Source organism: Streptomyces xingningensis (genome assembly GCF_054957865.1).
The window spans coordinates 112,749-169,423 of record NZ_JBDJPF010000003.1 but is presented as its reverse complement, the minus strand read 5'-3'; the positions used below and the strand labels follow the sequence as shown (position 1 = coordinate 169,423).

The 56,675-nt window shown below is 72.7% G+C and carries 51 protein-coding genes (2 of these 51 cut by a window edge); 27 read left to right on the top strand and 24 right to left on the bottom strand.

Translation table 11 applies throughout. The annotated features are described in order from the left end of the window. Nucleotides 1-404, bottom strand: the 5' portion of a protein-coding gene (locus ABCR83_RS02980) for a DUF4232 domain-containing protein (protein WP_462693017.1). 139 nt of this gene lie to the left of the window's left edge; 404 of the gene's 543 nt are visible here — the first part of the coding sequence; the start codon lies at nt 402-404; the stop codon falls past the left edge of the window. Nucleotides 405-753: 349 nt separating this feature from the next. Between ABCR83_RS02980 and ABCR83_RS02975 the strand changes: the two genes are divergently transcribed. Beyond that, complete coding sequence (locus tag ABCR83_RS02975) at nt 754-2,244, top strand: M28 family peptidase (protein WP_462693015.1); 1,491 nt, start codon at nt 754-756, stop codon at nt 2,242-2,244. Between the two features lie 19 nt (nt 2,245-2,263). Here the strand turns inward: ABCR83_RS02975 and ABCR83_RS02970 are convergent, their stop codons facing one another. The 3 genes from ABCR83_RS02970 to ABCR83_RS02960 all read right to left on the bottom strand — a co-directional run bounded on the left by ABCR83_RS02970 (nt 2,264) and on the right by ABCR83_RS02960 (nt 9,148). After that, nucleotides 2,264-3,466 carry a DUF418 domain-containing protein gene (locus tag ABCR83_RS02970; RefSeq protein WP_462693013.1) on the bottom strand — a complete coding sequence of 401 codons (1,203 nt, stop codon included), beginning with the start codon at nt 3,464-3,466 and terminating at the stop codon, nt 2,264-2,266. 208 nt (nt 3,467-3,674) lie between these two features. Further along, nucleotides 3,675-5,054: an aspartate aminotransferase family protein gene (locus ABCR83_RS02965; protein ID WP_462693011.1), complete on the bottom strand. Its 1,380-nt coding sequence runs from the start codon at nt 5,052-5,054 to the stop codon at nt 3,675-3,677. A 41-nt stretch (nt 5,055-5,095) separates the two neighbouring features. Then, nucleotides 5,096-9,148, bottom strand: a complete 4,053-nt coding sequence (locus ABCR83_RS02960) for a Pls/PosA family non-ribosomal peptide synthetase (RefSeq protein ID WP_462693009.1) — start codon at nt 9,146-9,148, stop codon at nt 5,096-5,098. A gap of 193 nt (nt 9,149-9,341) precedes the next feature. Here ABCR83_RS02960 and ABCR83_RS02955 point away from each other — a divergent pair, with 193 nt between their 5' ends. Then, on the top strand, nt 9,342-10,448 hold the full coding sequence (locus ABCR83_RS02955) for a winged helix DNA-binding domain-containing protein (RefSeq protein WP_462693007.1): 1,107 nt from the start codon (nt 9,342-9,344) through the stop codon (nt 10,446-10,448). Here the strand turns inward: ABCR83_RS02955 and ABCR83_RS02950 are convergent. Then, entirely contained in the window at nt 10,445-10,837 is a 393-nt protein-coding gene (locus ABCR83_RS02950) for a hypothetical protein (RefSeq protein ID WP_462693005.1), read from the bottom strand. The genes ABCR83_RS02955 and ABCR83_RS02950 overlap by 4 nt on opposite strands. Before the next feature lie 269 nt (nt 10,838-11,106). Here ABCR83_RS02950 and ftsH point away from each other — a divergent pair, with 269 nt between their 5' ends. Further along, nucleotides 11,107-13,017 carry an ATP-dependent zinc metalloprotease FtsH gene (ftsH, locus tag ABCR83_RS02945; protein WP_462693003.1) on the top strand — a complete coding sequence of 637 codons (1,911 nt, stop codon included), beginning with the start codon at nt 11,107-11,109 and terminating at the stop codon, nt 13,015-13,017. Nucleotides 13,018-13,042: 25 nt separating this feature from the next. Here ftsH and ABCR83_RS02940 read toward each other — a convergent pair whose 3' ends face one another. Together ABCR83_RS02940 and ABCR83_RS02935 are read right to left on the bottom strand one after the other, a co-directional pair. After that, the gene (locus tag ABCR83_RS02940; protein ID WP_462693001.1) at nt 13,043-13,330 is read right to left on the bottom strand and encodes a DUF1876 domain-containing protein; all 288 of its coding nucleotides are present in this window, start codon (nt 13,328-13,330) and stop codon (nt 13,043-13,045) included. Between the two features lie 3 nt (nt 13,331-13,333). Further along, nucleotides 13,334-13,561, bottom strand: a complete 228-nt coding sequence (locus ABCR83_RS02935) for a DUF1918 domain-containing protein (protein WP_462692999.1) — start codon at nt 13,559-13,561, stop codon at nt 13,334-13,336. Nucleotides 13,562-13,680: 119 nt separating this feature from the next. On the opposite strand from ABCR83_RS02935, the gene ABCR83_RS02930 reads away from it, so the two are divergent. From ABCR83_RS02930 to ABCR83_RS02920, 3 genes are all read left to right on the top strand, one after another. Continuing rightward, entirely contained in the window at nt 13,681-15,156 is a 1,476-nt protein-coding gene (locus ABCR83_RS02930) for an AAA family ATPase (RefSeq protein ID WP_462692997.1), read from the top strand. Nucleotides 15,157-15,206: 50 nt separating this feature from the next. Beyond that, a complete protein-coding gene (locus ABCR83_RS02925) occupies nt 15,207-16,049 on the top strand; it encodes an SAM-dependent methyltransferase (RefSeq protein ID WP_462692995.1) in 843 nt (280 codons plus the stop codon). Nucleotides 16,050-16,205: 156 nt separating this feature from the next. Beyond that, nucleotides 16,206-17,804, top strand: a complete 1,599-nt coding sequence (locus ABCR83_RS02920; protein ID WP_462692993.1) for an adenosine deaminase family protein — start codon at nt 16,206-16,208, stop codon at nt 17,802-17,804. 3 nt (nt 17,805-17,807) lie between these two features. Here ABCR83_RS02920 and ABCR83_RS02915 read toward each other — a convergent pair whose 3' ends face one another. Continuing rightward, nucleotides 17,808-18,788, bottom strand: a complete 981-nt coding sequence (locus ABCR83_RS02915) for a quinone oxidoreductase family protein (protein WP_462692991.1) — start codon at nt 18,786-18,788, stop codon at nt 17,808-17,810. 91 nt (nt 18,789-18,879) lie between these two features. Here ABCR83_RS02915 and ABCR83_RS02910 point away from each other — a divergent pair, with 91 nt between their 5' ends. Next, nucleotides 18,880-19,209, top strand: coding sequence for an ArsR/SmtB family transcription factor (locus ABCR83_RS02910; protein ID WP_462692989.1), 330 nt, complete (start codon nt 18,880-18,882; stop codon nt 19,207-19,209). Nucleotides 19,210-19,213: 4 nt separating this feature from the next. Here ABCR83_RS02910 and ABCR83_RS02905 read toward each other — a convergent pair whose 3' ends face one another. Further along, nucleotides 19,214-20,197 (bottom strand): CapA family protein, encoded by a 984-nt coding sequence (locus tag ABCR83_RS02905; RefSeq protein ID WP_462692987.1) that lies wholly within the window; start codon nt 20,195-20,197, stop codon nt 19,214-19,216. Nucleotides 20,198-20,318: 121 nt separating this feature from the next. On the opposite strand from ABCR83_RS02905, the gene ABCR83_RS02900 reads away from it, so the two are divergent. From ABCR83_RS02900 to ABCR83_RS02885, 4 genes are all read left to right on the top strand, one after another. After that, nucleotides 20,319-22,169 (top strand): glycoside hydrolase family 15 protein, encoded by a 1,851-nt coding sequence (locus ABCR83_RS02900; protein WP_462692985.1) that lies wholly within the window; start codon nt 20,319-20,321, stop codon nt 22,167-22,169. Between the two features lie 119 nt (nt 22,170-22,288). Further along, nucleotides 22,289-23,404: an acyl-CoA dehydrogenase family protein gene (locus ABCR83_RS02895; RefSeq protein ID WP_462692983.1), complete on the top strand. Its 1,116-nt coding sequence runs from the start codon at nt 22,289-22,291 to the stop codon at nt 23,402-23,404. A 60-nt stretch (nt 23,405-23,464) separates the two neighbouring features. Next, a complete protein-coding gene (locus tag ABCR83_RS02890; protein ID WP_462692981.1) occupies nt 23,465-24,208 on the top strand; it encodes an HAD family hydrolase in 744 nt (247 codons plus the stop codon). Beyond that, a complete protein-coding gene (locus ABCR83_RS02885; protein WP_462692979.1) occupies nt 24,205-26,598 on the top strand; it encodes a glycoside hydrolase family 65 protein in 2,394 nt (797 codons plus the stop codon). Before ABCR83_RS02890 ends, ABCR83_RS02885 begins: the two co-directional genes overlap by 4 nt. Before the next feature lie 21 nt (nt 26,599-26,619). Here ABCR83_RS02885 and uppS read toward each other — a convergent pair whose 3' ends face one another. From uppS to ABCR83_RS02860, 5 genes are all read right to left on the bottom strand, one after another. Then, nucleotides 26,620-28,374 (bottom strand): polyprenyl diphosphate synthase, encoded by a 1,755-nt coding sequence (uppS, locus tag ABCR83_RS02880; protein ID WP_462692977.1) that lies wholly within the window; start codon nt 28,372-28,374, stop codon nt 26,620-26,622. 34 nt (nt 28,375-28,408) lie between these two features. Further along, the gene (locus tag ABCR83_RS02875) at nt 28,409-28,795 is read right to left on the bottom strand and encodes a DUF6114 domain-containing protein (protein ID WP_462692975.1); all 387 of its coding nucleotides are present in this window, start codon (nt 28,793-28,795) and stop codon (nt 28,409-28,411) included. Beyond that, the gene (locus ABCR83_RS02870) at nt 28,786-29,364 is read right to left on the bottom strand and encodes a DUF6230 family protein (RefSeq protein WP_462692973.1); all 579 of its coding nucleotides are present in this window, start codon (nt 29,362-29,364) and stop codon (nt 28,786-28,788) included. The genes ABCR83_RS02875 and ABCR83_RS02870 overlap by 10 nt, the downstream gene beginning before the upstream one ends. 148 nt (nt 29,365-29,512) lie before the next feature. Beyond that, nucleotides 29,513-29,872, bottom strand: a complete 360-nt coding sequence (locus ABCR83_RS02865; RefSeq protein WP_462692971.1) for a hypothetical protein — start codon at nt 29,870-29,872, stop codon at nt 29,513-29,515. 112 nt (nt 29,873-29,984) lie between these two features. After that, a complete protein-coding gene (locus ABCR83_RS02860; RefSeq protein WP_462692969.1) occupies nt 29,985-30,710 on the bottom strand; it encodes a B3/B4 domain-containing protein in 726 nt (241 codons plus the stop codon). 142 nt (nt 30,711-30,852) lie between these two features. Between ABCR83_RS02860 and ABCR83_RS02855 the strand changes: the two genes are divergently transcribed. Both ABCR83_RS02855 and ABCR83_RS02850 read left to right on the top strand, forming a co-directional pair. Then, nucleotides 30,853-31,422, top strand: coding sequence for a methyltransferase family protein (locus ABCR83_RS02855; protein ID WP_462692967.1), 570 nt, complete (start codon nt 30,853-30,855; stop codon nt 31,420-31,422). Nucleotides 31,423-31,488: 66 nt separating this feature from the next. After that, nucleotides 31,489-32,049, top strand: coding sequence for a GNAT family N-acetyltransferase (locus ABCR83_RS02850; protein ID WP_462692965.1), 561 nt, complete (start codon nt 31,489-31,491; stop codon nt 32,047-32,049). Here the strand turns inward: ABCR83_RS02850 and ABCR83_RS02845 are convergent. Then, entirely contained in the window at nt 32,004-32,366 is a 363-nt protein-coding gene (locus tag ABCR83_RS02845; RefSeq protein WP_462692963.1) for a hypothetical protein, read from the bottom strand. The genes ABCR83_RS02850 and ABCR83_RS02845 overlap by 46 nt on opposite strands. Before the next feature lie 51 nt (nt 32,367-32,417). Between ABCR83_RS02845 and ABCR83_RS02840 the strand changes: the two genes are divergently transcribed. From ABCR83_RS02840 to ABCR83_RS02805, 8 genes are all read left to right on the top strand, one after another. Next, nucleotides 32,418-32,924 carry a GNAT family N-acetyltransferase gene (locus ABCR83_RS02840; protein WP_462692961.1) on the top strand — a complete coding sequence of 169 codons (507 nt, stop codon included), beginning with the start codon at nt 32,418-32,420 and terminating at the stop codon, nt 32,922-32,924. A 125-nt stretch (nt 32,925-33,049) separates the two neighbouring features. After that, the gene (locus ABCR83_RS02835; RefSeq protein ID WP_462692959.1) at nt 33,050-34,150 is read left to right on the top strand and encodes a cation diffusion facilitator family transporter; all 1,101 of its coding nucleotides are present in this window, start codon (nt 33,050-33,052) and stop codon (nt 34,148-34,150) included. Nucleotides 34,151-34,374: 224 nt separating this feature from the next. Continuing rightward, nucleotides 34,375-35,952 carry a right-handed parallel beta-helix repeat-containing protein gene (locus tag ABCR83_RS02830; RefSeq protein ID WP_462692957.1) on the top strand — a complete coding sequence of 526 codons (1,578 nt, stop codon included), beginning with the start codon at nt 34,375-34,377 and terminating at the stop codon, nt 35,950-35,952. Between the two features lie 37 nt (nt 35,953-35,989). After that, nucleotides 35,990-37,327 carry an MFS transporter gene (locus tag ABCR83_RS02825; RefSeq protein WP_462692955.1) on the top strand — a complete coding sequence of 446 codons (1,338 nt, stop codon included), beginning with the start codon at nt 35,990-35,992 and terminating at the stop codon, nt 37,325-37,327. Nucleotides 37,328-37,344: 17 nt separating this feature from the next. Beyond that, complete coding sequence (locus tag ABCR83_RS02820; protein WP_462692953.1) at nt 37,345-38,457, top strand: enolase C-terminal domain-like protein; 1,113 nt, start codon at nt 37,345-37,347, stop codon at nt 38,455-38,457. Beyond that, nucleotides 38,444-39,184, top strand: a complete 741-nt coding sequence (locus ABCR83_RS02815; protein ID WP_462692951.1) for an SDR family NAD(P)-dependent oxidoreductase — start codon at nt 38,444-38,446, stop codon at nt 39,182-39,184. Before ABCR83_RS02820 ends, ABCR83_RS02815 begins: the two co-directional genes overlap by 14 nt. A 94-nt stretch (nt 39,185-39,278) precedes the next feature. Continuing rightward, on the top strand, nt 39,279-40,493 hold the full coding sequence (locus tag ABCR83_RS02810; RefSeq protein WP_462692949.1) for a sensor histidine kinase: 1,215 nt from the start codon (nt 39,279-39,281) through the stop codon (nt 40,491-40,493). Nucleotides 40,494-40,572: 79 nt separating this feature from the next. Beyond that, complete coding sequence (locus ABCR83_RS02805) at nt 40,573-41,805, top strand: cytochrome P450 family protein (protein ID WP_462692947.1); 1,233 nt, start codon at nt 40,573-40,575, stop codon at nt 41,803-41,805. A gap of 4 nt (nt 41,806-41,809) precedes the next feature. Here the strand turns inward: ABCR83_RS02805 and pip are convergent, their stop codons facing one another. After that, nucleotides 41,810-42,766, bottom strand: a complete 957-nt coding sequence (gene pip / locus ABCR83_RS02800; protein WP_462692945.1) for a prolyl aminopeptidase — start codon at nt 42,764-42,766, stop codon at nt 41,810-41,812. 147 nt (nt 42,767-42,913) lie between these two features. Between pip and ABCR83_RS02795 the strand changes: the two genes are divergently transcribed. The 4 genes from ABCR83_RS02795 (at nt 42,914) to ABCR83_RS02780 (ending at nt 46,439) form a co-directional block, all read left to right on the top strand. Next, nucleotides 42,914-44,011, top strand: coding sequence for a MerR family transcriptional regulator (locus ABCR83_RS02795; protein WP_462692943.1), 1,098 nt, complete (start codon nt 42,914-42,916; stop codon nt 44,009-44,011). A gap of 52 nt (nt 44,012-44,063) precedes the next feature. Further along, complete coding sequence (locus tag ABCR83_RS02790) at nt 44,064-44,564, top strand: hypothetical protein (RefSeq protein ID WP_462692941.1); 501 nt, start codon at nt 44,064-44,066, stop codon at nt 44,562-44,564. Nucleotides 44,565-44,610: 46 nt separating this feature from the next. Further along, complete coding sequence (locus ABCR83_RS02785; protein ID WP_462692939.1) at nt 44,611-45,315, top strand: histidine phosphatase family protein; 705 nt, start codon at nt 44,611-44,613, stop codon at nt 45,313-45,315. Between the two features lie 119 nt (nt 45,316-45,434). Continuing rightward, nucleotides 45,435-46,439, top strand: coding sequence for a helix-turn-helix transcriptional regulator (locus tag ABCR83_RS02780; protein WP_462692937.1), 1,005 nt, complete (start codon nt 45,435-45,437; stop codon nt 46,437-46,439). Nucleotides 46,440-46,456: 17 nt separating this feature from the next. On the opposite strand, the gene ABCR83_RS02775 is transcribed toward ABCR83_RS02780, so the two are convergent. From ABCR83_RS02775 to ABCR83_RS02750, 6 genes are all read right to left on the bottom strand, one after another. Then, entirely contained in the window at nt 46,457-47,413 is a 957-nt protein-coding gene (locus ABCR83_RS02775) for an NAD-dependent epimerase/dehydratase family protein (protein WP_462692935.1), read from the bottom strand. Beyond that, entirely contained in the window at nt 47,410-48,519 is a 1,110-nt protein-coding gene (locus ABCR83_RS02770) for a cytochrome P450 family protein (protein ID WP_462692933.1), read from the bottom strand. Before ABCR83_RS02770 ends, ABCR83_RS02775 begins: the two co-directional genes overlap by 4 nt. A 53-nt stretch (nt 48,520-48,572) precedes the next feature. Then, entirely contained in the window at nt 48,573-50,063 is a 1,491-nt protein-coding gene (locus tag ABCR83_RS02765) for a class I adenylate-forming enzyme family protein (RefSeq protein WP_462692931.1), read from the bottom strand. After that, entirely contained in the window at nt 50,063-50,803 is a 741-nt protein-coding gene (locus tag ABCR83_RS02760) for a glycosyltransferase family 2 protein (protein WP_462692929.1), read from the bottom strand. Before ABCR83_RS02760 ends, ABCR83_RS02765 begins: the two co-directional genes overlap by 1 nt. After that, the gene (locus ABCR83_RS02755) at nt 50,800-51,828 is read right to left on the bottom strand and encodes a 3-oxoacyl-ACP synthase III family protein (RefSeq protein ID WP_462692927.1); all 1,029 of its coding nucleotides are present in this window, start codon (nt 51,826-51,828) and stop codon (nt 50,800-50,802) included. Before ABCR83_RS02755 ends, ABCR83_RS02760 begins: the two co-directional genes overlap by 4 nt. Nucleotides 51,829-51,922: 94 nt before the next feature. Then, nucleotides 51,923-52,474, bottom strand: coding sequence for a helix-turn-helix domain-containing protein (locus ABCR83_RS02750; protein WP_462692925.1), 552 nt, complete (start codon nt 52,472-52,474; stop codon nt 51,923-51,925). Nucleotides 52,475-52,543: 69 nt separating this feature from the next. Between ABCR83_RS02750 and ABCR83_RS02745 the strand changes: the two genes are divergently transcribed. After that, complete coding sequence (locus ABCR83_RS02745) at nt 52,544-53,410, top strand: alpha/beta fold hydrolase (RefSeq protein ID WP_462692923.1); 867 nt, start codon at nt 52,544-52,546, stop codon at nt 53,408-53,410. 181 nt (nt 53,411-53,591) lie between these two features. On the opposite strand, the gene ABCR83_RS02740 is transcribed toward ABCR83_RS02745, so the two are convergent. Both ABCR83_RS02740 and ABCR83_RS02735 read right to left on the bottom strand, forming a co-directional pair. After that, nucleotides 53,592-54,437 carry a siderophore-interacting protein gene (locus tag ABCR83_RS02740; protein WP_462692921.1) on the bottom strand — a complete coding sequence of 282 codons (846 nt, stop codon included), beginning with the start codon at nt 54,435-54,437 and terminating at the stop codon, nt 53,592-53,594. 28 nt (nt 54,438-54,465) lie between these two features. Continuing rightward, nucleotides 54,466-55,506, bottom strand: a complete 1,041-nt coding sequence (locus ABCR83_RS02735) for an ABC transporter substrate-binding protein (protein ID WP_462692919.1) — start codon at nt 55,504-55,506, stop codon at nt 54,466-54,468. A gap of 122 nt (nt 55,507-55,628) precedes the next feature. On the opposite strand from ABCR83_RS02735, the gene ABCR83_RS02730 reads away from it, so the two are divergent. Next, nucleotides 55,629-56,675 carry the 5' portion of a FecCD family ABC transporter permease gene (locus tag ABCR83_RS02730; RefSeq protein ID WP_462692917.1) on the top strand. It continues 18 nt past the right edge of the window, so the window shows 1,047 of its 1,065 coding nt (coding positions 1-1,047); it begins with the start codon at nt 55,629-55,631; its stop codon lies off the right edge, out of view.

Here is a 56,675-nt window from a genome sequence, read left to right as displayed (position 1 = left end):
GAACCCGTGTGGGTCCAGGCGACCACCGCCTGCGCCGACTCGCCGGGCTTCAGATACACCAGCTTGTTGCCCGGGTCGTCCGCGTACCAGGTGGTGCCCCACACGGTGTCGGTGGGCAGCGGGGCATGGCCGGCGTTCTCCAGCCCGAGCCCCGGGTAGCCGCGCAGCGCGCAGCGATGCCCGGCCGTATTGGTGAACTCCAGAGTGCCGCCCGCGTGGTTCATCCCGCCGCCCAGCCGGTTGAGGAACCCGATGCGCAGCTCGGAGGTGTGGCAGGTGGCGACCGAGGGGGCCGGTGCCTCCTCCGTCGGGGCCGCTTGTGCAAGGCCTCCCGTGGCGGTGGCGGCGAGGGCGATCCCGGCGGCGACGGCGGCGCCGACGCGTCGGGTGACGGTGCTGGTCATGTGGCGCTCCTTTCGGAGGAGTTCCCGGTCCTGGCGGACCGGGAAGACCGGCGGACCTGCCTTATGCGATTGCTTAACGCAGCGTGTCCGTCAGGCCAACAGCCCGTCTACCCAAGGCCGTGCCGGTGAACACACCACGTTTTCCTGCCCGCCGGGCGGTGAACGGCCGGCCGGCGGGCCGGGCCTGCGGTGCCACTGGCCCGAAATGGCCGCTCCCGCCCCGGGGACGCCTGCGCTCGCGGTAGGCTGCCCCGCCCCCTCGGGCAGCACGGCGCAGCACTGCGCACAGCGGCGGGTCATGCCGTACAAGTGGCGCTCAGGCACAAGGAGTTGAAAAGGATTGTCCGGCTTGGCCAGAGGTCTTCAGCAGCTGATGGGGCGATGCCTGCCCCGGGTGTCCGTGGCCCTGGCCGTGGCGGTCGCCGTGTCACTGGTGACGGCGGGGATGCCCGCATCGGCCGTCGCCCGGCACCGGCCGGCCGCGGATGCCACGGCGCTGGCCGACCGGCTGGCGGCGCAGGTCACGGCGGACGGCGCCTGGCGCCATCTGCAGGCCTTCCAGCGGGCCGCCGACGAGCACAACGGACTGCGTGCGGCGGGGACGCCCGGGTACGAGGCGTCCGCCCGCCATGTCATCCGGGAGCTGACGAAGGCCGGGTACCGGGTCCGTCTTCAGCCGTTCTCGTTCTCCGACACCCGGCCGGTGGCCGAGACGGCCCGGCAGCTCACACCGGTGGGGCGCACCCTGCATCCGCTGCTCACCCGCGACAGCACCTCCCTGCCCCAGGGCGGCTGGACCGGCCCGCTGGCCGTGCTGCCCCAGGGCGGTCCGGCGGCGTACGGGTGCCGGAGCGGTGACTACGCGGGCGGTGACTACCGGGGCAAGGCCGTGCTGGTGCGCTACGGCAGCTGCGGCCTGGCGGACAAGCTCGCGTCGGCCGCCGCCGCGGGCGCCGCCGTCCTGCTGATGAACGTCGACCAGCAGCCGGAGCGGATGAACATCCGCTCGGGCGTACGGCCGCCCTCCGCGGCCGTCATCCCCACCGCCAACCTGCCGCGCGGCGAGAGCGAGCGGCTCATCGCGGACGCGGCCCGCGGACCCGTCCGCCTCAGCCTCGATCTGCGCAACAAGGCCATCACCACCAGGACCTTCAATGTGCTGGCCGACACCCCCACCGGGCGCCCGGACCACACGATCGTCCTCGGTGCCCATCTGGACAGTGCGACCGAGGGCCCGGGCATCAACGACAACGGCACCAGCGCGGCCATGGTCCTCGAGACCGCCCTGCGGATCGCCCCGTATGCGAAGGACATCCGCAACCGGGTGCGCTTCGCCTTCTGGGGCGGCGAGGAGGAGGGGCTGCAGGGCTCCACCCACTATGTCTCCCGGCTGACCGAGCGGGAGCGCCGGGAGACCTCGCTGAACCTCAACTTCGAGACCATCGCCTCACCCAACTTCGCGCGCATGGTGTACCACGGGCCCGGTTCCGTGCCGCCCGGCACGGATGTCATCGAGGAGGTCTTCAAGAACCGCTTTGCCAGGCACCGGCTGCCCACCGTGCCCCTGGACTTCGACGGGCGGTCCGACTTCGTCCCGTTCATCGCCGCCGGGATTCCGGCCGGCGGGGGATCGGCGGGCTTCAACCACCTCAAGTCCCCGGAGTGGCAGCGGCTGTTCGGCGGTGAAGCGGGCCGGCTCACCGACCCCTGCTACCACCAGACCTGCGACACCCTGGGCCACCTCAACCGGACCGTCTTCGGACAGTTCGGCGACGCGATGGCCTGGGTCACGGGCCGTTTCGCCGTCGACGTCTCCGATGTCGAGCGGGGGCGGCGCTGAGGGCCGGGGCACCGGTGGATCAGCCGACGTAACGGGCCACTCCGGTTGCCTTGTTGAGCAGATACTCCAGCGGACCGCGGGTGAAGAACCGGGACCAGACGAGCGCCAGCAGCGTGGCGGCCGCAAGAAAGGCGAGCAGCACCCGCGGGGGCGAACCGGGAACCTCCTCGATGCCCAGCGCCCAGATCCCGGTGACATTGAGGACATAGGCGGTCAGTGACATCCTGCCGACCACCGTGACGGGATGTACCAGCCGCCGGAACCGGGTCGTGTCGGTGGCGGTCACACAGAGCGCGAGCACGGCGAGGGCCACCCCGGTGTTGCCCACGATCGACAGCGTGGTCTCGCTGTGCGGGGAGGCCGCCAGCAGCCAGGAGGGCATGTCCCAGTCGGGGGCGCCCGAAGTGTCCGACCACCAGGCCGATCCGGACGGCCCCTGGTCCTGGCCGACGGCGGCCAGCAGCCGCAGGGCCACCCATGAACCCCCATAGCCCACCACCGTCAGCAGCCCGCCGGTGACCGCCAGCCGGGTCCGGACGGCGGCCGAGGAGAGATCCAGCTTCGCCGCGGCCATGCCGGCCAGCACAAAGGGCAGCCAGGTCAGGAGCGGATAACTGCCGGTGAAGAACAGGTCGATGACCCCGCCCGTGCCGCTGACCGCCGCCAGCGGGTCGTGGTTCGCCGCCCGCTCCGCCCAGTTGCCGCTCTCGATCGAGGTGCGCACCACATAGAGCACCTGTGGCAACACCAGGGCGGCGGTGGCCGCAGCCACGGCCAGCGTCCGGGCCCGCAGCCGGTACAGCGGGAGGGCGAGCACGAAATACAGTCCGTAGTAGGCCAGGATCACATCGACCTGGGTGCCCAGCATGGTCAGCGCGGTGCCCAGGGTGAGCAGGACGGCCGAGCGGACCAGCACCCGGGCGACGGCCTGCCGGCCGGCGCGGCCGGTCTTCGGCACCGGGCGGCCCGTCAGCAGGATCAGGGAGAAGCCCGCCAGCAGGGCGAAGAGCGCGGACGCCCGGCCATGGGTGAGCTCCATCAGCCAGCCGGTGACCCCGCCGTCGTCCGGATCCGGGCCGACGTGGGCGGCATACATGCCGAAGACCGCGAGGCCGCGGGCCAGATCGACGCCGACCAGCCGGACCTTCGCCGCGGGGCTCTCCGCGGAAACCGGTAAGGCGGGCGCGGGTGCGTGGCCTGCCGGAGAAACATTGTGCGACATGCCTCCAGCGTTAGCCGGTGGAGGTGGCCAATGGGCGGCTTTTCGCGGAATTTATACGGTCGTTGAGGATCTGACGGACAGTCGGACGGGCGGTCCGGGGCGCTGCTCCCGGCCCGCCCGCATGCCGGGCGTCCCGGTCCCGGTGGTGGAGCGGACGGCCCCGGTGTTGACGCCGAGCGGTCCTGGGGTGTCCCGCGACGGGTGACGATCACCCCGGCGGGAACTGCCGTCGGCTCGCGGTGAAGGATTCGAGGAGGATCGAGCATCCCGTGTCCACCACCTCGGCGGTCACATTCAGCGGCGGCATGAGCCTGACCACGCCGTCGCCCCGGCCCCCGAGTTCGAGGATCAGTCCCCGGCGCAGGGCCTGGGCCTGGACGGCGGAGGCGAGTTCGGAGGCGGGCCGGCCGGTGCCGGGATCCGCCAGCTCGACGCCCCGGACCAGACCGCGGCCCCGGATCTCATGCACCCAGGGGTCGTGGGCCAGCCCGGCGAGCCGGTCCTGGATCTGCTCTCCCCGACGCCGGACATTGCCGAGGACGTCCTCCTCCCGTACGACGCGGATGGCCTCCGTTCCTGCGGCGAAGGCGAGTTGGTTGCCGCGGAAGGTGCCGATGTGGGCGCCGGGTGCCCAGGTGTCCAGTCGGGTGTCGTAGAGGATGAGGGCGACCGGGGTGCCGATGCCGCTGAGGGCTTTGGAGGCGACGATGACGTCCGGTTCGATGCCGTACTGTTCGAAGGCGTACCAGGTGCCGGTGCGTCCGCAGCCGGTCTGTACCTCGTCGACGACCAGGGGGATGCCCAGTTCGCGGGTGAGTGCACGGACGCGGCGCACGAAGTCGGTGCGCGCGGGCACCACCCCGCCCTCGCCCTGCACCAGCTCCAGCAGCACCGCGGCCGGCAGCGGCACCCCGCCGTTGCTGTCGCGCAGCGAATGCTCCAGGACGGCGGCGCAGTTGGTGGTGCAGCTGTCCGGTGTCAGCCCGACCGGGCACCTGCCGCAATAGGAGTACGGGAAGAAGTGGACCCCGGGCATCCCATTGGGCACCGGCCGCCGCTGTGCCAGCAGTCCGCTGAGCGCCATGGCGGCATGGCTGCTGCCGTGGAAGCCGCCCTGGAAGGAGACGATGTCCCCGCGGCCGGTGGCCGTCTTGCACAGCTTGACCGCCGCCTCCACGGCGTTGGCTCCCGTCGGCCCGCAGAAGTGCACCTTCATCCGGTCCCGCAACCCGGCGGGCAGCATGGACAGTTGGGCCTGGAGGAAGGCGTCCTTGGCCGGAGTCGGGAAGTCCAGGCCATGGGTGAGCCGGCCGAGCTGCTCGGACACGGCCCGCACCAGCGCCGGATGGTTGTGGCCCAGGGAGAGGACGCCGGCTCCGGCCAGGAAGTCGATGAAGACATTGCCGTCGACGTCCCGGACGAAGCTGCCGAAGCCCTCCGCCAGCGCGATGGGCAAGTGCCGTGGATAGGTGCGGGCGTTGGACTCCCAGCGCTGCTGCCGGGCGAGGAGCTCGGCCGAGCGGGGGCCGGGCAGCTCGCCGGTGACCTGCGGAGCGGTCCATGCCGCGGGTGGTACGACGGATGTCATCAGGGGTCTCCGAACGGTGAGAGGAAGAGAGTCGGCGGCGGTCAGCAGGGGCGGGACGGAATGCCTCGCCAGCGCGTCCCGCCGGGAAGCCGTTCGCCCTTTATGACCAGGGACAGCGCGTCCACACTGGCCCCGGCTCCGACTTCCGCGTCATAGAGCACGACGGAGCGCATGCCCACCGAGGCGCCCGCGCCGATCCTGGTCCGGGACATCTTCATCACCCGGTCCTCGAAGAGATGGGTCTGCACCGAGGTGAACTCCCCGACCGCGGCGTCGTCCCCGATCTCCACAAGGTCGAACTCGGTGAGATAGGTCGTGGCCAGCCAGACGCGCTTGCCGATGCGGGCACCGAACAGGCGCAGTACGGGGGATACCCAGGGGGAGCCGGTGAGCGGATTCACCAGGGCCGGGACGGCCAGGTTCTCGTACAGGCCGGTGATGAGCTCGGTGCGCCGCACCCAGACGCTCCACAGCGGCTCCACGCGCGGCCGGTAGCGGCCGATCACCAGCCACTTGAGCAGCACGGTGGCCAGCGTGGCGACCACCCCGGTGCCGAGCAGCACGGCCGGGCCGAGCAGGAACAGCGCCGTCGGCGGGGCGTTCTCGGCCAGTCGCAGGGATGCGAACAGCCCGGCCAGGACGCTCAGCGAGCCGATCGTGGTCGGCAGGGTGGCCCGGAAGTACTCGATGGCCAGCCGTGCCGCGATCAGGCGGCGGCTCGGGGCGTAGGTCAGCCTCGCCGGGAACTCCCGGCTGGCCTCGCGGCGCGGCAGGAAGATCGCGGGCGAGCCGAGCCAGGCGGTCTCGGGCTCCATCGGCTTGTCCGGCGCCACCGAGTGCACCCCGAGCAGACTGCCCGCGCCCAGCCGGCAGGAGCCGGGCAGCAGCGCGCCGTTGCCCACGAAGCCGAGCCTGCCGACCTCGGCCGGGGCCAGGGCGATCCGGCCCCGGTGGAAGACCGCCGGGCTCGCCACGACGGCGTCCGCCAGAAAGCTCCGCTCACCGATGACGAGCATGTCGGGGTCGACATGGCCGACGGTCGCCACCTCGGACCAGCGGCCGGTTCGCGCCCCGAGCGAACGCAGGAAGGGCACCACATAGAGGGTGGAGTAGAGCGCGTGGATCAGCGTCCGGCTCAGCGCCAGCGCGCCGTCGGAGATCCATTTGCGGACCCCGAACCTCCCGCGCTGCGGGTGGATCCCGGCCCGCGCGGTGGGCAGCACGGTCCGCTTGACGGCGAACACCGCCAGGCAGGTGGCCAGCACCACCAGGGGCCCGGCCGCCGCCGCGGCGAGGCAGGCCCAGCCAAAGCCGAACCGCCAGGCCGGATACGCCACGAGGCTCGAACCGCCCAGCGCGATCAGCAGGGGCAGCGCCAGGAGCAGCAGCGCACCGGCGGCGTAGCCGGCCAGCACGGGGACGGACCAGGGGCGGTCATCGGCCTGCGCCGTCATGTCCTGCAGCAGGGCGGGCCGGGCTTCCCGGCGCGCGGCGGGCGAGCCCGCCCAGTGCTCGTCCGCCGGTATGACCCGGTCCGCGGGCACCAGCGACTGCTCGCCCACCGAGGCGCGATCGCCGAGTACGGCACCGGGCAGCACCACGGAGTTGGTGCCCACGAAGCATCCGGAGCCGATGCGCACCGGCTCCAGCCGCAGCCGGCCGCCCTCGACCGCGTACGGCGTGAGGCGGGCGCCATAGCCGATGCTCGTCCCCGCGCCGATCTCCACCAGCGACGCCGGCCAGCAGACCGACGACAGATGGCAGTCGCGGCCGATGCGGGCGCCCAGCAGCCGCAGGACGGGCGGCAGCAGGGGCGAGCCGGCCAGCAGCGCGAAGGGGGTGAACGCGAGGATCTTTCCGTACAGCCAGAACCGCAGATAGGTCACGCCCCACAGCGGATAGCGGCCCGGTTTCACCCCGGCCATCAGCAGCCGGCAGCCGAGCACGGGCAGCACCACGGCGCTGACGGCCAGCCAGCCGATGTCCAGCAGCACGAACCGGGAGACCGGCAGGCCGACGAGGAGACCCACCGGGCTGCCGCCGGAAGGCGCGCGCACCGGCAGCTGCCAGGCCCGGCACAGCCGGTACAGCAGCAGCACCGCCGGCAGCCCGGCCAGCATCAACCAGGAGTACAGGGCAGCGAGTTGGGCGATGCCGCAGGTCCACACCCGCAGCGAGGAGTGGCGCAGCGGTGGAGGGAGTGCCGGGGCCCGGGACGGTCCCGGCCGTACGGCGGAGGCCGCCTGGGTCTCGAGGAAGGCCGCCAGCCCGCGGATGGTGGGATGGGCGTAGAGATCCCCTATCGCCACGCTCCGCAGGTCCGGCTGGAGCCGCAGGGCGGACATCAGGCGCGCGGCGGCCATCGAGTGACCGCCCAGATCACAGAAGAAGTCGTCCTCCACGGAGACCTGGTCACCCCCGAGAACGTCCCGCCACACCACGGCCAGCCGCTCCTCCAGCGGGGTGGCGGGGCCGATGTGCGGCCGGGAGCGGCGGGTGAGCGGCGGCGAGTTGGGGGCGGGCAGGGCGGCGCGATCGATCTTGTCGGCGGCCAGCAGCGGAAACTCGGGGAGGATCTCGACGAACGTCGGGATCATATAGGCGGGCAGTCTGCGCTGCAGCCGGGCGCGCAGCCGGTCCCGCAGCTCCTCCCGGGAGCCCTCCGCCGCGCGGTCGGCCAGGGTCACATAGCCGATCAGATCCTGGGCGGCCCCGTCCCGTACCAGCGGTGTGACGACGGCGTTCTCGACCGCGGGGTCCTCACGGATCACCTGTTCGATCTCGGCCGGCTCGATGCGGTAGCCGCGGATCTTCACCTGGGTGTCGACGCGCCCCAGGTACTCGATCTCCCCGCCGGGGGTGAAGCGGCCGCGGTCGCCCGTGCGGTAGACGCGGGGAACCTCGGCGCGGTCGCGTTCCACGGGGTTGGCGATGAACCGTTCCGCCGTGAGGTCGGGCCGGTTCACATAGCCGAGGGCGACCCCGGGCCCGCCGACGCAGATCTCCCCGCTCTCGCCCTCGGCGACCGGACACAGCGCCTCGTCCAGGATGTAGACGCGATAGGTGGGCAGCGGAGTGCCGATGGTGACGGGCCGGTGCGGGAGGAGCTCACCGCAGGTGGCCGTCACGGTCGCCTCCGTCGGACCGTAGGCGTTCAGGATGCGGCGGCCCGGCCGGTGCCAGCGGCGCACCAGGTCCGGTGGGCAGGCCTCGCCGCTGACGAGCAGGCTGCGCAGCGAGGGCACTTCGGCCTCGAGGGTCATCAGCAGGGTGGGGACGCAGCACAGCACCGTGATCGCGTGCTGGATGAGGAACGCGGTGAGCCCGTGTCCCACCCGCCGTCCGTCCGTGGGTCCCGCCACCAGGGTCGCCCCCGCCATCCAGGTCGGCCAGATCTCCTCGATGGCGAAGTCGAAGGCGATCGACAGGCCCTGGTAGACCCGGTCCTCCCGGCCCACCCGGTAGATCGGGGCGACCACCCGCAGGAAGTTGACGATGTTCGTATGCGATACGGCGACGCCCTTGGGCCGTCCGGTGGTGCCGGAGGTGTAGATCACATAGCTCATCCCCGAGGGGTCGACATCGACCTGGGGCCGGACCTCGGGCTGGCGGGCCAGCGGGCTCCGGGCCCGGTCGAGTTCCAGCACGGCACAGGGCAGCCGCTCCGTCCGGCCGCGCAGGGCCGAGGCCGTCACCAGATCGTGCAGCCCGGCGTCCTGGGTGATGAACGCGAGGCGGTCGGCGGGAAACGACGGATCGAGCGGGACATGGACCGCCCCCGCCTTGATCACACCGAGCAGGGCGACATAGATGTCGGCGGAGCGCTCCAGCAGGATCCCCACGGGTGACCCCGCGCCCACCCCGCGCTCCGCGAGCAGATGGGCCAGCCGGTTGGCCCGCCGGTCGAGCTCGGCGTAGCTGAGCCGCTCGTCCTCGCAGACCACCGCGATGGCGTCCGGGTAGCGGTCACAGGTGTGCTCGAAGTACTGGGGCAGCGTGTGCACCAGCGGCGGGTCGGCTGTGGAGGCTCCCGGTGGTGGGCCCGTGTCCGGGGCGGATTCCGCGGGTCTGGCGGGGGGTGTGGTGTCCGGCATGCCTTCTCCTGGTCCGGAGGATGTGCAGGGTCGTGGTGTGTTTCGTCTTTCTGTTCGTCGGGCGCCGGCTGCTGCAGGGGAACGCCCAGGGGGCACGTTTGGTCACTGCGCATGCGTTCCCCAGGGTGAAAGCGGGCCCTGGGGCCGGGCCGCGTACGATCAATGGCCCTGGCCACCAGGAGGTCCCTTCGCCATGTCCAAAGCCGCTGCTGTGCTCGACCGTCAGGCCCTGAACAGGGCCTTCCTCGACCGGCAGCTCCTGCTCCGGCGCCATGAGCTGCCCGCCCTGGCTGCGGTCGAACACCTGGTCGGTCTCCAGGCGCAGGCCCCCACGCCGCCCTACTACGGGCTGTGGACCCGGCTGACCGGCTTTGGGCACCAAGAGCTCGCCCGGGCGCTCACCGACCGGAGCGCGGTGCGCATCGTCCTGATGCGCGGCACCGTCCATCTGGTCAGCGCCCGCGACTGCCGGTCCGTACGGCCCTGGGTGCAGCCTTTCCTGGAGCGCACCCTGAAGACGGGCTTCGGCAAGCAGCTGCACGGCCTGGACCCGGCCGAGGTCGCCGCCGCCGGAGGCGAACTCCTCGCCCGGGAGCCGCTCAGCACCGGCGAGCTGGGCCGCCTGCTCCACGAACGGTGGCCCGAGCACGGCCCCTCCGCCCTGGTCAACGCGGTCCGCGCCCTGCTGCCGCTGGTCCAGACCCCGCCGCGCGGAGTGTGGGGCCACAGCGGACAGACCACCTATGCCCTGGCCGAGGACTGGCTCGGCACTCCCCTGGACCCGGAGCCCGCACCGGACGCCCTGGTCCTGCGCTACCTCGCCGCCTTCGGCCCGGCCACCGTCAAGGACATCCAGACTTGGTCCGGCCTGACCCGGCTGCGCGAGGTGACCCGGCGGCTCGCACCCCGCCTGGTGTCCTTCCGGGACGAGGACGGCAATGAACTGTTCGACCTGCCGGACGCCCCGCGCCCCGGCCCGGACGCCCCGGCGTCGGTGCGGTTCCTGGCCCCCTTCGACAACGCGATCCTCTCCCACGCGGACCGCCGCCGGATCATCAGCGACGAACACCGCCGGGCCATCGCCACCAAGAACGGCCTCATCCCGGGCACCGTCCTGGTGGACGGCTTCGTCCGGGGCGCCTGGCGGATCGAGCGGGACCGCGCCGTCAGCACGCTGCACATCGAGCCCTTCGCCCCGCTGCCGGCCGGCCGGCGCACCGAACTCGGCGAAGAGGGCGAGCGGTTGCTGTCCTTCGCGACCGACGGGGAGGGGACGCACGACATCCGGTTCGCGGGCTAGGAACGCCCGAGCGGCGTCAGCCGCAGCCGGACCTCCAGCTCGTGCTCGCCCGGAACCGTGCCGTGCTCCTCGACCCCGAACACCGCCGCCAGCTCCTCCGCGACCTGGTGCACCGGATCCGCGGCACCGAAGAGACCGGCATCGACCACCCCCGCGAGCGGAACCGGAGCCGCCGCGCCCCGCGCCCGGCGCGCCCGGGTGTCGACAACCGTGGACCACACCAGCGGATGACCCGCACCGGACGGCGCGGACCCCGGTTCCCCGGTCACCACATCGGTGCCCTCCGGGAAGGCGGTCTGCAGGGCGCCGATCACGGCCCCCGCGGCATCCGGGCCGCAGCCCGTCAGATGCACACTGACGTGGTCCGCGCTCTCGGGAGTACTCGCCACCGGTGCTCCTTTGCCGTCATGGGCCACTGCTGGGGCCGGGACCTGCCCCCGACCGTAGGCGAGGGCACCGCACCCGGCACCCCGGGCACGGCCATCCGCGCGACGAGCACTGCCATCGAGGCCGTGGGGGCACCCTGGAAGGTGCGGGGTTACGCCGAACAGCGCAGGCGGACCCGTTCGGCCCTGCCGACCATCGGCCCAATCCTTGATCCTGGTGGCTGGGGCACCGTGGCCGTCGTCCACGAACGCCCACGAAAGAGAGCGGCTCTGTGATCACACGAATTCGCCTGCCGCACCGGCATCTGACGCCACCGGTCCGGCCCGGGCCACCGGGTGAGCCCCCCCAGCGGCCGACCCCGCAGCCCGCGCCCTCCTGGGGACGCTGGGTGCTGGCGCTCGTCCTCATGACCTTTGTGATCATTCTGCTGCTCGCCCGCGGCTTCTCCGGACAGCCCCGCCACCAGGAGTCGTACACCGACTTCGTCGGCAAGGTGACCGCCGGACAGGTACAGACCGTCGACATCAACGACAAGGGAACCGTCACCGGCACCCTCAAGGACGGCACCCAGTTCACCACCCAGATCCCCACCGCCCTGGGCTCCGGCCAACTCGAACAGCAACTGCAGTCCCAGCACGTCCAGATCACCGCCTCCCAGAGCGGCGGCGGCAGCCCCTGGCTGTCGATCCTGCTGGCCTTCCTGCCCCTGCTGCTGCTCGGCGGCTTCTTCCTGTGGAGCGCGCGCCGCGCGGCCAGCTCGCTCACCGGCGGCATCAGCACCATCGGCCGCTCCCGGGCGAAGATCATCGAAGCCGAGCGGCCCACCACCGGCTTCCCGGACATCGCCGGGTACGACGGCGTCAAACAGGAGATCGGCGAGGTCGTCGACTTCCTGCGCAACCCCGGCCGCTACGCCCGGGCCGGCGCCAAGGGACCACGCGGCGTGATCATGGTCGGGCCGCCCGGCACCGGCAAGACGCTCCTCGCCCGCGCCGTCGCCGGAGAAGCGGACGTACCGTTCCTGTCCGTGACCGGCTCGGCCTTCGTCGAGATGTTCGTCGGCGTCGGCGCCTCCCGGGTCCGCGACCTCTTCGACGAGGCACGCAAGCGCGCCCCCTCCATCGTCTTCATCGACGAGATCGACGCCGTCGGCGGCCGCCGGGGCGGCGGCACCCGGCTCGGCGGCAACGACGAGCGCGAGCAGACCCTCAACCAACTCCTCGCCGAAATGGACGGCTTCGACCAGGGCACCGGCATCGTCGTGCTCGCCGCCACCAACCGGCCCGACGCCCTCGACCCCGCCCTGCTGCGCCCCGGCCGCTTCGACCGCCAGGTGACCGTACCCCTGCCCAACCAGGCCGAACGGGCCGCGATCCTGGCCGTCCACGCACGGGGCAAGACCCTCGACCCCGCCGTCGACCTGGACGCCGTCGCCCGTGCCACCCCCGGCTTCTCCGGCGCCGACCTCGCCAACCTCGTCAACGAGGGCGCCATCAACGCCGTACGCGCCGACCGCGCCACCATCACGCCCCTGGACCTGGACACCGCCCGCGACCGGGTGCTGCTCGGCCGGCGGGAGTCCTCCAACGCACTGCTCCCCGAGGAGCGGCGCTCGGTCGCCGTGCACGAATCCGGGCACGCCCTCGTCGCCGCCCTGTGCGAGCACGCCGACCCGGTCGCCAAGGTCACCATCCTGCCCGCCGGGGTCTCGCTCGGCGTCACCGAGCAACTCCCCGAGGCCGAGCGCCACCTGTACACCGAGGGCTATCTCACCGACCTGCTCGCGGTGCGCCTCGGCGGCCGGGCCGCCGAGCTCGTCGTCTTCGGCGAGGGCTCCACGGGCGCGGCCAACGACCTGGCCGGCGCCACCCAGATCGCCACCCGCATGGTCCGCGAATTCGGGCTCTCCCCGGAGCTGGGCCCCATCGGCTATGCGTCGACCAGCCCGCAGTTCCTCGGCGAGAGCCCGGAGGACCTCATGCGGCGGCCCTACTCGGAGCAGACCCAGCGGATCGTCGACGAGGAGGTCTCCCGGCTCATCCGGCACGCCGAGGACCGGGCCCTGGGCATGCTGAGGGAACACCGCACGGCCCTCGACCGGCTCGCGGACCTGCTCGTCGCCAAGGAGACCGTCGACGGCTCCGTGGTGCTGGACGTGCTCCGCCGCGAACGGTCGTCCTGACCGTCCGCCGTGCCTGCCCGGGTCCTCAGAGCTCCCAGCCGTACATCGGCGAGGTTCTGGGCTCCGGGGCCGCGCCCATGGCCGCGACATCGCGTTCGGCCGTCCCCAGCAGCTGCTCGCCGAGGTCGCGCAGCGCCCGGCCGGCCGCGAACTCGTCGCCGATCGCCGGCACGTCCTTGTCACCGGGGGCCCGGTGGGCCGCGCCACGGCCGGTCAGCGAGGTGGCGCCGAGGTCCAGTACCGCCTGGGCCTTTGTCGTTCCGTCGTCCTCGGAGAGGTCCAGCCGGACCTTCCACTCCGTCGTGTGCTGCATCGTTCACCCCTGCATCCCCGGGCCGGCCGTGCCCGGCCGGCCCGCCTGGCGTACGTGCGCGTCGGGGCCGGGATACACCAGGCTCACCCGGGTGCTGCCGGTCCAGCGCACGTCATAGGGAGGCGTGCCATCGGTGTGGTGGAGACCGACGATCTCGCCGTCCCGCTTGGTGGTGCTGGTGCTCGGACTCTCGACAATGAGGTGATCACCGACATGTGCGTGCATGATCATCGCCGCTTTCCGGGGTCTGTTGGTCTCTGAGTCCATTCTGCGCCCACCGGCCCGCGCGCCGCGCGGGCCGGTGAGGTCTACTGGAAGAGCAGGAGCACGCCCGACGAGGGGAGCGGCCCGTGCCACCGGATGCCACCACCGTTCCCGCCAAGCCGGCCGACATGTTCGACAGAGAGGCCGAGTGGGCCGAACTGGTGCGCTTTGCCCGCGACCCGCGCCCCGGGCCCGCGCTGGGCGTGGTCTCGGGGCGGCGCAGGCAGGGCAAGTCCTTTCTGCTGGAGGCCCTCACCCGGGCCACCGGCGGCTTCTACTTCGATGCCCAGGAAACGGTCGAGGCCGAGTCCCTGCGCCGCCTCGGCGACCGGTTCGCCCAGCACACCGGTGCGGGGCCGCCGCCCCGCTGGACGCGCTGGGAGGACGCCCTCGACGCCCTGCTGACGCTCGGCGACCCGGGCCCGCTGCCGGTGGTGATCGACGACTTCCCCGACCTCGTCCGGCAGAGCCCGGCCCTGCCCTCCGTGCTCCACAACGCCGCCCTCCGGCTGGCCGGCGCACATCCGGAGCACCGGCTGCGCCTGCTCCTCAGCGGCCCGGCCACCTCGGTGATGAACCGGCTCTTCCGCGGTCCCGCCCCCCTGCACGGGCTGGTCGGCCTGGAGCTGGAGGTACGGCCGTTCGACTTCCGCCGCGCCGCCCGGTTCTGGGGCATCGACGATCCGCGCCTGGCCGTCCTGGTGCACTCGGTGGTGGGCGGCACCGCCGCCTACCGGCGTGACTATGTCTGCGATGACGCCCCCGCCGGGCCCGAGGACTTCGACGCCTGGGTGTGCCGGACCGCCCTCAACCCCCGGGTGCCGCTGTTCTGGGAGTCCCGCCGACTGCTCGAGGAGGAGACCGACCACGCCGACCGCGTGCTGTGCCACTCGGCGCTGGCCGCCATCGCCTCCGGCTGCTCCACCCGCGGTGAGATCGCCGCCACCCTGGCGCACCCGCTCACCGGCGTCTCCCGCGCCCTGGCACTGCTCGGGGACGGCGGACTGCTGCGCGCCGAACCCGACGCCTTCCGGCCGGGCCTGACCCGGTACGAGATCACCGAGCCCCTGCTCGCCTTTGAGCACGCCATCACCTGGCCCCACCTCTCCGCCCTGGAGCAGGAGGACACCGCCGCCGTCTGGCGACGGGCCCGGGCCACCTTCGACTCGGCGCTGGCCGCCCCCCACTTCGCCCGCCTCTGCCGGCGCTGGGCCGTGGACCATGCCGCCCCCGCCACCTTCGGCGCCCGCCCCGCCTCGGCCTCCCACGGCGTGCTGGACGACCCGGGGCAGGGCGAAGGCATCGACGCCGAGGTGGTCGTACGCGGCCGGCCGGATGCCCTGCTGTCCGTCGGCCAGGCGCGCTGGGACGCCCCCATGGACGCCGGTGACCTGGCACGGCTCCGCCGCGCACTGGCTCTGCTGGCCGACCGTGGCGAGGACGTCCGGCACACCCGGCCCGCCTGCTACGGCGCCGCCGGGTTCACCCCCGAACTGCGCACGGCCGAGGCGGCGGGCGAGGTGGTCCTGGTCGATCCCGACCGGCTGTACCACGGGGAATGACCGGGGACGGAGAAGTTTACGCCCCGGAAGCCAGGTAGAGATATAGGGCCATGAGTGACGAGAAGGCGGTACAGGCAGCGCAAGTTGCCCGTGATTACTACAACTCCGGTGATGTCGACGGCTTTTACGCATCCGTCTGGGGCGGCGAGGACATCCACACCGGTATCTACGAGGACGGGCACGAGCCGGTCGGCCGGGCGTCCCGGCGGACCGACGAACGGGTGGCCGCCCGGGTGGCCGACCGGCTGGGGCCGGGCCGTACGGTCCTCGACCTTGGCTCGGGCTATGGCGGCGCGGCCCGCCATCTGGCCCGGAACTTCGGCTGCCGGGTGGTCGCGCTCAACATCAGCGAGGTGCAGAACCGGCGGCACCGGGAGCTCAACGCCGAGCACGGGCTCGACGGGCTGATCGAGGTCGTCACCGGCTCCTTCAACGACATCCCCGCGGCGGACGGGCAGTTCGACGTCGTCTGGACCCAGGAGGCCCTCTGCCACAGTGGTGACCGGGCGCTGACGCTGTCCGAGGCGGCCAGGGTGCTCACCCCGGGCGGCCGGCTGGTCTTCACCGACGTCATGGCGGCCGGTGACGCCCGGGCCGACGAACTGCGCCCGCTCTGCGAGCGGTTGAACGTCACGGATCTGGCCACGGCGGACTTCTACCGGGAGCAGCTCGGCCGACTCGGGCTGGAACAGGTGGAATTCGACGACCTGAGCGAGAATCTGCTCACCCACTACATCCGCCTCACGGAGGAACTGGGGCGGCAGGACGCCGAACTCACCGGCGCCATCAGCGAGGAGTATCTGGACCGGCTGCGGATGAATCTTCCGCTGTGGGTCCACGCCTGCCGGAAGGAGCTGCTCGCCTGGGGGATCTTCCACGGCCGCCGGAAGTGACGGCGCCGCCGCTTTGCTGCCGCCGCATCGCCGAGGTCACCGGTCTCCCCGGCCGCCGTCCTGCTGCGCCCCCGCCGTTGAACAACGGTGGTGTGCGAGGGGAGCGTCACTACGCCTGGGACGCGTTTGAACTGTCGCCGTCATCAGGAGGATGGGTTGAACCACCATACAAAAACCGGCCGTTCACACCGGGGCGGCCGGGCCGCCGCAGGCACCCGGCTGCGCACCGCCGTGGCCGCGGTGCTCTGCGCCGCGGTACTGCCCCTGTGGGGAGCCCCGGCGCAGGCCCGGGCGGCGGCGGATCCCACCGCGGCCACGGCCGCGTACCTGGACGGCATCCGCGGCGACCGGGACCGGCTGCGGACCTTCCTGGAAGCCATGCCCAAGGGCGCGGACCTGCACAACCACCTCATCGGCGCGGCCTCCACCGAACTGCTGTTGGGCCTGGCCGCGGAGAACGGCCTGTGCATCGAAGAGGGTTCGCTGCGCGCGGTGCCGGCCCCCTGTGCCACCGGCAGCCGGCCGGCCTCCGACGCCGGCCACGACCGGGAGTTCCGCCGGCAGATCATCCGGGCCTGGTCCATGCAGGACTTCACCCCCGGGCGGGAGTCCGGGCACGATCACTTCTTCGCCGCCTTCGAGAAGTTCGGCGAGGCGGGCGTCGGCCACATGGGCCGGGTGCTGAGCGAGGTGGCCGACAAGGCCGCGGACCAGCACCAGTTCGCCCTGGAGACCATGGTCAGCCCTGCCCCGGCCGGGCTGGCCGAACTCGTCCGCAGGACCGGCTACGACGACAACCCGGCTCGGCTCCGGGCGAAGCTGCTGGCCGGCGGTGAGTTCGGCCGGCTGGTGGCCCAGGCGAGCGGGCAGACCGACCGGGAGATGGCGGAGTTCCGCACCGCGTCGCGCTGTGCCACCGCGGCACCGCACGCCGGCTGTGCACTGCCCATCCGCTTCATCACCCAGGTGGAACGCTCGGCCGATCCCGCCCAGGTCTTCGCCGAGCTGCTGCTCGGCTTCGAACTGGCCCGGCGGGACGGGCGTTTCGTCTCCGTCAACCTGGTGGCGCCCGAGGACGGACCGGTGGCACTCAAGGACTACAACCTCCATATGCGGATGCTGGACTACCTGCACACGCGGTATCCGCAGACGCACATCACCCTGCACGCCGGTGAGCTCGCGCCCGGTCTGGTCAAGCCCGAGGACCTGCGCTTCCACATCCGCCAGGCGGTGCTCACCGGTCACGCCGAACGGATCGGCCATGGCGTGGACGCGCGCTGGGAGGACGACCCGGAGGCCCTGCAGCAGACGCTGGCCGAACGGCGGGTGCTGGTGGAGGTGCCACTGACCAGCAACGCCCAGATCCTGGGCGTCTCCGGCAGCGAACACCCCTTCACCTTCTACCGGAAGCACCATGTCCCCGTCGCCCTCGCCACCGACGACGAGGGCGTCTCCCGGACCGACATCACCGCCGAGTACCAGCGGGCCACCACGACCTACGGCCTCGACTACCCCACGCTCAAGGAACTGGCCCGCACCTCCGTCGAGTACACCTTCCTGCCCGGCCGGAGCCTATGGAAGAACCGGGCCGGCTTCACGGTCGTCCCCGAGTGCGCGGATGACCGCCCGGGCGCCGCGCACCCCTCCGCACGGTGCGCCCGGTTGCTGGCGGCGAGCCCCAAGGCGGCTGCCCAATGGCGGCAGGAGGGAGCCTTCGGGTCCTTTGAACACAGGATCTCGAGGGGGCGGAAGTAGGGCTCAGCCGGCCACCCGCAGCAGCAGTTTTCCGGTGCTCTGCCGGCTGCCCATCAGCCGGTGCGCCCCGGCCGCGTCGGCGAGCGGGAACTCGGCCGTGACGGGCAGCCGCACCGTGCCGTCGGCCACCGTGCCGAACGCCCGCCCGGCGAGTTCGCGCAGCTCGCCGGGTGCGGTGCGGGCCAGCGAGAGGATGGAGAGCCCGCCGACCGAGCGGCCCGTCGGATACAGCTCGTCCTGGCCCACCCGCCAGGGCTCCTCGGAACTGGCGTTGCCGAAGGACACCAGGCGGCCGAAGGGGGCCAGCGAGTCCAGACCCTCGCGGAGGGCGGCGCCGCCGACGGGATCGAGGGCGAGGTCCACACCCCGTCCGCCGGTCGCCCGGCGCACCTCCCCGGCGAAGCCGGAGGAGCCGGTGAACACCTCGTCATAGCCGTGCTCGAGCGCATACCCGGCCTTCGCGGGCGAGGACACCACGCCATACACCGCACCCGCCCCGGCCGCCTTCGCCAGCTGTCCGGCGACCGTGCCGATGCCGCCCGCCGCGCCCTGCACCAGGACGGTCTCGCCCGCCCGCAACCGGCCCACCTCGTGCAGCAGGGCGTGCGCGGTGGGCAGCACGGTCGGCAGGGTGGCCGCGGTGCGCAGGCCCACGCCCGGGGGAAGCGGGAAGACGGCCACCGCGTCGGCGACGACGACCTCCGCGTAGGAGCCGGCCGAGGTGAAGGCGGCGACCTGCTGCCCGGGACGGAGCCCCGTCACTCCCGGGCCGACCGCGCGGATGTGGCCGGATGCCTCCAGGCCCGGCCGGAAGGGCAGGGACGGGACCCGGTAGCCCACGGTGCGCGCCTTGAGGTCGGCGAAGTTCACACCGGCGTAGGCGACTTCGATGCTCACCTGGCCCGGGCCCGGCTCGGGAACCTCGGTCTCCACGACTTCCAGGACCTCGGGACCGCCGTACTCCCGGAATTCGATCGCGCGCATGACGTACCCACCCCTCGCTCAAGTGTTCAATGAAAAGCGAACATCGTGACTGTATGATTTTGATCGAACACTTGGCAAGGGAGGCGAGGACATGACCGACCACTGCGGCCACCGCACCGCACCGGTGCACACCCACCCCGCAGAGGTGACCGTCCAGGCCGCGCTCGCGGCGCTCGCCGATCCGGTGCGGCTGCTGCTGGTCAGGGAGCTGGCCGCCGGCGCCGACTGGTCGCGCTCCTGCGGAAGCTTCGACGTGCCGGTCGGCAAGGCCGCCCTCAGCCACCACTTCACCGTGCTGCGCTCGGCAGGCCTGGTCGAGCAGCGGGACCAGGGCGCCAGACGCGTCAACCGGCTGCGGAGCGCGGAGTTCGACGCCCGCTTCCCGGGGCTGCTCGCGCTCGTCCTGCGCGAGGAGCGCTGACCGGTCAGCCGCCGGGGCGCGCCCAGTCCACCACCAGCCGGCCGTCCTCCCGCGCCGGCACCGCGGTGCCGAGTGCCGCGCAGGCGTGGTGGAACCGGTGCCGGATCCACCTCCGGTCGTCACCGCGGGCCACCGTGGTGCGGCAGTGGTCCAGATACAGCGGCACCGCCTCCAGCCGCACCGGCGAAGGCCCGTCAAAGGCGACCAGGAACAGCAGCCCCAGGTCATTGCGCAGCCGGGGATCGACCGCATAGTCGTCGACGAAGTCGCCCATGTCATAGAGGATCCGGTCGGCCACTCCATGGAAGACATGCGCGGAGTGCCCGGCGACCAGCGTCGCTCCCGCCGCGCGCAGCGCCGCCGCCGACTCCCGGACGTGCCGCGGCGGCCGGACGGTCATATTGGGCCCCCAATGCGGGGTGACCAGCACCGCATCGGCCGCCTCGGTCGCGCGTGCCACCGTGGCGGGCAGCCAGCCGGGCATGCCCCGGCGGAGGTCCGCGAAGGCCACCCCGGGGCGGTCCGCACCCGCCGCGAAGTCCTCCGGATGATCGGTCGCACCGACCACGGCCAGCCGGAGCCCACCCGCCTCCAGCACCGCGAACTCCCGGGCGGCGGCCGCGTCCCGGCCCGCGCCGACCACCCGGACACCGGCCTCGGGCAGCAGCGCGAGGGTGTCCGCCAGGGCGTCGAAGCCGAAGTCCAGGGCGTGGTTGTTGGCCAGCGTCACACAGTCCACGCCCAGTTCCGCCAGCACCGCGGCGGCCGCCGGCGGGGCACGGAAGAAGAACGGTTTGCCCGGGGCGGGCCAGGGCTCGCCCCGGCCGGAGACACAGCACTCCAGGTTGAGGACGAACAGATCGGCACCCGCGAGGAGTTCGAGGAGCTCGTCACACAGCAGTACCTCCGGCCCGGGTGCCTCCTCGAGCCGCTCGGCGACCCCGCGCCCCAGCATGGTGTCCCCGGCCAGGGCCACCGTGACCGTCATCGCCCGGTACGCCTCCGTCCGTCTCGCTGTCTCAAGTATGGAGGCCACCGCCGCCCGGGGCATGCGCGCAGCCACGGAGGTATAACGGAAGGGGTGACCTGTCCCGCCAAGGAGGGACACCATGAAGCACGATCTCGGAACGCGGCCCCCCGGTTATCTGCCGATCGAGGACCACGGGATCATCGGCGACCTGCACACCGTCGCGCTCGTGGGGGTCGACGGCACGATCGACTGGTGCTGCCTGCCGCGCTTCGACTCACCCGCCGTCTTCGGCTCCCTGCTCGACGCCCGGCGCGGCGGCTCCTTCACCATGACGGTCCGCGAGGTCGAGCGCACCAAGCAGATGTACATGCCGGACTCCAATGTCCTTCTGACCCGCTTCCTGTCCGAGCACTCCGTCGCCGAGCTGTATGACTTCATGGTCCCGGACAGCTCCGCCTGCCCGTCCTCGGGCACCCGGCGGATCGTCCGCCAGATGCGCGTGCTGCGCGGCCGGGCCACCGTCGATGTGCACTGCCGCCCCGCCTTCGACTACGGCCGCGTCCCGCACACGGTGACCGTCGTCCCGGAGGCCGGAGCCCTCTTCGAGAGCCCGGCCGGATCGCTGGCCCTGTGCTCGTCCGCACCGCTGTACGCCGAAGGCGGGGCCGCGCACACCACCGTCACCCTCGAGCCCGGCGAGACGCTGGAGCTCGCCGCCCAGTGGGGCGGTACGCTCCGGCGCATCGGCGGCCCGGAGGCGTCGCGGCTGCTGGACAGCACCCTCCAGTACTGGGACGGCTGGCTGCGCCAGTCCGACTACCACGGCCGGTACCGGGAGACGGTCGAACGCTCCGCACTCGTCCTCAAGCTCCTCGTCCACCAGCCCACCGGCGCCCTGGTCGCGGCACCGACGACCTCACTGCCCGAGTCCATCGGCGGCAGCCGCAACTGGGACTACCGCTACACCTGGATCCGCGATGCCGCCTTCACGCTCTACGCGCTGATGCGGCTGGGCTTCACCGAGGAGGCCGCGGCCTTCATCGACTGGCTCCACCAGCGCTGCGTCGAGGTGCCGCCGGGCGCCGGACTCCAGGTGCTGTACGGCATCGACGGGCGGGCCGAGCTGCCGGAGACGGTGCTCGACCACCTCGAGGGCTATCGCGGCGCCCGCCCGGTGCGGATCGGCAATGCCGCCGCGCTGCAGACCCAACTCGACATCCACGGCGAGCTGATGGACTCCGTCTACCTCTACAACAAGCACGGCGAGCCCATCTCCTATGAGCTGTGGGAGGCCCTGACCCGGCAGCTCGAATGGCTCGAGAAACACTGGGAGGAACCGGACGACGGCATCTGGGAGACCCGTGGCGGCAGGCAACGCTTCACCTACTCCGCCCTGATGACCTGGGTCGCGTTCGAGCGGGCGCTGCGCATCGCCCAGCACCGGGGAATGCCCGCTCCCGTCGAGCGGTGGCGGGACGCGGCCGCCGAGGCATACCGCTATGTGCAGGACCGGTGCTATGCGCCGGAGCTCGGCGCCTACTGCCAGAGCGCGGACACCCCCACGCTGGACGCCTCCTTGCTGGTGATGCCGCTGGTGAAGTTCGCCGGGCCCAAGGACCCGCGGTTCCTGTCCACCCTGCGCAGGATCGAGGAACACCTGGTCAGCGACAGCCTGGTGCACCGCTACCCGGCCGACGGCGGCGATGGGCTGGCCGGCCGGGAGGGCACGTTCAACCTGTGCTCCTTCTGGTACGTGGAGGCCCTCGCCCGGGCGGGCCGGGTGGGGGAGGCACGCTATGTCTTCGAGAAAATGATCACTCATGCCAACCATCTCGGCCTCTACGCCGAGGAGATCGGCCCGGCGGGCGAGGCCCGGGGCAACTTCCCGCAGGCCTTCACCCACCTGGCGCTGATCAGCGCCGCCACCAACCTCGACCGTGCCATCGGCGACCGCCGCGGCACCATCGCCCGGCACTGCCGGGGCGGTTGACGGCCGCGCACCTCACCGCCTGCCGCACAGTGCGTCTTTGGTGCCGGCAACCCCTCTTGTTCATGGTGGTGCCGGCACTACCATGAACCGATCCGGTGAGGATGGAGCAGAATCGAAGGATGATCTCCGCTACCGACCATGACCGTGCCGTCACCGTTTCCGCCGTCTCCGCCATCGCCGCGGCCGACGCCGCGGCCGCGGACCTGACCGGCCGCCTCGCCGCGCGCACGGTGGACGCCATCACCGAGGCCGGATTCCCCCGGCACTTCGTCCCCCGGCGCTGGGGTGGCGACGAGGGCGGCTTCACCGAACTCTTCGACTCCATAGCCGAGTTGGCGGAGAGCTGCACCTCCACCGGCTGGTGCGCGATGCTGTGGGCCTGGCACGGCAGGCTCGCCGCGGCGCTGCCGGAGGAGGGGCAGCGCGAGCTGTGGGGCAAGACGCCGGACGCCAGGATCTCGTCCGCGATCATGCCGCCCACCGGAACGGCCGAGCCGGTCCCCGGCGGCCGGCGGGTCAGCGGCACCTGGCGCTTCGCCAGCGGAGTGGAGCACGCCGACTGGCTGCTGGTGGCCACCCCCGACCCGCACGGGAGCGCGGGTCCGCTGGTCTTCGCCGTACCGCGCGGCGAGGTCGGGATCACGAACTCCTGGAACGCCGTGGGCCTGCGGGGCACCGGCAGCCATGATGTCGTCCTCGATGCGGTGCGGGTGCCGGAGCACCGCTGCTTCGCCCTGGCCGACCTGGTGCGCGGCGACCCGGCCCCCGGCCGGGCCCGGTGCCACGCGGTGCCCCCCGAGCTGGGCGCCGGGCTGCTGCTCTGTGCCCCGGCGCTCGGCGCCGCCCGGCATGCGCTGGCCGTCTGGACCGGTGCGGTCGCCGGCCGGGCCGTGGGCGGCCCGGCCGCAGTCGCGGCCCCCGTCTGGGAGGCACTGGCCCGCTCGGCCACGGAACTGGACGCCGCCGGGCTGTTGCTGCGGGAGGCCGCCCGGCGCGCCGACCACGACCCGGTGACCGCCGCGGCCGTCGCCCGCGCCCGGCGCGATGCGGCCGTCGCCGCCGAGTCGGTGACCGCCGCGGTCGAGCGGCTGTTCAGAACCGGCGGGTCGCACGCGGGCGATGCCTCGGGCGGACTCCAGCGGGCCTGGCGGGATGTGCACACCGTCACCTCGCACGCCGCGCTGCGGCTGGGCCCGGCGGCGGAGGCCTATGGCGCCGCCGTGACCACGCGCTGAACGAGTGATTCACCGGACGCACGGACACCCGGAGGGTGATCCCGGGAAAGGGGAAGAACCGTGACCACCCTGGGCCTCCCCGATCCCGTCCGCGCCTGTCTGTTCGACCTCGATGGCGTGCTCACCCAAACGGCGACCGTGCACGCCGCGGCCTGGAAGGAGACGTTCGACGCCTTTCTCGCCCAGCGCGACGGGCCGGGCTTCCGGCCGTTCGACCCCGTCGCCGACTACGACGCCTATGTCGACGGGATGCCCCGGGCCGACGGGGTGCGCTCCTTCCTCGCCTCCCGCGGCATCCGCCTTCCCGAAGGGGGCGACGACGACCCGCCCGACGCCGACACCGTGCACGGCATCGGCAACCGCAAGAACGCCCTGGTGCTGGAGAAGATCAAGGAACTGGGGGTGGCGGCCTTTCCCGGCTCCGTCCGCTATGTCGAGGCGGTACGGGCCGCGGGCCTGCGGCGCGCCGTGGTCTCCTCCAGCGCCAACTGCCGTGAGGTCCTGACCGCGGCGGGCATCGCCGACCTCTTCGAGGTGCGGATCGACGGAGTGGTCGCCAAGGAACAGCACCTGCCGGGCAAGCCGCACCCGGACACCTTCCTCGCCGCCGCCCGCGCGCTGGGGGTCACCCCCGGCCAGGCCGCCGTCTTCGAGGACGCCCTGGCCGGGATGGAGGCCGGCCGGTCCGGGAACTTCGGCTTCGTCATCGGCGTCGACCGGGTGGGCCAGGCCGACGCACTGCGCGAGCACGGTGCGGACGTCGTGGTACGGGACCTCGCCGAACTGTTGGGAGACGCGAAGTGATCACTCATCCGGCCTATCTGGTCGACCCCTGGGGCCTGCGCGAGACCGAACTCAACCTTGATGTGCTCTCCCAGAGCGAGTCGGTCTTCGCCCTCTCCAACGGCCACGTCGGCTGGCGCGGCAACCTCGACGAGGGTGAGCCGCACGGCCTGCCCGGCACCTACCTCAACGGCGTCTTCGAGTTCCGCGCACTGCCGTACGCGGAGGCCGGCTACGGCTACCCGGAATCCGGCCAGACCATCATCAACGTCACCAACGGCAAACTGATCCGGCTCCTGATCGACGACGAGCCCTTCGACCTGCGCTACGGCAAGCTGCACCGGCACGAGCGGGTGCTGGACTTCCGCACCGGCCTGCTGCACCGCACGGCCGAGTGGACCTCGCCGAGCGGCCGCAGCGTACGGGTCAGGTCGACGCGGCTGGTCTCCTTCACCCAGCGCGCGGTGGCGGCCGTCGCCTACGAGGTGGAGCCGCTCGACGGGGACGTACGGATCGTCATCCAGTCGGAACTGGTCGCCAATGAGCAGCTGCCCGAGACCATGGGCGACCCCCGGACGTCCGCCGCGCTCAAGGACCCGCTGGCCTCCGAGCAGCACGCCGCCCTCGGCACCCGGATCCGGCTGCTGCACCGCACCGCCCGCAGCGGCCTGAAGGTCGCCGTGTCGGCCGACCACGTCGTGGACGGCCCGGAGAAGACCGATGTCTCCGCCGAGTCCAGCGAGCACCTCAGCAGGCTCACCGTCACCACCAGGCTGGGGTCCGGACAGCGGCTGCGGATGGAGAAGTTCGTCGCGCACGGCTGGTCCGCCGCCCGCTCCGTGTCCGCCGTGCACGACCAGGTGGACGCCGCCCTCGCGGGTGCCCGGAGCACCGGCTGGGCGGGGCTGCTCGCCGAACAGCGCCAGTTCCTGGACGACTTCTGGGCCCGCGCCGACGTCGAGGTCGACGGCGACGCGGAGATCCAGCAGGCGGTGCGCTTCGCGCTGTTCCATGTCCTGCAGGCCGGAGCCCGTGGCGAGGCGCGGGCCCTGCCCGCCAAGGGACTCACCGGCCCCGGCTATGACGGGCACTGCTTCTGGGACACCGAGACCTTCGTCCTGCCCGTGCTCACCTACACCGCCCCGCAGGCGGTGGAACAGGCCCTGCGCTGGCGCCACAGCACCCTGCCGGCCGCCCAGGAACGCGCCCGCCAACTGGGCTTCCAGGGCGCCGCCTTCCCCTGGCGGACCATCAACGGCGATGAATGCTCGGCCTATTGGCCCGCGGGCACGGCCGCCTTCCATGTCAACGCCGACATTGCCGACGCCGTGGTGCGCTACACCGCCGCCACCGACGACGAGGCCTTCGAGCAGGAGGTCGGACTGCCACTGCTGGTGGAGACCGCCCGGCTCTGGCGCTCCCTGGGCCACCACGACCACCACGGCGACTTCCACATCGACGGCGTCACCGGACCCGACGAATACAGCGCCATCTCGGACGACAACCTCTACACCAACCTGATGGCCCAGAACAATCTGCGGGCGGCCGCGGCGGCCGCCGAACGCCACCCGGACGCGGCGAGCGCCCTGGGGGTGGACGACGAGGAGACCGCCGCCTGGCGCGACGCCGCACTGCGCATGACACTGCCCTACAACGCCGAACTCGGCGTCCATGAACAGTCCACCGGCTTCACCGGGCACCAGGTGTGGGACTTCGCCGGGACCAAGGACGACCAGTACCCCCTGATGCTGAACTTCCCCTACTTCGACCTCTACCGCAAACAGGTCATCAAACAGGCCGACCTGGTGCTCGCCATGGTGCTGCGCGGCGACGCCTTCACCCAGGAGCAGAAGGCCCGCAACTTCGCCTACTACGAACAGCTGACGGTCCGTGACTCCTCGCTGTCCGCCTGCAGCCAGGCCACCATGGCCGCCGAGGTCGGACACATGCGGCTGGCCTACGACTACCTGGGCGAAGCGGCCATGATGGACCTCTTCGACCTGGAGGGCAACACCCGCGACGGCATCCACATCGCTTCCCTGGCCGGCACCTGGTTCGCGCTCGTCATGGGGTTCGGCGGCATGCGTGACCACGGCGGCGGGGTGCTCGCCTTCGCCCCCCGGCTCCCGGAGCAACTGGGCCGGCTGGCCTTCACCGTGCAGATCAGGGAGCGGCGGCTGCGGGTGGAGATCACCGGCACCACCGCGACCTACACCCTGCTCGAGGGCGAGGCCCTGGACATCCGGCACTGCGGCGAGCCGCTCACCGTGACGCCCGGGTCGCCGGAATCCCGCCAGGTGCCGGCCCTGGTCACCGGCCCCGCACCGGAACAGCCTCCCGGCTGCTGCCCGGCCCACCGCCGGGCCGCCGCCCACATCGAGCCGGAAGCGGCGGCGCCACCGCAGCACTGAGCCTGCCGCTGCGGTGATCCTTCATGTCCCGGGATGGCCCGGAGCGGCCCCGTAACGGCGCTCGCGGTGGGCATAGACGGCCACTGCCTGCCACAGGTCGCGGCGGTCGGCCTCGGGCCAGTGGGCGTCCGTGAAGTGGAGTTCGGCGTAAGCGATCTGCCAGAGGAGGAAGTTGGAGATCCGGCGCTCGCCGCCGGTGCGCCAGAGCAGGTCGACATCGGGCAGGTCCGGGTGGAGCAGATAGCGGGAGAGGAGTCGCTCGGACACCCGGGCCGGGTTGAGGTGCCCGGCCACGGCGGCGCGGGCGAGCGCACCCGCCGCCCGGGCGAGTTCGCTGCGGCCCCCGTAGTTGGCGCACACGGTGAGGGTCAGCCCGGTGTGGTGCGCGGTGGCGATTTCCTGTCGCTGCAGTGCGTCGAAGAGCTCCAGGGGCAGTCCGGCGGGTTCGCCCGCCCAGCGGACGCGGATGCCCAGGCTGACGATGTCCGCCTCGTCCATGAGCTCGCCCAGCACCTCGTGCAGGGCGATGAGTTCCTCGACGGGGCGCCTCCAGTTCTCGGTGGAGAAGGCGTACACGGTCAGATGGGGCAGCCCGATTTCCACCGCTCCATGGATCACATCGCGCAGGGCCGCCGCGCCCGCGCGATGGCCCTCCTGGCGGGGGAGGCCGCGCTCCGTGGCCCACCGGCCGTTGCCGTCCATGATGACCGCGACATGCCGTGGCAGCCGGCCGGGCGGCAGCGCCGGTGGGCGGACGCCGGACGGATGCGGCGGGGGCCGGTACGGACCGGGCGGGATGACCTGCACCGTGCGGGCCTCCTGGCGGGGGACCGGCTGGGGAACCGACAGCGGGGACAGCCGCCAGGCGAGAGCCGATTTCGCGCGGGCCGGCAGCAGAACGCGCCAGCGGGAGTGCCGGCGAAGCCGCGGCTTGCGGCGCAGCAGGCGCGGCCCGGAGCCGAGCGCGACCCGCAGCCGCAGGCGGTGCAGGTCGGTCACCGCGTCCACGATGACGACCAGGGCGGGCGGCAGGCCCAGGGCCAGCTCGGGCTGGTCCAGCCAGCGCCGGGCCAGCTCCCCCAGATGCCCGAGCAGGGCGGCCACGGCCGGCGTCCAGCGCGCTTCGGCCAGATCCGTGACGGTGACGCCATGACGCCTCAACTCCTCGGTGGGAAAGCCGACCTGACCTCGGGCGGCGTCCGCACTGAGGTCCTCCAGCGCGTCGATGAGAAAGACCGCGTCGACCCACTGCCGCACGGCCTGGTGGTGCCGCACCCGCAGCGGCACCTGCAACCCGGCGCTGCCCAGCGCCAGCAGGCCCTGGAGTGCGAAGGAGGAGGTGAAGAGCCGCCCGGCGTGGGCGCTCCACCGCTGCCAGTCGGTGGGCAGTCCTCCCCGGGCCTCGCTGCGCAGTGCCAGGAACGCCACCCGCAGGTCGCCGGGTTCGAGGTGCCATGCCTGCACGGCGTGGATCAGCGCCCGGCGTACCGGGTCGCCGCTGGTGCCCCGCTGGAGCTCGGTCTCGAAGGCGGTGGTCCAGGCGTCCAGCCGGGCGGCCCGGTCGTCCCGGGGGCCGGTCGCGGTGTCGGTCAGGTCGTCGACCGTCCGTCCGGCCGCGTACAGGGCCCAGGCCGCCGGGCGCAGCGCCGGGGCGATCAGCTGGGTGATCGCGTAGTCGGTGGATCCGGTCTGCCGGACGATCCGTCGGCAGACCCGGTAGGCGGCGCTCAGGTCGGCGTCGTGAATGCCTGCCTTGGCGTAGGCGGAAGAAAACACCGGGCTCTCCGTGGTCTGCCTCGTCGGGCGTGGGTCACCGGTCGGGTCGGGCGGCCGTGGTCCGCGGCGGGCACCAGGAGAAGGCCAGACAGCCCCCGGTCATGCCCAGCGCGGTGCCCAGCAGCAGCCCTCCGAGGTCGCAGGCGAGCAGGGCCAGCAGGGCCAGGACGACCGCCGCGATCCCCCCGACGGCGTGCAGTTGCGGGAACCAGAGGAGGACGACGCCGACCAGGAGGAGCGGCAGGCTCACGCCCAGACCGGCCTGCTCCGCGATGCCCGGCCGCAGCAGGGCGGCCGGTGTGCCGAGAAAGGGCAGCAGCATCATCTCCGTACCCGCCGCGGCGGTCAGGACCGCGGAGCCGAGTGGCCGCTGCCGGCACCACACGGCCAGGCGCCGGCTCGGCCGCCGGTTCAGAAACATTCGTGCGCTCCGGGCGTCAGATGCACGCTCACGTCCCGCAACCGGAACGATCCTGCGGTGCCCTTCCAGCCGGTGAACTTGGGATGGTCCATGACCAGCCCCGTCGTCTGCGCCACCAATCCCCTCCGGTCTCCCGGGATTTGGGCTTCGACACCGGTGAACCGGACGTCGCCCTCGATCTGATCGGTGTCCACCACCAGCGTGGTGGCCCGCGCGGGCGCGGAACGGCCGGCCGTCATCCGTACCGTCACCTGCCCCACGGGCAGCGGGACCAGCACGCTGACACACAGGTTGCGCACCTGTGCCTCATGGGCGCTGACCACCAGCACGGGGCGTCCGGCCCCCGCGTTCTCCTCGTCCGTCTCCACTCCGGGGGTCGCCAGGAAGCCCCGGCCCGAGATCCGGTCGGCGGAGACCTTGAACGCCGAACCGGATGCCACCACCGACGCCGCGAGCGCCCCGCGCGCGGTGGCGGCCAGCACCGCGCACGCGGCCAGCACGGCGGGCGTCATCAGCAGCCAGAACCGCCCCCAGCGCCGCCGTACTTGCCGCTCACCACTGCCCGCCACCCGGCGAGCATTCCCACCCGGGCGGCGGCCAAGCCGCCCGGTGGACGCGGACGCGCGTGCCGCGGCGCTCGCCGGAGCGGGCGCGCCCCGCCGGCCGGACGGCGGGGTGGTCACCGCCGGACGCCGTCACCTCCCCGAATCCGCCCGATCAGCCGGTTCCGGCCCGCCGCTCCAGACCGGCGATGGTCTCGGCCAGCCAATCCTGCTCGGCCCGCCCGGAGGCGCGGGCCACCAGCAACATGCCGCGCCGGAAGGGGTTCGGCTCCTGCTCGGCCGTGACGGGCGCGCCCCGGTGGTCGTAGAAGAAGCTGCTCGGTGCCTGAAGGAAGGCGAGCCTGCGGCGCAGCACCGCCGCCTGCTGGGCTGGGTCGGGGAGGCGGTGCAGAAAGGCGGCCACCGTGAAGAACCTGAGCTGGTCGGAGATCTCCGCCTCGCCGGGTTCGCGCAGCCGTCGTACCAGCTCGGCCGGGCCCTGATGGTGGCGACCGGACTCGGCCTCACCCTCCAACTGCCCGCCGGATACGGGCTGTCACGTCTGGCCGGAGTGAACGGGGTATGGGCCGCCATGGCGCTGGGCGCGCTCGTCCAGCTCGCCCTGATGCTGCCCGGCACCGCCTCGCTCAGGTGCCCGGCACCAGGCGCGAGGCCACGGTCACGCCCGGACTGCTCGCCACGAGAGCTTCGACGAGGGCGTCACCGGCGGCGGCCAGCCCGTCGTCGTCCAGCGGAGCGAGCGCGTCCAGAATGAACGCCGCGCGCGTGGTGGAGCGGGTGAGCCGGGTGCGGGTGCACTGGCGCCAGTTCCAGCGGCGGCAGGTGACGCCCGCGTCGTCCCGCCAGACGACCTCGCCCGGCGGACAGTGCTCGATCACGGCCTCGCCGCCCGCCGTCGTCTCGAAGGACTCCTCGCCGGTGGCGCGCACCAGCCGTGCCGCGCCGGCATAGCGGTCCAAGTCCTCGCCGCCGAGCGGCAGTACGTGCGCCACCGAGACCGCGTTGTAGATGTCGGTGAGCCGGTCCACCCGCGGGAGTCCCGCGCCCACCCGGCGCAGCAGGGCCTCGGCGCTGGGCCTGGTGCGCTGCGGCTTGGCGCCGAAGGCGCGGAACGCCTCGCGCCAGGCCGCCAGATGCGGGTGCTCCTCCACCGCCGTGCCCGCGAGCCACGCCCGGGCGCCCTCCTCGGCCGCCACCAGCAGCCGCTCGCTCGCCCCGTCGCCCGGCCCCGGGCGCAGCCCCTCGGCGGCGATCACCAACACCCGGTAGTCCGGCCGCAGTTCCCGCACGGCGGGGTCGATGACGACGGCGTCGAGCCAGGCCTTGATATCGGCGGTGTCTGCAGTGGCCATGAGCGCTCCACGGTCAATATTGTGCACTGAACAGTGCCTTCTACCGTACCAGCGCCCCAGGGTCTGGCACGGCCGCCGCCTTGGGCGTAATTTGAGTGGAGGTTTCCGGAGGTTTCACGATCTGCCCATTGAGGAGCCCACCGTGTCGCTGCCGAGCCTGCTGTCGATCCTCGGTCTGCTGCTATGGGTGGCGTATGAGTTGTTGCTGCGCCGCCGCGAGGATTCCGGTACGGCCGACTGGCACGGTGACGTGGGCGACCGCGCCAGTACCCGGCTGCTGTTCGCCTCCTATGCGGCGGTCGTGGTGGTCAACGCGGTGCTGTCCGCCGTGCCGTTCGGCCGGGTGCCCACCGGCTGGCGCTGGGCCGGGGTCGTCCTGGTCGCCGTGGGCCTGGGGCTGCGCGCCTGGGGAATGCGCACCCTCGGCCGCTTCTACACCCGCACCCTGCGCACCATCGACGACCAGCGGGTGGTGCGGGAGGGCCCGTACCGGCTGATCCGGCACCCCGGGTACTGCGGCAGCCTGCTGGTGTGGACGGGGTACTCGCTGGGGCTGGGCAGCTGGATCGCCCTGCCGGTGACAGCGGTGCTGCTGGCGGTGGCGTACACCTGGCGCATCAACGCGGAGGAGCGGCTGCTGCTGGGCGCGTTCGGCGAGGCGTACGCCGAGTACCGCCGCCATACCAAGCGGCTGGTGCCGTTCGTCTACTGACGTCCACTACTGACGTCCACTGAAAAATGTGCGGCGCGCAAGGGTGTTTGCGGTGAGACTGCAGGGATGCTGATCAGAACCGTCCGCAGCGAAGAACTTCCCCGGCTGCAGGACATAGAACGGGCCGCCGGCCGGCGCTTCCGCGACATCGGCATGCCGGAGATCGCCGACGACGACCCCCCTCCGCTCGCCGAACTGGCCCGCTTCGCGCGGGCCGGGCTCGCCTGGGCGGCGCTCGACGGCGCCGGTGTTCCCATGGCCTACCTCATCGCGGAACCCGTCGACGGCAACCTTCATGTGGAACAGGTGTCGGTGCACCCCGACCACGCCCGGCGCGGGGTGGGGCGGGCGCTGCTGGACCACCTCGCGGACCGGGCCGCCGCCGACGGCGTTCCGGCACTGACCCTGGCCACCTTCGCCGAGGTGCCATGGAACGCGCCCTACTACGCCCGCTGCGGCTTCCACCGGCTGGACGAGGGCGCCCTCACCCCGGGGCTGCTGGAGATCCGGCGCCGGGAGGCCGCCCACGGCCTGGACCGGTGGCCGCGCACCTGCATGCGGCGCGCGGTCCGGGGGCGGTCTCAGACCAGGCCGAACACCTCGACGGCAGCCCCCAGCGGCTGGTAGCGGCCCGGATCCGTGGTGAACACGGTCCAGCCCGACGGGATCGCGATCGCGGCGGTGTGCGCGAGGGCGATGTCCTCCAGCGCGTACCGCCGCATCATCGCCCCGGCGGCCTCCACGGCCGGCAGGTCCAGCGGGCGGATGAGCACCGAGGGCCCGCACCGGGCCGGCAGCAGCTCCAGCGCCGAGCGGGCCCGGCCCGGCTTTCCGCGTTCGGCCAGGACGAGACCCGGCCGGTGACGGCCGTTCGCCCAGGCGCAACTCGCCAGCCGGGCAACGGTGTTGACGGCCGGGGCGCCGTCGTCCAGGCTACCCGGCATCGCTCGGGACGACGGATCGGCGGTCGCGGATCCACGAGACACCGGAGAGCCATGACGCAGGCGCTACGGCTGACGCCGGTCGGGGAGGAAAACCTGGACCGACTCCTCGAGGTGGCCGTCACCGAAGCCGACCCGGAAGAGGTGATGCCGCCGGTGGACGGGCCACCGGGCTGGACCGCGTTGCGCCGGGAGGCATTCCGCCGTTTTCACCGGTCCCGCTATGCGGGGTTCGACGGACCGCATCGCATGGTCGCCTATGCGATCGAGGCGGACGGCGCGATCGTGGGCATGGTGCGGATGTCGCTGCACGCCATGGGCGGCACGGCGGAGACCGGGATGTGGCTCGGGCGGACGGCCCGCGGCAAAGGGGCCGGTACCCGGGTGCTCCGGGCCCTGCTGGCCGAGGCGGCCCGGCAGGGCGTTCGCGCCGTGATCGCCGAGACCACGGCGGACAACGCGGCGGCGATCGGCGTGCTGCGGCGGTGCGGTGCCGTGCTCGAGCGGAGATCGGACGCGGTCCACGCCCGGATCCGGGTGGGGCCCAAACCGGCTCCATAAAGGCGCCATCGATAACCGTATTCACCAGGGTTTGTTATCGATAACCGTCTCCATTGCAGCCTTTGATAATCCCGTTCCCATGCGCTTCACTTCCCCTGTCCATTCGTGACTCGATGGGGGTCTTGGTGAAACGACAGCGCGGTCCTGCCGACGGTGAAAATCATGCGCAAGACCATCACGACCACGACCACGACCACGACCACGACCACGACCACGACCACGATCACGATCATGGCCACGGCCACGGCCACAGCCACGGCGCCGGAGGGCACAGCCATGGCGTGGCCAAGGACGCCGATCGCCGCTGGCTGTCGATCGCGCTGGCGCTCATCGTCGCCTATATGGCGGTGGAAGTCGTCGTCGCGGTGGCCGCGCATTCGCTCGCATTGCTGTCCGACGCGGCCCATATGCTGTCCGACGCGGCATCCATCGTGCTGGCGCTGGTCGCCATGCGGCTCGCCGCACGACCGGCCCGCGGCGAATACACCTATGGGCTCAAGCGGGCGGAAATCCTCTCCGCCCAGGCCAATGGGCTCACCCTGCTGCTGCTCTCCGTCTGGCTGACCTATGAGTCCGTGCAGCGGCTGGTGAACCCGCCGGCGGTGGGCGGTGGGATGGTGCTGGTGACCGCGCTGTCCGGGGTGGTCGTCAACATCGCCGCGGCCTGGTGCATGTCGAAGGCCAACCGCTCCTCGCTGAACGTCGAGGGCGCGTTCCAGCACATCATCACCGACCTCTATGGCTTTGTCGCCACCGCCGTGGCCGGGGCGGTCGTGCTGCTCACCGGGTTCGCCCGGGCCGACGCCATCGCCACGCTGGTGGTGGTGGCCCTGATGGTCAGGTCCGGGGTGTCCCTGGTCAGGGCCTCCGGCCGGATCTTCCTGGAGGCCGCTCCCGCCGGGGTCGAGCCGGACGCGGTCGGTGACCGGCTCGCCGAACAGCGGGGCGTGGTCGAGGTGCACGACCTCCATGTCTGGGAGATCACCTCCGGTGAGGTGGTCCTCTCCGCCCATGTGCTGGTCGAGACCGGCGAGGACTGCCACGCGGTGCGGCAGATCCTCCAGGGCATGCTGCGTCGGGAGTATGGAATCACCCATGCGACGCTCCAGGTCGACCATGCCCCCGGCCCGCTCGCGGGCGTCGGCTCGGGCCCGGGCGGGCGCCCGGAGCGCCACTGCGAGCAGGCGCACGGCGCGGTGCACCACCGGGGGCCGCACGACCACTGAACCCGGCCTCCGGAGGGTGGGAATTCCCCTCCGTAGGCCGCAGGTTCTCCGTCGGCCGAAATCGGTGATCCGGCCGTTTCGGCGGGATTTCCAAGGGAATTCACCCGAGGCCGGAGCCACCGCTGTGTGACGGCCGGATGAAGGCCGCATGGCAGTACCACGCAACGCGTTGACGCGGCCGGGCTCCTCCTATTTTCTTGCGGCACGCAAGTGAGGAGGCCCCCATGCTCATGCCCGTCGGACGCGCGGCCCGCGGCGGACTGCTCGCGCTCGCCACGGCCCTGCAACTCGCCGTCGCCGCACCGGCGTCGGCCGTCCCGCGCACCTACTACGTCGACTGCGGCGGCACCACGGGCGGCACCGGCACCGCCGACGCACCGATCTCCTCCATGCCCGCGCTCAATGCCGTCCCGCTGTCCGCGGGCGACACCGTCCTCTTCAAGCGCGGCAGCACCTGCAAGGGGCAGCTGTACGTCCACGCCTCCGGGACGGCGGACGCGCCCATCACCTACGGCGCCTACGGCAGCGGTTCCAAACCGCGCATCGACGCCAACGGCAACTACGCGGCCGTCTGGCTCAAGAACGCCGCCCATGTCCACCTCGCCGACCTCGACCTGACCGCGCCCGGCGACAACACCACCGCACGGCGCGGGGTCTGGCTCCAGGCCGTCGACTCCGGCGACCTCGACGGCGTCACCCTGGAGCGGCTCGACATCCACGACGTACGCGGCGTGCTGCCCGCCAGGACCGGCGGCAACGCCGCGAACGGCAAGTACGCGGGAGCGTCCGGCGGGATCGTCGCCGAGGCCCTGGGCACCGCGACCCCCTCCGCCTTCCGCGGACTGACCATCCGCGACAACACCATCCGCACCGTGGACCGCGCGGGCATCTACCTCTGGTCCAACTGGTGCCGCAGACCCGACCTGGCCACCTTCTGGAACGGACTGTGCACGGCCGACTGGCACCCGCACACCGGCCTGCTCATCGAGGGCAACACGCTGTCCGACATCGGCGGCGACGGACTCGTCGTCAAGAGCAGCAGCGACGCGCTCGTCCAGCGCAACACCCTCGACGGCTTCAACGAGCGCGCCGGGTCCGTCAACGCGGGCATGTGGACGGCCAACAGCGACTGGGTCACCTTCCAGTACAACCGCTCCTCCGGCGGCAACACCGACCGGGACGGCCAGGGGTACGACGTCGACCACTCCACCAACCACGTCACCTTCCAGTACAACGTCTCCTCCGACAACGACGGCGGCTTCTTCCTGCTCTGCCCGTACGGAGCCGATGTCCCCGGCAACGCCAAGGACTTCACCATCCGCTACAACCTCTCGGTCAACGACCGGACGCGCACCTTCCAGGTCTGCTCCGGCGGACTGCAACGCGGCAGGATCCACAACAACACCATCCAGCTGCCGAACGTGCCCCGGGGCGGCACCCACCGGATCGTGCTGGAGAACGCCACCAAACCCGGCGCCCTGGACGTGCGGTTCACCGACAACATCCTGCGCGGCAGCGGCACGGACACCGGCACCCTCGCCTGGACGCTCGACGACCCGGCCTTCACCCTCGACCACAACCTGATCCACCAGGCCCCGGTACCGGCCTCCGCCACCGCGACGGTCACCGCCGCCCCACTGCTCACCGCCCCCGGCCCCGCCACCGCCGATCCCGCCGACTACCGGCTGCTGCCCGGCTCGCCCGCGCTGGGCGCCGGAGCGGTGGTACCCGACAACGGCGGACGCGACTTCTTCGGCACCGCACTCGACACCCCGCCCGCCATCGGCTTCCACGACCACTGACCCGGCAACACCCCGCCCCCGAAAGACCCGAGCACCCATGCCGCTGACCGCCTCCCCGCCCGCCCCGCCGCCCCTCACCTCCGTACGCGCCCGCTACACCCGCACCTGGACCCCGAGGCTGGTCGCCTTCGGCGAGTTCATCGACGGCTACGACCTCCTCGTCATGGGCGCCGCCCTCCTCTTCCTCAAGCCCGACTTCGCCCTCACCACCGGGCAGGTCGGCTGGCTCGGCGCGATCGCCTTCATCGGCACGGCCGTGGGTCTCGTCGTCTTCGGCGACCTCTCCGACCGGTTCGGCCGCAAAATCATCTTCGTCGTCAACCTCGCCTTCTTCGTGGTCGCCTCCATCGCCTCGGCCTTTGTCACCGAGGTGTGGCAACTGATGGCCGCCCGCTTCCTCATCGGCGTCGCCGTCGGCATGGACATCCCCACCTCACACGCCTTCCTCGCGGAGATCTCCCCCACGGCCCGCCGCGGCCGCATCGCGGGCTCGCTGCCCAATCTGATGTGGCTGGCCGGAGCCGTCACCAGCGTCCTCGTCGCGCTCGCGCTGCGGCCCGTCTTCGGGAACGACACCTGGCGCTGGCTCTTCGGCCTCGCCGCCGTGCCCGCGCTCGCGGTGCTCATCGCCCGCCAGTTCCTGCCCGAATCCCCGCGCTGGCTGCGCTCCCAGGGGCGGCACGAGGAAGCCCGCGCCGTCTTCCGGGCACTCGGCGTCGACGAGCCGAGCGCCCCCGCCCCGGAGCGCGAGCGCCACTACCGCGACCTGTTCACCAAGGGCGCCGCCCGCCGGCTCGCCGCGGTCACCGGCTTCTTCGCCCTCCAGGCCTTCGGCGGCGCGGTCGCCACGGTGGCCGGGCCGCTGGTGATGCAGTCCACCGGCATCGGCACCGGCAACGCCCTCGCCTTCTCCCTCGCCGGATTCACGGCCGGATTCGCGGCCGTCGCCGCCGGAGCGCTGATCATCGACCGCGTCAACCGCCGGGCACTGGGCATCTGGGCCTGCCTGGGGGTCTTCCTCGCGGGCCTGACCATGGCCTTCTTCGGCGAGGGAAACCCGGCGGTGCTGCTCACCGCCTATGTCTGCTACTCCATGCTCACCTGGTTCGGACCCGGAGTGCTCTCCTGGGTCTGGAGCTCGGAGGTGTTCCCGACCCGGCTGCGCGGCATCGGCTCCGGCATCGCCCAGTGCGTCACCCGGCTGATGATCGCACTCAATATCGTGCTGGTCCCGCACCTGCTCAAGGACTTCGGGCTCAGGACGATCGCGATCTACGCCGGTGCGTATGTGCTGTGCGCGGCCATCGTGGCCGCCTCGCCGTTCCTGGCCACCACGGGCCGGGCACTGGAGGACACCAACACGACCGGCGCATAGGGGAGTTGGCATCACCCATGGGACACACCCACGCCGTGCCCGTCACGGCGCGTACGACCTGGCTGCTCACCCGGGTGCGGCCCGGTGAAGGGCCGCCGGGCTGGGGCGAGTTCTCCGACGTCCCGGTGCACCGGGCGACGCCGTACCTCACCGAACTCCGTTCGCTCACGGCCGGGTTGGCCGCCGAGGAGGCGGCCGACACGCTGGAGCGGATCGCCGGGGCCTGGGCCGCGCGCGGCCGGGGCGCCGAGGAACGGCTGTACCGCCGCACCGCGCTCGGCGGGCTGGCGACCGCCGTCGCGGACGCCGCCGCCCGGGCGGCCGGCCTCGGCCTCGGCACCTGGCTCGCGCGACGCACCGGGACGCCGGAGCCGACGGCCTCGGAGGTGCCGCTCTACGCCAACATCAACCGGGCGATGCGCCGACGCACCCCCGAGACCGCCGCCGAAGTCGCCACCCAGGCGGTACGGGACGGATTCCGCACCGTCAAATGCGCCCCCTTCGACGGACTGTCCGGGCCGCGCCGCATCACCACCGGACTGGACATCGCCTGGGCGGTACGCCAAGCCATCGGCGCACACCGGGTGCTGCTACTGGACTGCCATCACCTACTGACTGACAGTCAAGTACTGTCCTATGCCCGTGAGTTCACCGCGCTACGGCTCGGCTGGCTGGAGGACGCGGCCCGGATCGAGGCCCCGGAGCAGCTGAAACGCGTCCGCGACGCGGTCGGCGCCCCGCTCGCCGGAGGCGAGTTCGCGGGCACGGCACGGGAGGTCCTGCCCGCACTGCGGAGCGGAGCACTCGACATCCTGCTGCCGGACGTCAAGCATGCGGGCGGCCCCCTCCAGGTCCTCCGCCTCGCCGCACTGGCCGCCGGACACGGAGCGCGGGTGTCCCTGCACAACCCCTCAGGCCCCATCGCCACCGCCGCGTCCGCCCATGTCACCGCCCTGCTCGACAGCAGGACACCCCATAAGCTCCCGCTGGAGATCATGTACGGCGAGACCGGCCGACGCCCCTCGGCCGTAACCCCTCCCGAACCGGTCACCCGCGCCAGGTACACCCTTCCCGGCACTCCGGGAATCGGCCTCGCCCCCGCCCCGGAGGTACTCCATGACCAGCCCTGAACCCTCGTCCGCCGTCGTCCTGGGCGCCGCGGGCGGCGTCGGACGGGCCTGCGTGGCCCGGCTGGCCGCCGGGGGAGCGCAGATCATCGCAGTGGACCGGGACCCCTCGGTGCGCCAACTGCCGCACTGCACACCGGTGGTGGGCGACGCCACCGACCCGGCCGTCATCGCCCGGGCCTATGACGCCGCCCCCGAAGGGACACCGGCCCTGCTGGTGCACGCACTGCTCGGCGAGGCCCGCGCACCGCTCGCCGAGCTGACGGCCGAGCAGCTGCGCACCGTGCTCGACATCGGCCTGGTCTCCGCCTGGCAGGCCGGGGCCGAGCTGGCACGCCGCCGGGCCGGACGGCCCGGGGCCATCGTGCTGATCGGCTCCGTGCATGCGCACGGCGCCATGCCCGGCTTCGCCGCGTACGCCATGGCGAAGGCCGGTCTCACCGCGCTCACCCGTGCCGCGGCGGCCGAGTGGGGACCGCTGGGCATCCGCTGCAACCTCCTCGAGCCCGGCTTGGTGGCCGTCGACCGCAACGCCCACTTCTGGCGGGACGACACCCGGCGCGAGCGCGTCCTCGCCGCCTACCCGCTCGGACGCCTGTGCCAACCCCAGGAGGTGGCCGAGGCCGTCGCCTTCCTCGCCGGGCCCGCGGCCTCCTACATCAACGGCGCCAGTCTGCCCATCGACGGCGGGATGCTCTCCGTCCTCCCGGAGGTCCACACCGGCCGGTGACCCGGCAAGCGGCCCAAGAGGCGTTTTGTCGCCATTCGGGTAGGGTCGGCACCGTGCTGCGCCAGAACGAGCCGCACCGCACCGGCGGTCCGGGATGACCACGCGGTGGCGCGAGAAACGGCTGGGCGACATGCTGGCCCAGTCGTCCCGCTATGTCGCCTGGATCCGGCTCCCCATGATCGTCCCGCTGTTCCTCGCGGGAGAACACCCCTCCGACTTCTACTTCGCCTCCTGGTTCCACGGCCTGCTCGCCCTCTATCTGCTGTGGGCCATCGGACGGCTCGCCTGGGTCCACCGCCACCCGGTGACCGGCGTACCCGCCGCTGCCGCCGCCCTCGTCGTCGACCTCGCCGTGATCACCGCGCTGGCGGCGGTCTCCGGCGGCCGCGACTCCCCGGTCCGCTACGCCTACTTCATGTGGCCCATGGCCACCGTCCTCTGGCAGCTGCCCAAGGTCACCGCGGTGTTCGGCGCGGTCTGCCTGGCCGGATACACAGCGATGTCGCTGCCCCATCTGCTCGCCCACCGCACCCAGGAGGAATGGCCCATCGGCGTCGACGAGGCCTATCTGCTGTGGACCGTCCTGGCCTCCGTCCTGATCGCCGTGCTGCTGGCCCAACGCACCCGACGCGTCGGCGAACTCCTCGACACCCGCGAGCTCCTGCTCGACGACGCCCTCGCCGCGGAGACCCGGGAACGCGCCCGGCTGGCCGACGCCCTGCACGACGGAGCCGTACAGACCCTGCTCGCCGCGCTGCACGACCTGGAGGAGGCCGAGGAGCGCTCGCCCTCCACCGCGCTCACCCGCGCCCAGACCCAAGTGCGCGGAACGGTCAAGGAGATGCGGGAGATCATCTTCGATCTCCATCCGCAGATCCTGGAGGCCGCCGGGCTGGCCGCCGCCCTGGAGGCCGCCGGGAACCGGTTCGCCCGGCGGGGCGGGTTCACCGTCCACTACGACCTGCGGCTGCCCGGCCGGGTCGGCCATGAGGCCCTGCTCTACTCGGCCGCCCGCGAACTGCTCGGCAATGTGGTCAAGCATGCACGGGCCACCGAGGTGTGGGTAGGGCTGGCCATGGACGGCGACCGGACCGTACTGACCGTCAAGGACAACGGGACCGGCTTCGACCCGGCGGTCCTCGGGCAGCGGCTGCGCACCGGACACATCGGGCTGACCAGCCACTATGTCCGCGTGGAGAGCGCCGGCGGGCGCTTTGACATCGACAGCTCGCCCGGCGGCCCGACGACGGTCCGGGTAGGGCTTCCCCGGGCCGACGAGACGGGTGAGCACGGTGCCACCGAATTGTAGGAACCACACAGACCGGCACCACAAGCTCTGACTGCCCCCCGCCGTCCCGAACCGGCCCAAGATCGGTAAGGATGAGCGGGTGTCCGAGCCCCTGAACCCCGCCGACCCCGCCTTCGCCCGCGACCCCTACCCGTACTACGCCCGGCTGCGCGCCCAGGGCCCGGCGGCCAGGGTGGCGCTGGCGAACGGTACGCACGCCTGGCTCGTCACCGGCTACCGGCAGGCGCGGGCGGTCCTCGCCGACCCCCGCTTCTCCAATGTCCCGCCGCAGCGGGCGGGCCGGCCCAAGCCCGACTCCCCGGCGCAGCGCGCCCGTGGCTGCCTCGCCCGCCATATGCTCAACTCCGACGCCCCCGACCACACCCGGCTGCGTCGGCTCACCACCGGCGCATTCACCCCGGGTCGCGTCGACGCCCTGCGCCCGCGGATCGAGGGGCTGGCTGCCGGGCTGATCGCGGAGCTGTCGGAGCGGCTGGCGCGGGAGGGCGCCGTGGACCTGGTGGACGCCTTCGCCTTCCCCCTGCCGGTGCTGGTGATCGGCGAAGTGCTCGGTGTGCCGGAGGGCGACCGGGCGGATCTGCGCGCCTGGACGTACCGGGTCGGGTCACCGGCCGACGCACTCGAGCAGGGCGCGGTCGAGGAAGCCTGGACCCGACTCCACGCGTACTTCACCGAGTTGATCCGGCAAAAGCGGCGCACACCGGGCGGTGACCTCTTCAGCGCTCTGGTGCAGGACGCGAGCGAGGGCGGTCTCGACGACGGCGAGCTGCTCGCGATGGCGTTCCTGCTGCTGTTCGCCGGCTATGAGACGACCATGAATCTGCTCGCCTCCGCCGCCCTGCTGCTGCTCACCCACCCCGGCGAGCGGGCCGCCGCCCGGCGGGGTGGTCCCGAGCGCTGGGCCGCCGTGGTGGAGGAGGCTCTGCGGCATGCCAGCCCGCTGGAGGGGACGACCTGGCGGCGGACCGCACAAGAGGTGGACCTCGGCGGGGGAGTGGTCATACCGGCGGAGGCCTCGGTGCTGGTCGTCCTCGCCGCCGCCAACCGTGATCCGGAGCACTTCCCGGAACCGGACGCCTTCCGGCCCGGACGCCGGCCGGCCGACGGGGCACGGGCCGTGCCGCACGCGGCGTTCGGCCACGGCCCGCACTTCTGCCTGGGGGCCCGGCTGGCCCGGCTGGAGGCGACGATCGCCCTGCCGCTGCTCTTCGACGCGCTGGAAGGGTTGAGTCTCGCCACCGATCCGGACGAACTGCCCTACCGTCCCGGCTTGTTGGTACGGGGCCCGCGCCAACTGCCCGTCTGCCGCTGACACCTCAGCCCGCGAACCGGTCCAGCGCCGCCCTCGCCCTCGCCCGCATGGTGCCGCTGCCCATATGTCCCGAGTCGTCGACGACGACCAGTCGGGCATCGGGCCAGGCACGGGCGAGTTCCCAGGCGGCGTCGAGCGGCCCGGCGAGATCCAGGCGACCGTGGATCAGCACACCCGGGATTCCGGTCAGGCGTTTGGCGTCCCGCAGCAGCGCGCCCTCGTCCAGCCATGCGCCGTGGGCGAAGTAGTGCGCGGCGATGCGGACGAAGGCCAGCCGGGCGAGCGGGGGCCGGCCGCTGTAGGCGCCCGGCGCGCCGTTGGGCTCCTCGGAGACCACCGCGTCCTCCCAGGCACACCAGTCGGCCGCCGCCTTCGCCCGGACCGCCGGGTCGTGATGCTCCATCAGCCGTGCGTAGGCCGCAACGAGATCGCCGTCGCGGTCGGCCTCGGGAAGGCCCGCGCGGAAGCGTTCCCACTGCTCGGGGAAGAACCGTGCGACGCCCCGGTACAGCCAGTCGATGTCCGAGCGCCGGGTCAGGGTGACGCCCGTGATGACGATCTCCGACACCCGGTCCGGGTGGGCCTGGGCGTAGGCGAGGATGAGGGTGGAGCCCCAGGAACCGCCGAAGAGCGTCCAGCGCTCGACCCCCAGCCGCACCCGCAACCGCTCCATGTCGGCGATCAGATGGCCGGTGGTGTTGTGCCGCAGGTCCGCGCCGGGATCACTCGCATGCGGGGTGCTCCGTCCGCATCCGCGCTGGTCGAAGAGGATGACACGGTAGCGATCCGGGTCGAAGTACCGGCGTTTGGACGGGGCGGAGCCCGAGCCCGGCCCGCCGTGGACGACGAGGGCGGGCTTGCCGTCCGGCCTGCCGGACACCTCCCAGTGGATGTGGTTGCCGTCGCCCACGTCGAGCATTCCCTCGTCGAACGGCTCGATCGGTGGGTAGAGCTCGGTCATCTTCCGCTTCCCTTCTGCCCGGGACCGCATGGTGTCGTCAGATGCCGTCATCAGATTAATCGGATGATTGATGTTGACCTTCTCCCTGGGGGAAGCCACAGCATCGGTTGTGCCGGGCGAGGAGCCCGGTGTGAGGAAGGAGCGGACATGGGACTGCTGACCATCGGAGCGTTTGCGAAGGCGTCCCGGCTGTCTCCCAAGGCGCTGCGTCTCTACGACGAGCTCGGCCTGCTGCCTCCCGCCCGGGTCGACCCGGCGAACGGCTACCGGTTCTACGACCCGGGGCAGCTGGAGCGGGCCCGGCTGGTCGCCTGGCTGCGTCGTCTCGGCATGCCCCTGGCCCGCATCCGGGAGGTGTGTGAGCTGACGGCTCCCGTGGCGGCCGAGGAGGTCCGTGCGTTCTGGGCCGGGGTCGAGGCCGACACCGCCGTGCGGCGGGACCTGGCCGCCTTCCTCATCGACCACTTGTCCGGGAAGGACCCCATGATGACTCATAACGGCAAACCTCTGGCCATCCGCTATGCCGCCCTGTCGGACGTCGGCCTGGTGCGCGAGAGCAACCAGGACGCGGTCTACGCGGGCTCCCGTCTGCTCGCCGTGGCCGATGGCTTCGGCGCGGAGGGGGCCCGGGCCGGCGCGGCGGCCATCGATGCCCTCAAGCGGCTGGAGGAGGAGAGCATTTCGGCGGGCAGCCTGCTCAATGTCCTCGGGGACGCGGTCGAGCGGGCCAACCAGGCCGTGCGCGGCATCGTGTCGTCCGACACCCCGGCGGGCGGCCGTCCGGCGGCCGACGGAGGGACCACGCTCACCGCGATGCTGTGGACCGGATCCGCGATGGCCCTCGTGCACATCGGCGACTCCCGCGCCTATCTGCTCCGCGATGGCGAACTGTTCCGGATCACGACCGATCACACCCATGTGCAGGCGATGGTCGACGAGGGCCGCATCACCGTGGAAGAGGCCGCCTCGCACCCTCAACGAGCCCTGCTCGTGCGGGCGTTGACCGGTGGTGCGGAGTGCGACCCGGATACCCACCTGCACGATGCCCGGCCGGGGGACCGCTATCTGCTGTGCTCGGACGGCCTGTCCGGGGTGGTCGCCGACGAGGAGCTGCGGCGGGTGGCGTCCACGGCGGGGGACCCCGAGCGGACCGTACGCGAACTCATCGCACTGGCCGTGGACTTGGGTGGCCCGGACAATGTCAGCTGCGCGGTGGCGGATGTGGCGGTGCCGCGGGAGCATTGAGGGCCTGAGGGGCCGTCGAGGGGGCTGGGCGGGGCCACGTAAGGTTGGCGGAATGACAACCCGCGCTTTCGATGCCGCCATGACCGCCCTGAGCGAGAACTCCTGGCTTCCCACGGGCGGGGAAGTGGCTCTGGGCAGGGAGTTCTTCGCCCGTCGCGATGCGCTGGGGCAGCGTCGGCTGCCGGGTATGCCAGCCTGCCGTGACCCGCAGGGGTGGGTGACGCAGCATCTGCTGTGGCTGGAAGACGTCGCACGCCTCGCCCATGGGCTGCTGGAGCCCTGGCGGGGCTGCCTGCCGGGCAGTCATATGGCGGCGCTGCTGGAGGCGTACGCGGACCAGGCCCGTGCGGCCGCCCCGCTCGCCGCCCGGCTGGCCCGGGCATGGGAGGCGGAGCGCCCGGATCCATGCACCTATGAGGAGGTCGTGTGGTGGGAGGACTGGCACCTCCCGGCGGCCGAGCGGCAGGAGCTCGATGCGCTGACCCACCGTCTGATCACCGTCGGGGCCATGCTGGTCACGGCCGTGGCCCGGGGGGAGGAGGCGGGTCACTGACCCCGCCCGCGGTGTCTCCCGCGAGCCGCCGGGGTACCAGGTTCCCATGCCGGAACCCATCCCCTTCCCTTGTGGCCTCGCCCAGTTGACGGTTGTTCGTCATGGGCAGAGCACGGCCAATGTGCTGTTCGCCCGGGCGGCGGAGACGGGTGACGCACGGGCCTCGCTCGACTGCGCCGATGCGCGGGTGCCGCTTTCGGCGCTGGGTGCCCGGCAGGCCGGGGCGGTGGGGCGCCGGCTCGCCGGCCTGGCCGTCGCCGGGCGCCCGGATGTGGTGGTCTGCTCGCCGTATCGGCGGGCTCTCCAGACCTGGGACGAAATGGTCCGTACGGCCCGGGAGTCGGGGTATGCGCCGCCTCCGGCATGGGTGGACGAACGGTTGCGGGACCGGGAGAGGGGCGTGCTGGAGCTGTTGTCCCCGGCGGCCGTCCGGGCCCGCACGCCGGAGGAGGCCGCCCGCGCCGAGCGGGCCGGCGCCTGGTGGTACCGGCCGCCGGGCGGCGAGTCCCTCGCCGATGTGACCCTACGCGTCCGGGACTTCCTCACCGAGCTGCGGGACGCCGCCGCCGGACGCCGGGTCATGCTCGTCGCCCATGACGCGGTCGTGATGGCGGTCCGCCATGTGCTGGCCGGTCTTGGCAGCCCGGTCCCCGACTCCCCTCCGGTGGCGAACGCCTCGATATCGCGCTGGGACGGCGACGGCAGGTCCCTGCGTCTCGCCGAGTTCGGGTCCACCGCTCACCTGAGCTGAAGCCAGGCTGTTCCCCGGGGATCTCGATGCGGGAGGGGCGAATGTTGTCTGTGTCTATCATGCCAAGCTAGCCACAAAAGCGGACATCGGGTGTCCTAGCTACGCAAAGGATCGTGGTCATGAGGGAAGCTTCGGCCCGGCTGCTCCGCCTGTTGTCGTTCCTGCAGACACCGCGGATATGGACCGGTGCGGAACTCGCCGCCCGGCTGGACGTCGACGTACGCACCGTCCGGCGCGACATCGACAAGCTCCGTGCCCTCGGCTATCCCGTCCACGCCACCCCGGGAGTGGCCGGCTACCGGCTGGGGCCCGGCGCGAGCCTGCCTCCCCTGGTGCTCGACGATGACGAGGCGGTCGCCGTCGCCGTCGGACTGTCCACCGCGGCCGGCACCTCCGTCGTCGGCATCGGGGAGAGCTCACAGCGCGCCCTGGCCAAGCTCCGGCAGATGCTGCCCGCCCGGCTGCGGCACCGGGTCGAAGTGCTGCAATCGGTCACCGAGACACTGCCGGCCATCGACTCCACGGTGGATCCCGAGATCCTGACGACCGTCGCCGCCGCCTGCCGTGCGCAGGAACGACTCAGCTTTGACTACGAGAGCCAGGACGGCACCACCGGCACCCGCCGCACCGAACCGCACCGCCTGGTGCACACCGGCCGTCACTGGTACCTCATCGCCTGGGACACCGACGGCGATGAATGGCGCACCTTCCGCGTCGACCGGCTGCGTCCCCGCATTCCCACCGGGCCCCGCTTCCCGCCACGCGACCCGCCCGACACCGGCTTCACCGCCCTCACCGCCCGCGGGCTCTCGCCCGCCCCCCACCGCTACCGGGCCAGGATCACCCTGCACGTCCCCCTCCAGGTGGCGGCGGAAGCGCTCCCGCCGACCGCCGGAGTGCTCGAAGCGCTCGACGACTCCTCCTGCACGCTGCACGCCGGATCGGACTCGCTCGATGAACTGGCCCTCTATATCGGACTGACCGGATTCCGCCTCGAGGTGCACGAACCACCCGAGCTGGTACGGCGCATCGGCGAACTGGCCGCGCGGCTCACGGAATCCGTCGCATCGGCCGGGGACGCGGCCGAAAGCAGTGGGAAAGCCGGGATTGCCCGGACGTGTTGACGCGAAGACCGGCCGGCCTATGAGGAGGAGCAGCTGATCCCCCTCCTCGACGCCTGAGCCCCCTCGGCCGACGCCAGGAAGTCGTCCAGGCCGCGGCGCGGTGACCAGCCGCGGCCACGGGCCTTGCCGATGTCGAGGACCACCCGGTGGGCGAGCTGGTCGACCGCATACCGCGACAGCACGGGCTCGGCACGAGGCCGCAGCCGGGCCGCCGTCTGCGCGACCCGCGCCGCGGAGTCGGCGAGGACGAACGGGAGATGGTGGATCCGGGCCCGCACACCATGGGCGTGCAGCACCCGCCGGACGGAGTCGTCGCGTCCGTATGACCCGCCGTCCGCGATGTTGTATGCGCCCGGCGGCCAGCCGGGCGCGGCGAGACAGGCATCGGCGAGGTTCTCCACCGCCGTCAGGCTCAACCGCACATCCGGCCCGGGCAGCGCCAGCACCCCGCGGCGGACCCGTGCCCTCAGCCGGGGGAACAGATGCGGGTCGCCCGGGCCGTAGACGGCACGGGGCCGCAGCACCACCGCACCCGCGTCCAGGGCCAGCCGCTCGCCCGCCGCCTTGGTGCGCCCATAGGCATTCAGCTGGCCGGAAACCGGATGGTCCTCGGCGACCAGGGAGCGGTCCGGACGGGGGTCGTAGACGCTGGCGCTGCTCACCCACACCACCCGGGCGCTCCCGGCCGCGGCCAGCAGACGAGCGGTGCCGTCGACATTGACGGCCCGCATCAGCGCCTCGGCGGGCGAGCCGGGGACGGGGTCGCCGACGGCCGCCGCACAGTGGACCACCACATCCGCGCCCGCCAGTTCGGGCGCGTCCCGGGCGGCGTCCCAGGGGAGGTGCCGTCCCACCGGGCCCGGACGGCGCCCCACGCACAGCACCTCCGCCCCGGCGGCGTGCGCCGCGGCGGCGATGTGCGCACCGCAGAAGCCGCTCGCGCCGGTCACGGCGATCCGTACCGCGGCCGTCACCCTTCCTCCCGGGGGCGGATGACGAGGGAGCGCCACCCGGGCAGCGCGGCACGGCGATCCGCCCGGGCCCGCACCACGGCCGGGCGGTACGGGGCCAGGGCGGCCAGCGCCTCGGCCAGTTGGGCGCGGGCCAGCCGCGCTCCCGGGCAGGCGTGCGGCCCGGCGCCGAAGACCAGCTGGGAGACGGCCGGGTCCGCCGGGCGCCGGGCGTCGGGGGCGTCGGTGTGGGCGCCGACGGCATGCCGGGCGACCAGCAGCAGCCGGTCGCCGGGCCGTACCGGACAGCCGCCCACGGTGCCATGGCCGGCGGCGACCCTCGGGAGCACCGGGGACGGCGCGGTGACCCGCAGCAACTCATCGACCAGCACGGCGCGTTGCCCATCGTCCGCGGCCTGCTCCCAGCAGTCGGCGTCGGCACACCAGGCGACGGCGCGGGGCAGCGCCGCGGCCACCGTGGTGACCGAGGCGACGGCCAGCATCGCCCGGGCGGCGGCCCCGTCGTCGTCACCGAGGACGGACCGCAGCCGGTCGGCGGCGAGCTCGGCGGCGGCCGCGGCACGGGGCCGGGGAACCCCCGGGAGGTGTCCGCGCACCGCCGTCCGCGCGGCGTCCAGGGCGAGCGCGGCCAGCCGCCGGGGGTCGGCCTCGGCATGGAGCAGGGCGGCGGCCGTGGCTCCGGCCAACTCCCGTGCCAGCGGCACGAGATCGACGCTCCCCCCGTCGGCGAGCGGCGCCAGGCCGCGCTCGAGGACCTCGGCCCGGACCGGGCGCAGCCGCTCCACACCGGCCGCGGAGAGACCGGCGGCGAAGGTGCGGCGCGCGGCCCGGTGCGCCTCGCCCCGCTGGTCGAAAAACACCCCGTTGTCGGCGTCGTCGGCGCCGCGCAGCGCCGCGCGCGCCACCTGCCCGGTGGTACCGGCCGCCGCCCGGTCCAGCGGCAGCCGGGTCAGGGCATGACGGCAGGCCGCCGCGGAGTGGACGAGCAGGGTGCGCCGCCCGACCCGCCGGACCGGCCGGTGGCGGGACGCGGCGAGCAGGGCGAAGAGCACGGGATGGGCGGCCAGATAGACGCGGCGGTCCCGGCGGCGTGCGGTGAGCTGGGTCATGGGCGGTGTCTTCCGGAGTCTCGGGGGCGCCCCGAGAGGAGCCGTGCGGGTCGTCATCGGTGGTGGCGTTCGCTCAGGACGGCGCCCAGCCGGGCCGCCGCCAGCCGCGAGGCCGCCGCACGGTCCGGCTTGCGCGAGCGCCCCGCCAGCGGGACGTCCGCCAGCAGCACCACATCCGGCCGGGCCGAGCCCATCCGCGCCAGCGGCCCGGCCAGGGCGGCCCGGACGGCCCGGCGGTCCGCACCGGGCCGGGGTTGCACCACGGCGGCCAGCCGTTCGTCGCCGTCCCCGGCGGGCATGCCCACCAGCACGGCCAGTTCCACACCCGGGACGTGCAGGGACGGTTCATACAACCCCGGGTAGATGTTCTCGGCCCCCCGGAGCACCATGTCCTTGCAGCGGCCCGCCAGCACGATGCGCCCGTCGTCGAGACGGGCGCGGTCGCCGGTGCGCACCCAGGAGTCAGGGGTCTCGCCGAGATAGCGGTGCCGCGCCGCGGGCCCGGCCAGCAGCAGTTCACCGTTTGCGTCGGGCTTCGCCTCGACGCCGGGCAAGGGCGCTCCGACCAGGTCGCCGTCGCCCGTGAAGGCCGCCTTCTCGGCCTGCTCGACGGCAGCCGCCGGGAACAGCTCGGTCAGCGCGTACACCCCCCAGGCCTGGTCCGCACCCGCCCGCTTGACCCGGGTCAGCAGCTCGGCCCCGGCCGGCGCCGAGCCGGTCCATACCCTGCCGGTGAACCGGGCGCCCGCCGCCAGGGCGGCCCTCAGCTGGGGTGGTGTCAGATAGCCGGCCTGTGGTCGCAGCCGGGCCAGCTGACGCGACAGCACCCGCGGTGAGCGGGCGGGCAGCGCGACCGGCGCGCCCCGGGTCAGTGCGGGCACCAGGACGAAGAACGTGCCGCCGAGCACGGGGAGTTGGGGCCGGGGGTCGACGAGCGCGGTGACCGACCGCATCCCCGCGGCGAGCGAGGACCGGGTGTGCACCACGGCGCGTGGCCGGGCGGTGGTCCCCGAGGTGAAGACGATCACGGCGTCCGCGTCCCCGTCCGGGCGCGTGGGCAGCGCGGCGCGCGAGGCGGCCGGCTCCAGGGCCCGGGCGCAGCCGGGCAGCCGGGGGCCGACCGTCGCCACCGGGCCCCAGCAACTCAGCTCCGGCAGGGCCAGTCCGGTGCGGCGCGCCAGCGGCCGGGCCCAGCCCGCCACGGCCTGGGCCGCCGAGTCGGCCAGCACCAGGGTGGGCGGGGCCAGTTCGAGCCGGGCGCGCAGCACATCGGGGCCCGCGCCGGGGTCCAGCACGGCGGCCCGCAGCCCGAGCCGGTCGACCGCGAGCAGCACCGCGAGCGCCCGTGCCCCCGGACGGACGGCGACGCCGACCGTGTCACCGGCGCCCAGCCCACGGGCGTGCAGCGCCGCGGCGTAGCCGTCGGCGAGGTCGGCGAGCCGGCCGCGGGTGGCGAGGACGCGCACCGTGCCGGTACGGCCGGCGGTGAGCAGGGCCGGGCGGTCCGGATGCCTGCGCAGCGAGAAGTACAGTCGGTCGAGCATCAGCGCGGGTCCTCCCCGAGACGGCCGGGTCCCTTGTCGAGGTACCAGCGGGCGGTGCCGACGATCCCGTAGGCCTGGATCCGCCGGGTGGAGTTGGCCACCGTCATCGCCCGGGACCGGCCGATGGCGGAGGTGTGACGGCGCACTCGGTTGAGAAAGGTGCGGTCGGTGGGGGAGGGGCGCCGGGGCATGCCGCCGACCCGTAGATACAACTCGGCCGTGATGGCCATGTTGTTTCCCGCGTGCATCCGGTAGGGCACGAGGAAGCCGTTCCGTCGGCCGTGTGCGGGCCGCAGCCTGCCGAAGAGGGCCGCGGTGCCCACCATGGCCCGGAACGCGGCCCGTCCGAGCGGCCCGTGTTCGTCCCGCCGGGCGTCGATGCGGCCGCACACCATCGCCGGGCCGCCGGTGAGCGCGGTGCGCGCGGCGGCCGTCCAGCCGGGGCAGGGCAGGCAGTCGGCGTCGGTGCGGGCGATGAGGGCGGCGCCGTGCGCGATCGCGTACCGGAAGCCGGTGTCGACCGCGCAGCCCACCCCCTTCTCCGGTTCGTCGAGCACCCGGACCGGGAACGGCGCCCGCGCGGCGAACTCCCGGGCGATCCGCCCGGTGCCGTCGGAGGAGCCGTTGTCGACGACCACCAGCGTGAAGTCACGGTCGTGCTGGGCGGCCAGCGCCTCCAGCGTGCCGTCGATGCGCGCCGCCTCCTGGTAGGCGGGCACCACCACCCACAGCGCGGTCACGAGGCCTCCCAGACCATCGTCATCACGCTGATGCCACCGCCGAGTCCGATGAGCAACACCCGGTCACCGGGGGCGAGTTCGTCGTACACCCGGTCGAGCTGCACCCCGAGGGTGGCGCTGGCCACATTGCCCAGCTCCGGCACGGTCAGGACGAGCCGGTCCTCGGGGACTCCGGTCAGCTCGATGAAGCGTTCCAGGAACGGCAGGGTCACCTGGTGGACGAGGACCCTGCGGTAGTCGGCCCAGTCCAGGCCGGTGCGGAGGCGCACCCGGTCCAGGACCGAGGTGCCGCTCTTCTCGAACACCTCCCGCAACTCGCGGCCGTCACCGTGGAAATAGGTGTGCTCGTCGCCGCGCGGATGACGGGACCCGCCGCCGAAGATGCCGCCCACTGCCCAGTGCTCGGAGTGGGTCTCGGTGCCGACGTCCACGATGCCGCCCCGCCCGACCGGCTCCAGCAGCACGGCGGCGCCCGCGTCCCCGAAGGTGTACCCGGCGAAGCCGTCACGGAACTGCCCGGGGCCGTCCGGCCGTCGGCGCATCGCGCGACTCGGGGTCTCCCCGGTGACCACCAGTGCCCGCCCGGCCCGCCCGGCCAGGATCATCGCCCGCGCCAGGTCGATGCCGTTGAGGAAGCTGTTGCAGGCGTTGCTCACATCCAGGGCGTGCGCCCTGGAGCCGAGCCCGGCCTGCACGATGTGCGCGGTCGCCGGCTCCACGACGTCGCGGGTCGCGGAGGCGAACACCAGCAGATCGATGTCCAGCGGGTCGAGGCCTGCCGTGCGAAGTGCCCGGCGGGCGGCGCCGATCGCGAGGGACGAGGCGTACTCGCCCTCCCCCGCGATCCGGCGGGTGGCTATCCCGGTGGCCCTCTCGAACAGCCCCGGGGGCAGCGCGAGCCCACTGCCGAGGGCCACCTCTTCCTGCAACTGCCCCGAGTCCAGCACGCATACGGGCAGATACGACCCGACCGCGGTGATGCCCACCGCACCCGGCGGGGCTGCGACAACGCTCTTTTCGAACATGTCATCAGCATCGCCGTGCCGGTGGGCGATGGCCTGAGTATCCGTACTCAGATCGCGACCGGGTAGGTACGGGTGTGTACCGGGAGCCGTTGTCTCAAGGCCGTTCCTCGTCGGGGGGCGCTTGCTCGGTAGGGAAGAAAATCCGGCTGATGAGGTAGGGGGTGCGGCCCGGCTCCGGCCGGTTGGCGAGCAGGGGGCCCAGCACTGCGAGCAACTTGTGGTTCATCTCGGCGAGTTCGTCCGGGCTGAGCCAGAGCGTGCCTTGGCGATAGCCGACCGCGTCGGCGACCGGGTCGGCGCCGGGGCGGTCGAGGTAGGCGTTGAACTCCGCGATCAACACGGCCATGGCGGCGGCGAAGCCCCGGCGGTGGTCGTCCGGCGACATCGCGGCAGCGGCGTCGACGTCGATGGCGGGGCGGTCCTGGCGTAGTCGGTAGTGCCGCTCGACGGCGCCGCGTACTCGCTGCTCGTCAGCCACTTCCACAAAGCCCCCCTCGACCAGCAGGGCGACATGCCGGTACACGGTCACCTTCGACACCTCGGGCATGCGGTCGCACAGTTGCGAGGTGGTCAGCACCCGGCCGCCGGAGAGCGCGTGCACCACGCGCAGGCGCACCGGATGGAGAAGCAGGTCGGTGGTGTCCATGACGCTACTCTTTCACATGCGATACCGTTATCGAAGTTGAAAACGTTGGGCAAGGTGTGAGGAGGGAACATGCGCCAGGCGGTGGGGCGGGCGGTTCAGGTGAACGGTCGGTCCGTCTATGTCGAGGAGTCCGGCACCGGACCGGACTGGGTGGTCTTCGAAGCCGGCCAGGGGCTGGGGCGCACCTGTTGGGACCCGGCGCTGCCGCTGCTGGCGGAGCGAGCGCGACTGGTGGCCTACGACCGCGCCGGCTTCGGCCGCAGCGGCCGAACGGCGGTACAACTGGGCATGGACGAGATGGCTGCGGACCTGGTCGCCATGGTCGAGGCGGTCGTCCCCGACCGGTTCGTGCTCGTCGCGCACAGCATGGGCGGGCTTGTCGCGCGCCGCGCGGTGGAGCAACTGGCGGCGCGGGTGCAGGGACTGTTGCTGCTCGACCCGACGCCGGAGGGCGCGCCCGTGTACGACACGTTCGACCAGACCGCCAGGAGAGTCGACCGTGTCATGGGCGTGACACAGGCGCTGGTCCGGTTCCGTCCACTGGCCCGCATGGCCAGCGGGAACGTGGGCCGCATCTTCCCGGCGGACACCTACGCGACCATGCTCGCCGAGGACTTCGTCCCCGACGGCATCGCGCAGACGCGGAAGGAGTTCAAGGCCGTGGCCGCGGCCATCCCCCGGTTGCGCGCCGAGCCGCCCGCCCTCCCGACGTGTCCCACTGTCCTGCTCTCGTCATCCCGCCCCGGCAAGGGCCGGGAAGAGCAGCAGGCCGTCATCGCCGAACACCAACGCCGTTGGGCCGAGACGCTGCCGGACGGTCGGTTCGAAGAGGTCGACTCGGGTCACTTCATCCAGGGCGAGCAACCGGAGATCGTCGCGGACCGGGTCGGACGCCTCCTCGACCAAGCGCCGGGCCGGCACGCCGGCTCAGCCTGACGGCTGCGCGCCGCGCCGCCGACCGCCCGCCCATCCGTGACCCCGCCTCCACTGCACAGCTCAGCAAGGAGCTTGAACCACGGACCTCTCACAGCCTTCTGCGACTGCGCCCGGCGATCCACATACGCGCACAGCCGTTCCTGCCGGCGCGACCCCATGGGCCTCCGATGCCGACCGGACTTCAGCAGCCGGCCGCGATCGCCTCCGCGCGGAGGTCCTCCTCGGAGGCCCCCCGGCGCCAGTAGCCGCTGAAGTGGACGCTCCGGCGGTCGAAGCCGCGCTCGCCGACGAGATGGCGGCGCAGCGCCCGTACGGTGCCGGCCTCGCCCGCGATCCAGGAGTAGGGGGTGCCGCCGGGCAGTCCGGCGGCCCGTACCGCGTCGGGCAGTGTGGTGGTGCCGCGGACGAGCCAGGTGATGTCGGCGTCGGCCCGGGTGGGCAGCCGCTGGATGTCCTCGGCGTGCGGGACCTCGATCCAGACCTTGGCCGCCGTGCCCGCGGGCAGCCAGGCCAGGATGCCCGCGGCGGCGGGCAGCGCCGTCTCGTCCGCGGCGATGAGCACCCGGTCGGTGCCGGCCGGCGGCCGGAAGCCGACGCTCTTGTTGTCCGGGGTGGCCGGGCCCAGGAGCTTGACCCGGTCGCCCGGCCGGGCGGCTGCGGCCCAGCGGGCCGCGGGGCCGGCCGGCCCCGCGGCCTGTGCCACGCCGTGCAGGACGAAGTCGACGTCCAGCTCGGCCCGTTCGCGGCGCTGCTCGCGCACGGTGTACGAGCGCATCACCCCGCGCACCGCCGGGTCCATGGTGCGCCACCGCGCGAACCAGTCGTCGCCCGCCTCGGTGGGCACGACGGGGGCCTGCCGGCCCGGGGGCGGCAGGAACAGCGAGAAGCTCTGGTCCCGGCCGCCGCCGGCGAAGTCCGCCAACTGGCCGCCGGCGAAGGTGATCCGGACCATGGACGGGCCCAGGCGGGTGCTCCGGGCGACCCGCGCGTCGAAGAAGCGGAACGGACTGGCGGTGGCAGCGGTCATGGCGGTTCTCCTTCCACGCAGGCGCGGCTCAGCGCACCTTCTTGGCACCCTGGACGGCCTTGGCGAGGTTCTCGAGCAGCGGGGCGGCGCCCGCGTAGCTGAAGCGGGGCACCGATTCCCAGGCGGTGACCTGGCCGGCCTTGACCGCGGGCAGCGCGGACCAACCGGGCTTGGCGGCCAGGTCCTTGGGCTGCAGCGCGGTGTTGCGGTTGTCCAGCAGAATGAGGTCGACCGGGTACTTGTCGGCGTTCTCCCAGCTGAGGCTTTCAAAGTAGCCGGGCTTCTCGAGCTTGTCGGGGACGATGAGGTCGACGCCCAGCTCACGGAAGTACATCAGGTCGGAGCTGACCTTCGGGTTGGAGACATAGAACAGGTCGGCACTGCCGGAAGCGGCCATCACCTTCAGCCCGCCGTTCGCCTTGGCGGCCTTGCGCACCGCCTCGGCCGCGGCCTCGAAACGGGCCTTGGCGTCGGTGACCTTCTTCGCCTTGAGGTCGGCGCCCAGGGATCCGGCGAGTTCGGCATAGCGCCGGATGGGCTCGGGGAGCGGCACCCGGGCGGTGCGGATGGCGACGCTGGGCGCGAGCCCGAGGATCTTCTTGCTGCTCTCGTTCGGCACATACCACAGGGAGTCCGGCTCATACATGTGCGTGACCAGCAGCCCGGGGCGCAGCGCCGCGTACTTCTCGATGCTGAACTCGCCCCAGACGTTGCCCAGGATTTCCACCTTGGTGATGTCCAGCTCCCCGGCCTGCGGGTCCGCCGTGCCGTCCTTGCGCCTGGTCTCGCCGAAGACGCCGACGATCCGCTCGTCGACCCCGAAGTCGTGCAGTGCCGCGGCGGTTCCCGTGAAGGCGACCACGCGCTTGGGGGCGGCCTTGGCGGAGACCGTCTTCCTGCGGTCGTCGGTGAACGACCAGGCGCCGCCCTTGCCGCCCTCGGCGCCACCTCCGCCGGAGTCCGAACCGCCGCTTCCTCCGCAGGCGGTCAGCAGGGCACCCAGGCCGAGTGCGCCGCCGGCGGCGAACAGCGTGCGGCGGGAGAGGTGAGCGGTTCCGGCATGTGGCATGGCAGTGACTCTCGTACACAAAGGGGGCCCGGGGGCTTCGAACACAGTTAGGTTAACCTAACCTAAAATCCAGTTCAGTGGCCGGGTCGGCCCTCCGGTCCCGGCACCTATCGGAGCTCTACGTGTCCCTCAGCAAGTCACCGCAGACCGCGGGCGGTTCGGTGGTCACACCGGCACCCCGGGAGCGGCCGTCCGGCGGGCGCAATGCACCACGCATCGCCGGACTGCTCGGCTCCCTGCTTCTCCTCCTCGCCGTCCTGGTGCTGAGCATCGCGGTCGGCGCCCGGCAGCTCTCCCCCGGGGAGGTGTGGCACGGCCTGACCGACCAGAACTCGGCCGGCTACCTCCAGGTGCACCGGATGCGGCTGCCCCGCACCCTGCTCGGCCTGCTGGCCGGGGCCGCACTCGGGCTGGCCGGCGGCGTGATGCAGGCCCTGACCCGCAATCCGCTGGCCGACCCCGGACTGCTGGGCATCAACGCGGGCGCCTCGGCCACCGTCGCCTCGGCCGTCGCCTTCCTGGGCGTCACCTCCTACACCGGACAGGTGTGGTTCGCCTTCCTGGGCGCGGGAATCGTCTCGGTGCTGGTCTACCTCGTGGGCGGCGGCCGCGGCGCGAGCCCGGCCCGGCTGGCGCTCGCCGGGGCCGCCCTCAATGCGACGCTCTACTCCTTCGTCAGCGCCGTCATGCTGGTCGACACCGCCTCACTGGACAAGATGCGCTTCTGGACCGTGGGTTCGCTGGCGAGCGCCGACCCCGACACGGTCGCCCTGCTGGCCCCCTTCGTGGCCGCCGGACTGGTCCTCACCCTCGCGCTGGCCCGGCCGCTCAACGCCCTCGCGCTGGGCGACGATTCGGCACAGACACTCGGCGCCCGCCCCGCCCGGGTCCGCGCGGCCGGCCTGGTGGCGGTGACCCTGCTGTGCGGGGCGGCCACCGCGGCCTGTGGGCCGATCGTCTTCGTCGGCCTGATCGTCCCGCACCTGGTGCGCGCCCTGACCGGCCCCGACCTGCGCTGGCTGCTGCCCTACTGCGCGGTGCTCGCCCCCGTGCTGCTGCTCGGCGCCGATGTACTCGGCCGGGTACTCGCCCGCCCCGGCGAACTCCAAGTGGGCATCGTCACCTCGGTCCTGGGCGGACCGCTCTTCCTGTACTTCGTCCGCGGCCGG

Coding starts and splice junctions, on each gene's coding strand:
- ABCR83_RS02785 (WP_462692939.1), top strand. CDS start 44,611: ATGCCGGAACCCATCCCCTTCCCTTGTGGCCTCGCCCAGTTGACGGTT.
- ABCR83_RS02970 (WP_462693013.1), bottom strand. CDS start 3,466: ATGTCGCACAATGTTTCTCCGGCAGGCCACGCACCCGCGCCCGCCTTA.
- ABCR83_RS02940 (WP_462693001.1), bottom strand. CDS start 13,330: ATGCAGCACACGACGGAGTGGAAGGTCCGGCTGGACCTCTCCGAGGAC.
- ABCR83_RS02935 (WP_462692999.1), bottom strand. CDS start 13,561: ATGATCATGCACGCACATGTCGGTGATCACCTCATTGTCGAGAGTCCG.
- ABCR83_RS02815 (WP_462692951.1), top strand. CDS start 38,444: ATGACCAGCCCTGAACCCTCGTCCGCCGTCGTCCTGGGCGCCGCGGGC.
- ABCR83_RS02965 (WP_462693011.1), bottom strand. CDS start 5,054: ATGACATCCGTCGTACCACCCGCGGCATGGACCGCTCCGCAGGTCACC.
- ABCR83_RS02915 (WP_462692991.1), bottom strand. CDS start 18,788: ATGCGCGCGATCGAATTCCGGGAGTACGGCGGTCCCGAGGTCCTGGAA.
- ABCR83_RS02910 (WP_462692989.1), top strand. CDS start 18,880: ATGACCGACCACTGCGGCCACCGCACCGCACCGGTGCACACCCACCCC.
- ABCR83_RS02745 (WP_462692923.1), top strand. CDS start 52,544: ATGCGCCAGGCGGTGGGGCGGGCGGTTCAGGTGAACGGTCGGTCCGTC.
- ABCR83_RS02825 (WP_462692955.1), top strand. CDS start 35,990: ATGCCGCTGACCGCCTCCCCGCCCGCCCCGCCGCCCCTCACCTCCGTA.
- ABCR83_RS02860 (WP_462692969.1), bottom strand. CDS start 30,710: ATGGCCACTGCAGACACCGCCGATATCAAGGCCTGGCTCGACGCCGTC.
- ABCR83_RS02755 (WP_462692927.1), bottom strand. CDS start 51,828: ATGTTCGAAAAGAGCGTTGTCGCAGCCCCGCCGGGTGCGGTGGGCATC.
- ABCR83_RS02770 (WP_462692933.1), bottom strand. CDS start 48,519: ATGACCCAGCTCACCGCACGCCGCCGGGACCGCCGCGTCTATCTGGCC.
- ABCR83_RS02810 (WP_462692949.1), top strand. CDS start 39,279: ATGACCACGCGGTGGCGCGAGAAACGGCTGGGCGACATGCTGGCCCAG.
- ABCR83_RS02875 (WP_462692975.1), bottom strand. CDS start 28,795: ATGTTTCTGAACCGGCGGCCGAGCCGGCGCCTGGCCGTGTGGTGCCGG.
- ABCR83_RS02895 (WP_462692983.1), top strand. CDS start 22,289: ATGATCTCCGCTACCGACCATGACCGTGCCGTCACCGTTTCCGCCGTC.
- ABCR83_RS02840 (WP_462692961.1), top strand. CDS start 32,418: ATGACGCAGGCGCTACGGCTGACGCCGGTCGGGGAGGAAAACCTGGAC.
- ABCR83_RS02780 (WP_462692937.1), top strand. CDS start 45,435: ATGAGGGAAGCTTCGGCCCGGCTGCTCCGCCTGTTGTCGTTCCTGCAG.
- ABCR83_RS02820 (WP_462692953.1), top strand. CDS start 37,345: ATGGGACACACCCACGCCGTGCCCGTCACGGCGCGTACGACCTGGCTG.
- ABCR83_RS02795 (WP_462692943.1), top strand. CDS start 42,914: ATGGGACTGCTGACCATCGGAGCGTTTGCGAAGGCGTCCCGGCTGTCT.
- ABCR83_RS02750 (WP_462692925.1), bottom strand. CDS start 52,474: ATGGACACCACCGACCTGCTTCTCCATCCGGTGCGCCTGCGCGTGGTG.
- ABCR83_RS02900 (WP_462692985.1), top strand. CDS start 20,319: ATGAAGCACGATCTCGGAACGCGGCCCCCCGGTTATCTGCCGATCGAG.
- ABCR83_RS02830 (WP_462692957.1), top strand. CDS start 34,375: ATGCTCATGCCCGTCGGACGCGCGGCCCGCGGCGGACTGCTCGCGCTC.
- ABCR83_RS02740 (WP_462692921.1), bottom strand. CDS start 54,437: ATGACCGCTGCCACCGCCAGTCCGTTCCGCTTCTTCGACGCGCGGGTC.
- ABCR83_RS02955 (WP_462693007.1), top strand. CDS start 9,342: ATGTCCAAAGCCGCTGCTGTGCTCGACCGTCAGGCCCTGAACAGGGCC.
- ABCR83_RS02765 (WP_462692931.1), bottom strand. CDS start 50,063: ATGCTCGACCGACTGTACTTCTCGCTGCGCAGGCATCCGGACCGCCCG.
- ABCR83_RS02850 (WP_462692965.1), top strand. CDS start 31,489: ATGCTGATCAGAACCGTCCGCAGCGAAGAACTTCCCCGGCTGCAGGAC.
- ABCR83_RS02960 (WP_462693009.1), bottom strand. CDS start 9,148: ATGCCGGACACCACACCCCCCGCCAGACCCGCGGAATCCGCCCCGGAC.
- ABCR83_RS02790 (WP_462692941.1), top strand. CDS start 44,064: ATGACAACCCGCGCTTTCGATGCCGCCATGACCGCCCTGAGCGAGAAC.
- pip (WP_462692945.1), bottom strand. CDS start 42,766: ATGACCGAGCTCTACCCACCGATCGAGCCGTTCGACGAGGGAATGCTC.
- ABCR83_RS02925 (WP_462692995.1), top strand. CDS start 15,207: ATGAGTGACGAGAAGGCGGTACAGGCAGCGCAAGTTGCCCGTGATTAC.
- ABCR83_RS02735 (WP_462692919.1), bottom strand. CDS start 55,506: ATGCCACATGCCGGAACCGCTCACCTCTCCCGCCGCACGCTGTTCGCC.
- ABCR83_RS02845 (WP_462692963.1), bottom strand. CDS start 32,366: ATGCCGGGTAGCCTGGACGACGGCGCCCCGGCCGTCAACACCGTTGCC.
- ABCR83_RS02905 (WP_462692987.1), bottom strand. CDS start 20,197: ATGACGGTCACGGTGGCCCTGGCCGGGGACACCATGCTGGGGCGCGGG.